This is a genomic window from Paenibacillus harenae DSM 16969 (assembly GCF_000422465.1).
Taxonomy (GTDB): Bacteria; Bacillota; Bacilli; order Paenibacillales; family Paenibacillaceae; genus Pristimantibacillus; species Pristimantibacillus harenae.
On the sequence record NZ_AULV01000019.1, the window covers coordinates 1 to 57,671 of the forward strand.

At 51.3% G+C, this 57,671-nt stretch carries 55 protein-coding genes, 4 tRNA genes and 1 rRNA gene; 49 read left to right on the plus strand and 11 right to left on the minus strand.

The features are described 5' to 3' along the window. The 13 genes from H581_RS0106590 to H581_RS0106650 all read left to right on the plus strand — a co-directional run. Positions 1-191 (plus strand): 23S ribosomal RNA (locus H581_RS0106590); the annotation flags it as partial. Positions 192-303: 112 nt separating this feature from the next. Beyond that, positions 304-380 (plus strand) — tRNA-Met (locus H581_RS0106595). 37 nt (positions 381-417) lie between these two features. Continuing rightward, positions 418-494 (plus strand) — tRNA-Asp (locus H581_RS0106600). A gap of 27 nt (positions 495-521) precedes the next feature. Further along, a tRNA-Gln gene (locus H581_RS0106605) sits at positions 522-596 on the plus strand. 9 nt (positions 597-605) lie between these two features. After that, positions 606-680, plus strand: a tRNA-Gly gene (locus H581_RS0106610). Positions 681-892: 212 nt separating this feature from the next. After that, positions 893-1,486, plus strand: a complete 594-nt coding sequence (locus H581_RS0106615) for a P-loop nucleotide/nucleoside kinase family protein (RefSeq protein ID WP_028609322.1) — start codon at positions 893-895, stop codon at positions 1,484-1,486. A 224-nt stretch (positions 1,487-1,710) separates the two neighbouring features. Next, positions 1,711-2,706 carry a Gfo/Idh/MocA family protein gene (locus tag H581_RS0106620; protein WP_028609323.1) on the plus strand — a complete coding sequence of 332 codons (996 nt, stop codon included), beginning with the start codon at positions 1,711-1,713 and terminating at the stop codon, positions 2,704-2,706. 216 nt (positions 2,707-2,922) lie between these two features. After that, the gene (locus H581_RS0106625; protein WP_028609324.1) at positions 2,923-3,687 is read left to right on the plus strand and encodes an NUDIX domain-containing protein; all 765 of its coding nucleotides are present in this window, start codon (positions 2,923-2,925) and stop codon (positions 3,685-3,687) included. 21 nt (positions 3,688-3,708) lie between these two features. Then, positions 3,709-4,518 carry a ribose-phosphate pyrophosphokinase gene (locus H581_RS0106630; protein ID WP_028609325.1) on the plus strand — a complete coding sequence of 270 codons (810 nt, stop codon included), beginning with the start codon at positions 3,709-3,711 and terminating at the stop codon, positions 4,516-4,518. 1 nt (position 4,519) lies between these two features. Further along, positions 4,520-6,004, plus strand: a complete 1,485-nt coding sequence (locus tag H581_RS0106635; RefSeq protein ID WP_028609326.1) for a nicotinate phosphoribosyltransferase — start codon at positions 4,520-4,522, stop codon at positions 6,002-6,004. 88 nt (positions 6,005-6,092) lie between these two features. Then, the gene (locus tag H581_RS0106640) at positions 6,093-6,890 is read left to right on the plus strand and encodes a nucleotidyltransferase domain-containing protein (RefSeq protein ID WP_028609327.1); all 798 of its coding nucleotides are present in this window, start codon (positions 6,093-6,095) and stop codon (positions 6,888-6,890) included. Positions 6,891-6,989: 99 nt separating this feature from the next. Beyond that, a complete protein-coding gene (gene speD / locus H581_RS0106645; protein WP_028609328.1) occupies positions 6,990-7,811 on the plus strand; it encodes an adenosylmethionine decarboxylase in 822 nt (273 codons plus the stop codon). Position 7,812: 1 nt separating this feature from the next. Further along, entirely contained in the window at positions 7,813-8,682 is an 870-nt protein-coding gene (locus H581_RS0106650; RefSeq protein ID WP_028609329.1) for an SDR family oxidoreductase, read from the plus strand. Between the two features lie 7 nt (positions 8,683-8,689). Here H581_RS0106650 and H581_RS0106655 read toward each other — a convergent pair whose 3' ends face one another. After that, positions 8,690-9,574: an SDR family oxidoreductase gene (locus H581_RS0106655; RefSeq protein ID WP_028609330.1), complete on the minus strand. Its 885-nt coding sequence runs from the start codon at positions 9,572-9,574 to the stop codon at positions 8,690-8,692. A gap of 137 nt (positions 9,575-9,711) precedes the next feature. On the opposite strand from H581_RS0106655, the gene H581_RS0106660 reads away from it, so the two are divergent. The 5 genes from H581_RS0106660 to H581_RS0106680 all read left to right on the plus strand — a co-directional run bounded on the left by H581_RS0106660 (position 9,712) and on the right by H581_RS0106680 (position 15,286). Next, on the plus strand, positions 9,712-10,668 hold the full coding sequence (locus tag H581_RS0106660) for a helix-turn-helix transcriptional regulator (protein WP_028609331.1): 957 nt from the start codon (positions 9,712-9,714) through the stop codon (positions 10,666-10,668). Between the two features lie 118 nt (positions 10,669-10,786). Beyond that, entirely contained in the window at positions 10,787-12,022 is a 1,236-nt protein-coding gene (locus tag H581_RS0106665; RefSeq protein WP_028609332.1) for an aminopeptidase, read from the plus strand. Between the two features lie 377 nt (positions 12,023-12,399). Further along, positions 12,400-13,455: a Delta(5) desaturase DesA gene (gene desA / locus H581_RS0106670; protein ID WP_028609333.1), complete on the plus strand. Its 1,056-nt coding sequence runs from the start codon at positions 12,400-12,402 to the stop codon at positions 13,453-13,455. An 86-nt stretch (positions 13,456-13,541) separates the two neighbouring features. Next, on the plus strand, positions 13,542-14,660 hold the full coding sequence (locus tag H581_RS0106675; protein WP_028609334.1) for a sensor histidine kinase: 1,119 nt from the start codon (positions 13,542-13,544) through the stop codon (positions 14,658-14,660). A 26-nt stretch (positions 14,661-14,686) separates the two neighbouring features. Continuing rightward, positions 14,687-15,286, plus strand: coding sequence for a response regulator transcription factor (locus H581_RS0106680; RefSeq protein WP_028609335.1), 600 nt, complete (start codon positions 14,687-14,689; stop codon positions 15,284-15,286). Positions 15,287-15,484: 198 nt separating this feature from the next. Here the strand turns inward: H581_RS0106680 and H581_RS0106685 are convergent, their stop codons facing one another. Continuing rightward, on the minus strand, positions 15,485-16,357 hold the full coding sequence (locus H581_RS0106685) for a tetratricopeptide repeat protein (RefSeq protein WP_028609336.1): 873 nt from the start codon (positions 16,355-16,357) through the stop codon (positions 15,485-15,487). A gap of 32 nt (positions 16,358-16,389) precedes the next feature. Continuing rightward, on the minus strand, positions 16,390-17,355 hold the full coding sequence (locus tag H581_RS0106690; protein WP_028609337.1) for an ATP-binding protein: 966 nt from the start codon (positions 17,353-17,355) through the stop codon (positions 16,390-16,392). A gap of 215 nt (positions 17,356-17,570) precedes the next feature. Here H581_RS0106690 and H581_RS0106695 point away from each other — a divergent pair, with 215 nt between their 5' ends. The 10 genes from H581_RS0106695 (at position 17,571) to H581_RS33275 (ending at position 28,776) form a co-directional block, all read left to right on the plus strand. Beyond that, a complete protein-coding gene (locus tag H581_RS0106695; RefSeq protein WP_028609338.1) occupies positions 17,571-18,227 on the plus strand; it encodes a response regulator transcription factor in 657 nt (218 codons plus the stop codon). A 3-nt stretch (positions 18,228-18,230) separates the two neighbouring features. Then, on the plus strand, positions 18,231-19,670 hold the full coding sequence (locus H581_RS0106700; protein WP_028609339.1) for a sensor histidine kinase: 1,440 nt from the start codon (positions 18,231-18,233) through the stop codon (positions 19,668-19,670). Then, the gene (locus H581_RS0106705; protein WP_028609340.1) at positions 19,667-20,413 is read left to right on the plus strand and encodes a hypothetical protein; all 747 of its coding nucleotides are present in this window, start codon (positions 19,667-19,669) and stop codon (positions 20,411-20,413) included. Before H581_RS0106700 ends, H581_RS0106705 begins: the two co-directional genes overlap by 4 nt. Positions 20,414-20,573: 160 nt before the next feature. Further along, the gene (locus tag H581_RS0106710; protein WP_028609341.1) at positions 20,574-21,311 is read left to right on the plus strand and encodes an N-acetylmuramoyl-L-alanine amidase family protein; all 738 of its coding nucleotides are present in this window, start codon (positions 20,574-20,576) and stop codon (positions 21,309-21,311) included. Between the two features lie 21 nt (positions 21,312-21,332). After that, on the plus strand, positions 21,333-22,742 hold the full coding sequence (locus tag H581_RS0106715; protein ID WP_028609342.1) for an ABC transporter substrate-binding protein: 1,410 nt from the start codon (positions 21,333-21,335) through the stop codon (positions 22,740-22,742). Continuing rightward, entirely contained in the window at positions 22,739-23,632 is an 894-nt protein-coding gene (locus H581_RS0106720) for a carbohydrate ABC transporter permease (RefSeq protein ID WP_028609343.1), read from the plus strand. Before H581_RS0106715 ends, H581_RS0106720 begins: the two co-directional genes overlap by 4 nt. Positions 23,633-23,687: 55 nt before the next feature. After that, positions 23,688-24,521 carry a carbohydrate ABC transporter permease gene (locus tag H581_RS0106725; protein ID WP_051250537.1) on the plus strand — a complete coding sequence of 278 codons (834 nt, stop codon included), beginning with the start codon at positions 23,688-23,690 and terminating at the stop codon, positions 24,519-24,521. A gap of 21 nt (positions 24,522-24,542) precedes the next feature. Next, positions 24,543-25,685 carry an efflux RND transporter periplasmic adaptor subunit gene (locus H581_RS0106730; RefSeq protein WP_028609345.1) on the plus strand — a complete coding sequence of 381 codons (1,143 nt, stop codon included), beginning with the start codon at positions 24,543-24,545 and terminating at the stop codon, positions 25,683-25,685. A gap of 258 nt (positions 25,686-25,943) precedes the next feature. Further along, entirely contained in the window at positions 25,944-26,561 is a 618-nt protein-coding gene (locus H581_RS0106740) for a class I SAM-dependent methyltransferase (protein WP_245599949.1), read from the plus strand. Positions 26,562-26,907: 346 nt separating this feature from the next. After that, complete coding sequence (locus H581_RS33275; RefSeq protein ID WP_169507478.1) at positions 26,908-28,776, plus strand: sensor histidine kinase; 1,869 nt, start codon at positions 26,908-26,910, stop codon at positions 28,774-28,776. 18 nt (positions 28,777-28,794) lie between these two features. On the opposite strand, the gene H581_RS0106750 is transcribed toward H581_RS33275, so the two are convergent. From H581_RS0106750 to H581_RS0106760, 3 genes are all read right to left on the minus strand, one after another. Beyond that, positions 28,795-29,034 (minus strand): NHLP leader peptide family RiPP precursor, encoded by a 240-nt coding sequence (locus tag H581_RS0106750; protein ID WP_028609347.1) that lies wholly within the window; start codon positions 29,032-29,034, stop codon positions 28,795-28,797. 513 nt (positions 29,035-29,547) lie between these two features. Beyond that, entirely contained in the window at positions 29,548-29,790 is a 243-nt protein-coding gene (locus tag H581_RS0106755; RefSeq protein WP_028609348.1) for an NHLP leader peptide family RiPP precursor, read from the minus strand. A gap of 108 nt (positions 29,791-29,898) precedes the next feature. Next, positions 29,899-30,843 (minus strand): hypothetical protein, encoded by a 945-nt coding sequence (locus tag H581_RS0106760; protein ID WP_028609349.1) that lies wholly within the window; start codon positions 30,841-30,843, stop codon positions 29,899-29,901. 372 nt (positions 30,844-31,215) lie between these two features. On the opposite strand from H581_RS0106760, the gene H581_RS0106765 reads away from it, so the two are divergent. The 11 genes from H581_RS0106765 to H581_RS0106815 all read left to right on the plus strand — a co-directional run bounded on the left by H581_RS0106765 (position 31,216) and on the right by H581_RS0106815 (position 42,427). Then, the gene (locus tag H581_RS0106765; protein WP_028609350.1) at positions 31,216-31,785 is read left to right on the plus strand and encodes a C40 family peptidase; all 570 of its coding nucleotides are present in this window, start codon (positions 31,216-31,218) and stop codon (positions 31,783-31,785) included. A gap of 52 nt (positions 31,786-31,837) precedes the next feature. Next, complete coding sequence (locus H581_RS0106770; protein ID WP_028609351.1) at positions 31,838-32,923, plus strand: Gfo/Idh/MocA family oxidoreductase; 1,086 nt, start codon at positions 31,838-31,840, stop codon at positions 32,921-32,923. A 69-nt stretch (positions 32,924-32,992) separates the two neighbouring features. Beyond that, the gene (locus H581_RS0106775; protein ID WP_028609352.1) at positions 32,993-33,322 is read left to right on the plus strand and encodes a LapA family protein; all 330 of its coding nucleotides are present in this window, start codon (positions 32,993-32,995) and stop codon (positions 33,320-33,322) included. 34 nt (positions 33,323-33,356) lie between these two features. Then, positions 33,357-34,274 carry a TRM11 family SAM-dependent methyltransferase gene (locus tag H581_RS0106780; protein WP_245599951.1) on the plus strand — a complete coding sequence of 306 codons (918 nt, stop codon included), beginning with the start codon at positions 33,357-33,359 and terminating at the stop codon, positions 34,272-34,274. Positions 34,275-34,309: 35 nt separating this feature from the next. Next, on the plus strand, positions 34,310-34,513 hold the full coding sequence (locus tag H581_RS0106785) for a hypothetical protein (RefSeq protein ID WP_036718015.1): 204 nt from the start codon (positions 34,310-34,312) through the stop codon (positions 34,511-34,513). Positions 34,514-34,812: 299 nt separating this feature from the next. Then, positions 34,813-35,508: a hypothetical protein gene (locus H581_RS0106790; protein WP_028609355.1), complete on the plus strand. Its 696-nt coding sequence runs from the start codon at positions 34,813-34,815 to the stop codon at positions 35,506-35,508. Between the two features lie 60 nt (positions 35,509-35,568). Next, positions 35,569-36,213, plus strand: a complete 645-nt coding sequence (gene trhA / locus H581_RS0106795) for a PAQR family membrane homeostasis protein TrhA (RefSeq protein ID WP_028609356.1) — start codon at positions 35,569-35,571, stop codon at positions 36,211-36,213. A gap of 134 nt (positions 36,214-36,347) precedes the next feature. Further along, the gene (locus tag H581_RS0106800; protein ID WP_028609357.1) at positions 36,348-38,603 is read left to right on the plus strand and encodes a helix-turn-helix domain-containing protein; all 2,256 of its coding nucleotides are present in this window, start codon (positions 36,348-36,350) and stop codon (positions 38,601-38,603) included. 289 nt (positions 38,604-38,892) lie between these two features. Beyond that, positions 38,893-40,527 carry an ABC transporter substrate-binding protein gene (locus H581_RS0106805; RefSeq protein ID WP_028609358.1) on the plus strand — a complete coding sequence of 545 codons (1,635 nt, stop codon included), beginning with the start codon at positions 38,893-38,895 and terminating at the stop codon, positions 40,525-40,527. Positions 40,528-40,596: 69 nt separating this feature from the next. Continuing rightward, positions 40,597-41,508 (plus strand): ABC transporter permease, encoded by a 912-nt coding sequence (locus H581_RS0106810; protein ID WP_028609359.1) that lies wholly within the window; start codon positions 40,597-40,599, stop codon positions 41,506-41,508. Between the two features lie 25 nt (positions 41,509-41,533). Beyond that, entirely contained in the window at positions 41,534-42,427 is an 894-nt protein-coding gene (locus tag H581_RS0106815) for a carbohydrate ABC transporter permease (RefSeq protein ID WP_028609360.1), read from the plus strand. A 46-nt stretch (positions 42,428-42,473) separates the two neighbouring features. Here the strand turns inward: H581_RS0106815 and H581_RS0106820 are convergent, their stop codons facing one another. Then, positions 42,474-43,292: a lipase family protein gene (locus tag H581_RS0106820; RefSeq protein ID WP_036718018.1), complete on the minus strand. Its 819-nt coding sequence runs from the start codon at positions 43,290-43,292 to the stop codon at positions 42,474-42,476. Between the two features lie 211 nt (positions 43,293-43,503). Here H581_RS0106820 and H581_RS0106825 point away from each other — a divergent pair, with 211 nt between their 5' ends. Further along, a complete protein-coding gene (locus H581_RS0106825; protein WP_028609362.1) occupies positions 43,504-44,475 on the plus strand; it encodes a Gfo/Idh/MocA family protein in 972 nt (323 codons plus the stop codon). A gap of 157 nt (positions 44,476-44,632) precedes the next feature. On the opposite strand, the gene H581_RS33280 is transcribed toward H581_RS0106825, so the two are convergent. After that, positions 44,633-45,859: a magnesium transporter CorA family protein gene (locus H581_RS33280; protein WP_051250506.1), complete on the minus strand. Its 1,227-nt coding sequence runs from the start codon at positions 45,857-45,859 to the stop codon at positions 44,633-44,635. Between the two features lie 247 nt (positions 45,860-46,106). On the opposite strand from H581_RS33280, the gene H581_RS0106835 reads away from it, so the two are divergent. Next, positions 46,107-46,664: a general stress protein gene (locus tag H581_RS0106835; RefSeq protein WP_028609363.1), complete on the plus strand. Its 558-nt coding sequence runs from the start codon at positions 46,107-46,109 to the stop codon at positions 46,662-46,664. Positions 46,665-46,793: 129 nt separating this feature from the next. Here H581_RS0106835 and H581_RS0106840 read toward each other — a convergent pair whose 3' ends face one another. Further along, positions 46,794-48,026, minus strand: coding sequence for an NAD(P)/FAD-dependent oxidoreductase (locus tag H581_RS0106840; RefSeq protein ID WP_028609364.1), 1,233 nt, complete (start codon positions 48,024-48,026; stop codon positions 46,794-46,796). 103 nt (positions 48,027-48,129) lie between these two features. Continuing rightward, a complete protein-coding gene (locus H581_RS0106845) occupies positions 48,130-48,999 on the minus strand; it encodes an AraC family transcriptional regulator (protein WP_028609365.1) in 870 nt (289 codons plus the stop codon). A gap of 203 nt (positions 49,000-49,202) precedes the next feature. On the opposite strand from H581_RS0106845, the gene H581_RS0106850 reads away from it, so the two are divergent. The 4 genes from H581_RS0106850 (at position 49,203) to H581_RS0106865 (ending at position 53,736) form a co-directional block, all read left to right on the plus strand. After that, positions 49,203-50,375, plus strand: a complete 1,173-nt coding sequence (locus tag H581_RS0106850) for a galactokinase (RefSeq protein WP_028609366.1) — start codon at positions 49,203-49,205, stop codon at positions 50,373-50,375. Positions 50,376-50,421: 46 nt separating this feature from the next. Then, positions 50,422-51,411, plus strand: a complete 990-nt coding sequence (gene galE / locus H581_RS0106855) for a UDP-glucose 4-epimerase GalE (RefSeq protein WP_028609367.1) — start codon at positions 50,422-50,424, stop codon at positions 51,409-51,411. A 42-nt stretch (positions 51,412-51,453) separates the two neighbouring features. Next, the gene (locus H581_RS0106860; RefSeq protein WP_028609368.1) at positions 51,454-53,022 is read left to right on the plus strand and encodes a UDP-glucose--hexose-1-phosphate uridylyltransferase; all 1,569 of its coding nucleotides are present in this window, start codon (positions 51,454-51,456) and stop codon (positions 53,020-53,022) included. A gap of 261 nt (positions 53,023-53,283) precedes the next feature. After that, positions 53,284-53,736, plus strand: a complete 453-nt coding sequence (locus tag H581_RS0106865) for a hypothetical protein (protein ID WP_028609369.1) — start codon at positions 53,284-53,286, stop codon at positions 53,734-53,736. Positions 53,737-53,876: 140 nt separating this feature from the next. Here H581_RS0106865 and H581_RS0106870 read toward each other — a convergent pair whose 3' ends face one another. Then, entirely contained in the window at positions 53,877-54,107 is a 231-nt protein-coding gene (locus tag H581_RS0106870) for a DUF1128 domain-containing protein (RefSeq protein WP_028609370.1), read from the minus strand. Positions 54,108-54,238: 131 nt separating this feature from the next. Here H581_RS0106870 and yyaC point away from each other — a divergent pair, with 131 nt between their 5' ends. Genes yyaC through H581_RS0106890 form a run of 4 tightly spaced genes read left to right on the plus strand, consistent with a single transcriptional unit; the run spans position 54,239 to position 57,575 of the window. Then, entirely contained in the window at positions 54,239-54,814 is a 576-nt protein-coding gene (gene yyaC / locus H581_RS33285) for a spore protease YyaC (protein ID WP_051250507.1), read from the plus strand. A gap of 15 nt (positions 54,815-54,829) precedes the next feature. Further along, positions 54,830-55,690: an alpha/beta fold hydrolase gene (locus H581_RS0106880; protein WP_051250509.1), complete on the plus strand. Its 861-nt coding sequence runs from the start codon at positions 54,830-54,832 to the stop codon at positions 55,688-55,690. A 25-nt stretch (positions 55,691-55,715) separates the two neighbouring features. Further along, a complete protein-coding gene (locus tag H581_RS0106885) occupies positions 55,716-56,360 on the plus strand; it encodes a DUF6483 family protein (RefSeq protein WP_028609372.1) in 645 nt (214 codons plus the stop codon). 39 nt (positions 56,361-56,399) lie between these two features. After that, a complete protein-coding gene (locus H581_RS0106890; protein WP_028609373.1) occupies positions 56,400-57,575 on the plus strand; it encodes a class I SAM-dependent methyltransferase in 1,176 nt (391 codons plus the stop codon). Positions 57,576-57,671 lie beyond the last annotated feature (96 nt).

The following is a 57,671-nucleotide window of genomic DNA, read 5'->3' on the forward strand; positions in this document are numbered from 1 at the left end:
CGCCAGGAGCACCGCTGGGTAGCCAAGTACGGACGGGATAAGCGCTGAAAGCATCTAAGCGTGAAGCCCCCCTCAAGATGAGATTTCCCAGTATGTAAGACCCCTTGAAGACGACGAGGTTGATAGGTTCGGGGTGGAAGCGCAGCAATGCGTGCAGCTGACGAATACTAATCGGTCGAGGGCTTATCCTAAGAAGATCTGCATGGACCCATACATCCGGCAGACAAACAGCTAAAGTTCAGCAGCAATTTCTTTCGTATCCGGTTTTCAGGGCGCAAGCGCCTTGAAACAGGTTCTAGATGACGCGGGGTGGAGCAGCCCGGTAGCTCGTCGGGCTCATAACCCGAAGGCCGCAGGTTCAAATCCTGCCTCCGCAACCAATAACTTTACTTTTGGTAATCATTTGGAAGTACATATGGAGCTGTGGTGTAGAGGCCTAACATGCCTGCCTGTCACGCAGGAGACCGCGGGTTCGAATCCCGTCAGCTCCGCCATTTATCTAAACAAATAATTGATTTTGTTGGGGATTAGCCAAGCGGTAAGGCAACGGACTTTGACTCCGTCATTCTCAGGTTCGATCCCTGAATCCCCAGCCATTTATATACGCGGAAGTGGCTCAGCGGTAGAGCATCGCCTTGCCAAGGCGAGGGTCGCGGGTTCGATTCCCGTCTTCCGCTCCATCATAACTAAGACAAACATCTTGCCAAGCAAGATGTTTTTTTGTGTTAAACGCTACGATATTCCGGTTAGTTGAGGCGAAGCAGCAGCCGTTTTGATGATATAATCTGCTGTGTAGACAAGCATATGAGATAGATAGCACGTTTCCGCGCAGCAGTTCCGTTGCGCAGACCCAAACGTGCATGCTAACACGATCGTGTAGGAGGCGTAAAATATGCGAAAGTTGGTGTTTTTCTTAGGGGGAGCCGGTGCCGGCAAGACGACGCTCGCGAAAGCAATGGCAAGAAAAAGAGGCGCGGCATTCTTCGATATGGATACGCTGCTGCGCCCGGCCGCGGAAGCGCTCATGAAACAGGCCGGACTTGATCCAAGCGACCGGGATTCTGCTGCCTATAAGACATTGTGCCGGGATCTCGGCTACCGCATCACGATGGACGCCGCGCTTGAGAACATCGGAATCGGAACCGATGCATTCGTCGTCGGCCCGTTCACGAAAGAAACAAAGACCCCGGATTGGATAGAGAGGGAACTCTCTGCCATCGGGGCCACCTTAGATCATGTTGATGTTAAAGTAATATTTGTCGCGCTTCAGAATGAAAGGGACTATTATAACCGTATTGTCCAAAGAGGGTCGGAGCTCGATCAGTGGAAGCTGGACAATTGGCGGGAGTTCAGCCGCTCGCTTGCGAAGAGAGAGCTGAAATGGAATATTCCCGCTTCGTCCGTACTCTACTATGACAACACCAAACCGTCAGATCAAGAAGCGATCGCTGTCCTGGAGCGGTTCGTGTACGGGACTAAAGCGTAGCGGAAGCCATTTATTTTTATTCACCGCGAAACGATTGCTTTACCGCTAAGGAAGGCGTCAGCCGTTTACGCTTGATGATGGTAGTTGGCATCGTCATATAAAAGCTGGAGTTTGTCAAAGAAGGAAATGGAAGAAATGTTGGCATAGCTTGGACAGATGTTTCAAGGCGCGGCTATAATAGTAAGAGTGCGAATTAGAATAAAACACTGCAAGGAGCTGCAAGTATGATACGATTCGGAATCATTGGAACGAACTGGATAACGGAAGCTTTTATCGATGCTGCGCGGGAGGTTGAAGGCTTTGCTTTAACGGCGGTATACTCGCGTTCGGAAGAAACGGGTCGCGCTTTTGCGGCAAAGCACGGTGCGGAGGCGGTTTATACCGATCTGGATGCCATGGCCGGAAGCGGCAAGATCGACGCCGTATATATCGCGAGCCCGAACTCTTTTCACGCGGATCATGCCATTGCGTGTTTGAACCGGGGGATACATGTGTTATGTGAGAAGCCGATCGCGTCCAATGCGCATGAAGTAAAGCGGATGATTGCGGCCGCGCGGGAAAATGGCGTTTTGCTGATGGAGGCTTTGAAGTCGACTCTGCTTCCGGGCTTTCAAGCGATTCAAGAGAACCTCCATAAGCTGGGGACGGTACGCCGTTACTTCGCAAGCTACTGCCAGTATTCTTCGAGATATGACGCTTATAAAGCAGGTACGGTGCTGAACGCATTTAACCCGGTTTATTCGAACGGGGCTTTAATGGATTTAGGCGTATATTGCATCTATCCGCTGGTAACGCTGTTCGGCAAGCCGGATGCCGTGAAAGCGACGGGCGTCATGCTGGAGTCCGGCGTCGACGGCGAAGGCAGCCTTGTGCTGCAGTATCCGAATATGGATGCGGTTGTTATGTATTCGAAAATTACGCATTCTGCGCTGCCCTCCGAAATTCAAGGCGAGAACGGAAGCATTGTGATCGATAAGATTAGCGAAGCCGATAAAATCGAAATCCAATACCGCAACGGCACATCGGAGGATATTTCGCGGCCGACAAACAGCAAATCAATGTTCTATGAGGCAAAAGAGTTTATGGAGCTCATCCGGACGGGCCGGACGGAATCGTCGGTTAATTCGTTCGAAAATTCGCTGGCGGCATTAGAGATTATGGACGAAGCGAGAAGACAATTCGGCTTGGTCTATCCGGCGGATCGGATCGCTGCGGAGTAGATTGAACCTGTAAGCCGGACAATGGCGGAACAGTCTGGCGGGAAGAGGCATGCTGCCTCTTCTTTTTTTGGATTCCAAGGTTTCTGCTTGGGGCAAGCTTGTGATTTTTGAGCCTATTTCTGCCAAAAGGCATTGACAACGCCATTTAATAATGTCATTATGAAAATATCAAAACGACCAAATCAAAACAATAAAGTGAACGGGTGAGCTGCAGTGATGATCGAAAATGAATCGAACTACTCCGCCAGCCGTTATCGGACGCCTGACGGGGCGCCGGCGGATATTGTCGTCTTTACGATCGTATCGGCCGGGAAACCGACCAAGAAAAAGGCTTTGCCGACAAGGGAGCTTCAGGTGATGCTGATCCGGCGGAAAATTTGGCCGTACGAAGGGCAGTGGGCGCTGCCGGGCGGCTTCACGAGGGAATCGGAATCGGTGCACGACTGCGCGATTCGGGAGCTGAAGGAAGAGACGGCCGTGGAGAACGTGAACGTCGATTATTTTAACGTATACAGCGCGCCCGGACGCGATCCGCGGGGATGGATGATCTCGCACGCTTTCTTGGCGCTCGTGAACGAGCGGCTGCTGGAGAAACGCGCGGCAGACGTGGACGCTTCGGACGTCAGGCTCTTCCCCGTTGAAGAAGCGCTTAAGCTGGAACTTGCGTTCGACCACAGGCAGATTTTAGCGGATGCGCTGCTCGGCATTCGCCATAAGATGCTGACAACCAAAGTAGCGAAGGAGTTTCTTCCGGAGGCGTTTACACTTAGCGAGCTGTACCAGATTATTCAGACGGTTGTGCCCGATTACAAGGAACCGAACTTTATTCGCAAGCTGACATCCACGAAGAGCCGAAGCGCGATTATCGAGGAAGTCAGGGATGAGAAAGGCGTGCCAAAGCTATCCAATCAATACTCGCAGCGGGCGGCGCAGCTGTACCGTTTCACGAACGAAGAGCCTCAATTATCGATCTACAACTAACAGCGGGAGGAGAATGCCGGAATGTTGAAATTAAATGGGATGAAGCTTCACTTTAAGCCGTTTCCTAACGGGGAAACGCTCGTGAACGGGGACGAGATTTTAACGCATATGACGGATTTCAACACGATCTATTGGAAGTACGAGGAGGACGGCGATCTCATTAAGCTGATGTTCGTGAAGAGCTACTTGGATGCGCGTAGGGCAAAGTGCTCGCTGACGATCGCCTACATGCCGTACAGCCGGATGGACCGCGTGGAAGGGACGTCCGCTTTCACGCTTAAATATACGGCGGCGTTCCTGAACTCGCTTCAGTTCGAGTCCGTCACCGTTATCGAGCCGCATTCCGACGTGACGCTCGCGTTAATTGACCGCAGCCTGGCGAAATACCCGACGATTCAGCTTCTGGAGCAGGTCGTCACGGAGGTCGGGTTTGATCCGGAATTGGATTACTTGTTTTTCCCGGATGCCGGCGCTCAGAAACGTTACAGCAAGGTGAAGGGCTATAATCAGCTTACCGGCTTTAAATCGAGGGATTTTCAAACGGGCGAAATTCAAAGCCTGGAGGTCGTCGGACAGGTGAGCGGCGAAAGCTTTAAGGCCATTATTGTTGACGATCTTTGCTCGTACGGGGGCACCTTCATGAGGAGCGCGGAGAAGCTGAAGGAAATCGGCGCTTCGCATATCTATTTGCTCGCGGGGCATTGCGAGAAGTCGATTTATAAAGGAAAGCTATTGGAATCGGCGCTTATTGACCGCGTTTTTACGACGGATACCATACTGGACGGTTCGGAGCACGATAAAATTCGCGTATTCGAAATAGGAGGTTTATGAGATGACACAAAAATTTGTTTACCCTGCAACACTGCTGTGCGACTTCTATAAGGTCAGCCACAAGAATCAATATCCGAAAGGGACGGAGCTCGTTTACTCGACTTGGACCGCCCGCACAAGCCGTATGGAAGGCATTCAGAAGGTTGTCGCCTTTGGTTTCCAATCGTTTATTAAGCAGTATCTTATCGATTATTTTAACGAGCATTTTTTTGCAAGAACAAAAGAGGAAGTTACTGAGGAGTATAAGCGAGTCATCCAATATACTTTGGGGGCAGCAGACCCGGATGCAGCGCATATTGAGGAGCTTCACGAGCTTGGTTACCTGCCGATCAAAATCAAAGCAGTCAAAGAAGGCGCGCTCGTTCCGGTACGAGTGCCGATGCTGACGATCGAGAACACGTTGCCCGCTTTCTTCTGGTTGACGAACTATTTGGAGACGCTCATGTCGTGCCAGCTGTGGATGCCGGCTACAAGCGCGACGCTGGCCTTCGAATACCGCAAAATATTAGAAGCGTATGCCCGCAAGACGAACGGCGACGTGTCGGGCGTACCGTTCCAGGGACATGACTTCTCGATGCGGGGCATGGGTGCGCTGGAAGCGGCGCTCGGCAGCAGCGCGGGGCATCTCATCTCGTTCACCGGGACGGATACGATTCCGGCCATCCTTTATCTGGAAAATTATTATAACGCCGATATGAAGAAAGAGCTGGTCGGCACCTCGATTCCGGCAACGGAGCACAGCGTCATGTGCGCGCACGGACGTGACGAAATGGCTTCGTACCGTTACCTGATCAAGGAGGTTTACCCGAACGGCTTCGTCTCGATCGTATCGGATACCTGGGATCTATGGAGCGTATTGGATGTCGTGATCCGCGGGTTGAAGGACGATATAATGAGCAGGGACGGCAGGGTTGTGATCCGGCCGGACAGCGGCGACCCGGTAAAAATCATCTGCGGCGATCCGGATGGCGAGAGCGAGTTCGAGCGCAAGGGCGTAATCGAGATTTTGTGGGACATTTTTGGCGGTACGGTAACGGAGAAGGGCTACAAGCAGCTGGACAGCCACATCGGCGCCATCTACGGCGATGCGATCACGATCGCGCGCTGCCGCGAAATATGCGAGCGGCTTGAGGCGAAGGGTTTCGCTTCGACGAATATGGTTTACGGCATCGGCTCGTACACGTACCAGTATAATACGCGCGATACGTTCGGCTTCGCCTTGAAATCGACGTTTACGGTCGTAAACGGCGAGGAGCGCAAAATATACAAGGATCCGAAGACGGACAACGGCGTGAAGAAATCGCAGACCGGCCTGGTGCTTGTCACGGAGGAGGACGGAAAGCTTGCTTTCACGGACAATCTGGGCGTAGCGGAGTATGAGCGGCGGAAAGCGGAGGATCAGCTTGAGATCGTGTTCGAGGACGGGAAACTGATGCGGGATCTGAAGCTGTCGGACGTTCGCGCGAACTTATTGGCTTATTTATAATGATTTGCAGGGCTGCCGTTTCGTTGTTAGCGAGGCCGGCGGCTTTTCTCGCTGTTTAGTATGAGCGCAAGTGAAATGGAGGTAAGTAATGACGAAAACAAACGAGATGCATGCCGAAATATTACGGGAGCTGCAGACGATTGAGAAGGCAGAGCAGGTGCGCATCCTGTATGCTTGCGAATCGGGCAGCAGGGCTTGGGGCTTTCCTTCTAAGGACAGCGACTATGATGTGAGGTTTATATATGTCAGGCCCATGGAATGGTATTTATCGATAATGGACAAACGGGACGTTATTGAACGTCCGATCAGCAATATGCTGGATATTAACGGTTGGGATCTCAGAAAGGCGCTCAGGCTGTTTCGCAAGTCGAACCCGCCGCTGCTCGAATGGCTGCAGTCGCCGATCGTCTATCATATGAAATATACGACAGCGGACCAAATTCGGAGCCTGTCTCCGTTAACGTTCTCGCCTAAGTCCTGCATGTACCACTACCTTCATATGGCAAAAGGAAACTACCGGGACTATCTGCAGGGCGAGCAGGTGAAGATCAAGAAATACTTCTATGTGCTGCGGCCGATACTTGCATGCGGTTGGATCGAACAATTCCATACGATGCCTCCGATTGAATTCGAGCAGCTGGTCACGGCGCTTGTTCCGAAGGAAAGCGAGCTTCTGACGGTAATTGAGCAGCTGCTTAAGCGGAAGAGAGCCGGCGATGAACTCGATTATGAGCCGAAGCTCCGCGTCATTAACGATTTTTTGGAAGAGCGGATCGCTTACTTCGAGCAGCGAGCTGCCGGCCAGAGGCAGGCAGAGGATTCTCCCGATGACCGGCTGGATGAATTATTCCGCAGCGCGCTGTATGAGGTGTGGGGTTCAACGTAAAAGATATGCATGAACAAAGCATTTCGCAATCGGCGGCGGCCGGACGGAATGCTTTGTTTTTTTTAGGAAATAGTAGTTAGTGAACAGGGGGGATTCGAAGTGATGCTAACGCCGGAGCAGCGCATACAGCTGCATGGCTTCAATAACTTAACGAAATCGTTAAGCTTCAATATGTACGATATTTGTTACACGCGAACGAAGGAAGAGCGCGAGGCTTATATCGCCTACATCGATGAGCAGTACAATTCGGACAGGCTGACGGGCATTTTGAGCACGGTATCGGATATTATCGGCGCACATGTGCTCAATATTGCGAAACAAGACTATGTCCCGCAAGGGGCTAGCGTAACCTTGCTTGTATCGGAAGGACCGGTCAGCGACGAGCCGGAGGAATCTTTCGAAGAGTCGCCGGGGCCTCTGCCCGAGCCGGCTGCGGTGGTGATGCATTTGGACAAAAGCCATATTACGGTCCATACTTACCCGGAATATCATCCGAATGAAGGAATCAGCACCTTCAGAGCCGACATTGACGTGTCGACCTGCGGAGAGATTTCCCCGCTTAAGGCGCTCAACTTTCTGATTCATTCGTTCGACACCGATATTATGACGCTGGATTACCGGGTGCGCGGCTTCACGCGCGACATTAACGGCCATAAGCTGTTCATCGACCATGACATTAATTCGATTCAGAATTACATACCGAAGGAAGAGACCCTTTTGTATGACATGATCGATGTGAATATTTATCAGGAAAATATGTTTCACACCAAATGCAAGCTGAAGCAGTTCGATTTGAACAATTATTTATTCGGCTACACGAAGGATTCGCTATCCGAGAGTGAGCAGCGGGAAATCACGCGAAGATTGAAGGCCGAGATGGATGAAATCTTCTACGGGAAAAATATGAAGGAGCTGATGTAAGGTGAGCAATACAACCAAGACGAAGCCAATTAATCCGCCGCAGCATCAGAACCGTCAGCCGGGCATCGAATCCGAGATGAAGCCGCTGCCGGTGTTTGAGACCGGAGCTTATCGGGCAGCCGGCAAGCTGAAAGGAAAAGCGGCGGTCATTACGGGCGGTGACAGCGGAATCGGCCGCGCGGTCGCGGTCGCTTATGCCAGGGAGGGCGCCGATGTAGCGATCGTCTATTTGAATGAGCATGAAGACGCGAAGGCGACGATGGCCGCGGTGGAGAAGGCCGGAGCGAAATGCCTGCTGATCGCCGGCGATATCGGAGACGAGGCGTTCTGCAAGAGCGCGGTGGAACAGACCGTTAAGGCGTTCGGCAAGCTGGATATATTGGTGAACAACGCGGCGGAACAGCATGTGCGGCAAAAGCTGGAGGAAATTACGTCGGAGCAGCTGATGTCCACGTTCCGCACGAACGTATTCGGGATGTTCTATTTGACGATCGCCGCCATGCCGCATTTGAAGAAGTCTTGCACGATTATTAATACGGCCTCCATTACGGCGTATAAAGGCAACCCGACGCTCATCGATTATTCCTCGACCAAAGGGGCGATCGTTTCCTTTACGAGGTCGCTGGCCGTAAACCTGGCAGGCCAAGGCATCCGGGTAAACGGCGTCGCTCCCGGACCGATCTGGACGCCGCTCATACCGTCAACCTTCGATGAGAAATCCGTCGCCGAGTTTGGCTCCGATACGCCGATGCAGCGTCCGGGGCAGCCGCATGAGCTGGCTGCGGCGTATGTGTATTTGGCCAGCGACGATTCAAGCTATATGACCGGCCAAATCATGCACATCAACGGCGGCGAGGTTGTGAACGGGTAAAAGAATGCTATAGGAAGCCGTGTTCCTTGGCGTAGTTCCCCCAATGCGGCCGCCGTCCGTCGATATCGGCTATGCCGAATTCGTCCGACAGCTGCCAGCTGGAAAATACGCGGCCGGACCGTTCAAGCAAATTTCCGCTCGCGGCGAGCGCCGCGATTCCGCGTCCGACGAAGCGAGGCGTCTCCGTTTGCCCGAAATGCTCGGCATGCGGCTTGCCGCTGCGAACGGCATCCTGCCAGTTCGCTTCGGTAACGCCGTAATGCTCCAGCATCTCCTCCGAGCGGAGAAAGCCGGGCGTGACGGCAACGGCGGAGACGCCGTGAGGGTGAAGATCGGCCGACATCGCCGCGGCGAGGTGGATGGGCGAGATTTTGGCCAAACTGTAAAATAAGCTGCCCCGGTATCGGTAATCGATCCCGTCCGTCACCTCGATGATAAGCCCCGACTTCCGCTCTACCAATAGCGGCGCGCCATAATGACTTGTAATCAGATGCGCCTTCACGGCGCGTTCCTGCATCAATAAGCCTTTCTGCAGCGAATGCTCCCAGAATGGCTTATCCCATTCCGTCAGCTGCTCCCCGCCCCATATATTGTTGACCAGAATATCCAGCTGTCCGGCTTGCTCCGCCTTCACTTGCCCGAATAAGTCTTCTACGTCCCCCGGGACCGTGTGGTCAATTCTCACCGGGATTCCTTTACCCCCGAGAGAGGTCACAAGCTCAGCCGTCTCCTCGATCGTTTCCGTCCGGTTCAGGTCCGAGGCTCGCCCGCGGACGCTTCTTCCCGTACAGTAAACCGTTGCTCCCGCTTCGCCCAGGCTTGCGGCGATTCCCCGGCCCGCTCCGCGCGTCGCTCCTGCGACAACCGCTATTTTTCCTTCAAGTGGTTTCATCATGATCGCTCCTATCTCTTGAATATGATTGCTCTTCGTCAGTGTAGCAAAGCATATACGACAGCTACTGTCATATATAAATGCTACAATAGAAAATAATCGATTCGTTTTGGAGACAAGGGAAGGGCGGTGAGCCATTGCGGGCAGGCAGATTGATTTCGATTCTATTACTGCTGCAAAATTACGGGAAGCTGACCTCGAAGGAACTCGCGGAGCAGCTGGAGGTGTCCGAGCGGACGATCCTCCGCGATATGGAGTCGTTAAGCGGGGCCGGCGTGCCGGTGTATGCGGAACGGGGGCAGAATGGAGGTTGGTTGCTGACGGAGGGCTATCGCACGAATTTGACCGGGATGCGCGCCGAAGAGCTCGTGTCCGTATTGGTGGCAAGCCATGTGGAATTGCTTGGCGATCTCGGAATCGCGGACCATTTTGACACCGCCGTCCAAAAGCTGCTGGCCGCTTCTCCCGCTGAGGCGAGCAGAGGAGCGGCTCTTGTCAGGCAAAAAATCCATATCGACGGCGCGGGCTGGCATCAGTCGAATGAAGAGGCGCCGTTCTTGCCCGTCGTGCAGGAGGCGGTCTGGGAGGAGCGGAAGCTGCGAATCGCTTATCAGAGGAATGAGCGCGCCGCCGAACGGATCGTTCATCCGCTTGGCCTGGTGGCCAAACGTCATGTCTGGTACCTGATCGCGGAGACGGAAGGAGGGATGCGGACGTTTCGTATTTCCCGCCTTTCCGGAGCGGAACTGATGAGGGAATCGTTCGAGCGGCCGCCCGGCTTCGACTTAGCCGCCTATTGGGAGCAATCCGTGGGAGAGTTCAAGCAGCGGCTGCCCCGGTACCCGGCCAAGGTGAAGGTGCTCGAATCGCTGCTTGGGCGGCTCGCGAAGGAGCGTTATGTCCGGATAGGAGAATGCGGGCCGGCGAATGACGGCTGGATCGCCTGTATGGCGGAATTTCAGACGCTGGAGTCCGCTTGTGAAATCGTACTGAGCCATGGTCCGCGCATTCAGGTGCTTGAGCCGGAGGAGATGCGCGCACGAGTGCGGGCAGAAGCGGCGGCTGCCGCCGGGCTGTATGGGGAAGGTCCGTAAATAGGAGCGTCCGCGGCGGTTCCCGTCATTTGACTATGAGCTAGCGGATTCGATACAATTTAAGCTATAGCAAGAATTTATCGATAGTGAAAAATGGAATTGAAGGGAGATAAGCGAGATGAGTGATTTTGAACAGCTTTTGGATAAATACGCGGAATTAATCGTTCGCGTAGGCGTGAATGTGCAGCAGGGACAGGAGGTCTTCCTGCCGCGGGCACCGGTCGATCAAGCGCAGCTTGTCAGACTTATCGCAAGCAAGGCTTATGAGGCCGGCGCGAGCAACGTCCATGTGGATTGGTCGGATGACGACTTGTCCCGCTTGAAGTATGAGAAAGCGGCGGATGACGTATTCACCAGCTTCCCCGAGTGGGAGACGGCAATGCGCAATGCATTCGTGGAGAGGGGAGCGGCATTTATTTCGATCACCTCGTCCAGCCCGGATTTGCTGAAGGGAATTGATTCGGAGCGGATCTCGAATTTCCAGAAGGCATCGGGCGAGGGGTTAAAGGAATTCCGGCGGGCGATCATGGCCGACAAAGTCAGCTGGACGGTCGTTGCGGCTGCAGGCAAGGATTGGGCGGCTAAGGTATTCCCTGATGCTCACGAAGAGAAGGCGGTCGAGCAGCTTTGGAAGGCGATCTTCGATGCCGTCAGACTTCATAACGCAGATCCGGTTAAAGCTTGGAAAGAGCATAATGCCACTTTACATATGAAGAGCGAGAAGCTGAACGAGAACCGGTTCCGGAAGCTGCATTACACGGCGCCGGGCACTGATCTTACGATTGAACTGCATGAGAAGCATATTTGGGTTGCGGCAGGCAGCACGAACATGAATAACATTCCGTTCATGGCCAACATGCCGACGGAGGAAGTGTTTACGGTTCCGCTGAAGACCGGCACGAACGGTTACGTATCCAGCACGAAGCCGCTCAGCTACGGCGGCAACATCATTGACCGCTTCAAGCTGACGTTTGAGAGCGGGCGGATCGTGAAGGCGGAGGCAGAGGAAGGCCAAGAGATATTGCAGAAGCTGGTCGATACCGACGAGGGCGCGCGTTTCCTGGGAGAGGTTGCGCTCGTGCCGCATGAGTCTCCGATTTCCCAGTCGAACATTTTGTTCTACAACACCTTGTTCGACGAGAATGCGTCGAATCATCTGGCGATCGGAAGCGGCTACGCCTTCAATATCGAAGGCGGCAAGACAATGTCGCCGGAGGAGCTCGAGGCGAATGGCGTCAACGCGAGCATCACGCATAACGATTTCATGATCGGTTCCGCGGAGATGGATATCGACGGCATTAAGAGCGACGGTACGGTCGTTCCGATCTTCCGCAAAGGGAACTGGGCGATTTAATTATATAGATGCTCCATCGCCTACAATGAACGATGACCCATAAGAAGGACACTTGAGATAAAGTGACCCTCTTGCGGGTCATTTTATTTAGAGTAATCCATCCTTGCTATACCGACGAGCTTGGAATGACCCGGAAAACTGAGGTACAAAAAGCTTGCTAAAACATAAGCCGTCCCGGCAGATGCCCGGGTGGCTTGCTTTCTTTTACAGTCATTTACACATATTGGGCAAATTCGCTGTGAAACATGACAAACGTCATACCTTCGTATTGACGTTTATGACTACATGGACATGACGCTATTATTTACAATTAAACTAGATTAGCGCGTTTAACGCCCGGAGTTTACTCCAAGCGTCGAACTGAGGAGGAAAAAATGATGACAGAGCCGAAGCATGCTCAATTGAAGAAAACAGTCGCGCCTTTTGAGAAATCAGATTTAAAGTCGAGCATCAGACAGTTGATTAACACTTTAGCGCCACTTGTCCTGCTCTGGTGTGCCGCGTATTACAGCCTTTCCGTTTCGTACTGGCTTACCTTGGCTATAGGGATCGTTACTTCGGGGTTTGTTATTCGGACCTTCATTATTTTCCATGACTGTTGCCATGGGTCATTCTTCAACAACAAGAAAGCGAATGATATCGTAGGGACCATAACCGGCGTACTTACGCTGGTGCCATACCAGCAATGGAAAAATTCCCATGCCATTCATCATGCGACGAGCAGCAATCTCGACAAGCGCGGCGTAGGCGATCTGTGGATTTTGACCGTAGAGGAATACGCGGCAGCTTCCTTCTTTCGCCGTATGGCTTATCGTATGTACCGTCATCCCCTCGTCATGTTCGGACTAGGTCCGATCGGCGTGTTTATGATTCAATACCGGTTTAACCGGAAAGGCGCAAGACGCAAAGAAAAAAGGAACACTCATTTGACGAACTTCTTGATCGTTGCGCTTTATGCGCTTCTATGCTGGGCAATCGGCTGGCAAGCTTTCATTATGGTCCAAGGCCCGATCTTCTTTGTATCCGGCTTGCTGGGCATTTGGCTGTTCTACGTGCAGCATCAATTCGAGGATTCCTACTTTGAGAACGAAGACGAGTGGAGCTACGTGAAAGCGGCGGTAGACGGAAGCTCGTATTATAAATTGCCCAAGGTATTGCAATGGATTACAGGCAACATCGGGTTTCACCATGTTCATCATTTAAGCCCGAAGGTGCCGAACTATTTCCTGGAGCAGGCGCATAATGCAACGCCGCCGCTTCACAAGGCGACTACGATTAACATCAAGGAAAGCTTGGAGTCTCTGCAGTTCCGGCTCTGGGATGAGCAGAACAAAAAGTTTGTCAGCTTTAGGGGCATCAAGCAGCGTCTGCGCAAGATCGAGAAGCCGCCGGAAAAGCTGAAGGCTGCGCGTCCGAGTCTGCAGGGGGAATGATTGCTCGAATAGACGGGAAATATGTTAAAATAAGCTGTAGAATCAGTTCGTCTGAATGAAGCTGAACGAAAAAAAGGGTGGGCGTCATGAATAAGTGGTATCAGATTTTTCACAAAAACACAGGTCTGATCCCTTACGTTTGGATCGTCTTCTGCATCCTGCCCTTTTACTTCATCTTCCAGTCGTCATTGCCCTATGAGGTCGTTTCCGGCATCATTATGATTTTGTTGTTCTTTTTCTGCTATCGGCAAGCGTTTGTAACCAAGGGCTGGCTTGTTTATTTTTGGACCAGCGTGCAAATTCTGATCTCGATTGCGATGACACTGCTGTTCAGCTACGTCTATTTCTCGATCTTTCTCGCTTTCTTTATTGGGAACATACAGAATCGGGCCGGCTTCTTCACGCTTTACTCGATTCATATTATAACTACTTTCGTGACCGTCAATTACGGCTTCGCGACGCAGAACAAGCTGTTCTTCACACAATTCCCGTTCATCCTCATCAGCTTGATCGTTGTTATACTGCTGCCGTTTAATACGTTTAACCGGATTAAGCAGGGGCAGCTCGAAGGCCAACTGGAGAATGCGAATAAGCGAATCTCCGAGCTGGTCAAGCAGGAGGAGCGGCAGCGCATTGCCCGCGACCTGCACGATACGTTGGGACAAAAGCTGTCATTAATTGGTTTAAAGAGCGATCTGGCGGGAAGATTAATGAATACGAATCCCGCAAAGGCGCAGGCCGAGATGAACGACGTTCGTCAGACGGCAAGAACGGCATTGAAGGAAGTAAGGGAAATGGTTACTCAAATGCGCGGCACGAGGCTGGAGGATGAGCTGTTCCGCGTGAGACAGATTTTAAAAGCGGCTCAAATCGATTTTGAGTTCGAAGGCGAAGCCAGCCTGACGGGTATCTCTCTCATTGCGGAAAACGTGCTCAGCATGTGCTTGAAGGAAGCGGTCACGAATGTCGTGAAGCATAGCGGGGCTTCCTTGTGCTCCGTTACCATCGAATCTTCCCGCACTGAACTGATATTACGGGTCCAGGACAACGGGGTAGGGTTATCTGAGCAAGGGAAAAACAACAGGGGACACGGGCTTCAAGGGATGAAGGAACGCTTGGAATTCGTGAACGGAAGCCTCGAGATTGTCTCGAATAACGGTGCTTTGCTTATCATTAGAGTGCCGAGCGTACTAAGGCAGGTTTAATGAGAAGCGTAGAAGGGACTGAGGATATGATTCGCATTGTCATAGCCGAGGATCAGCGCATGCTGCTTGGAGCGCTCGCTTCGCTGCTTGATCTGGAGGAGGACATGAAAGTCGTCGGCCGGGCGAGCAACGGGGAGGAAGCGATCGCGCTCGTTCATCAGCATAAGCCGGATATATGCATTATGGATATCGAGATGCCGGCGAAGACCGGATTGGACGCGGCGGAGGAGCTTAAGGGGCTCGGCACGAAAGTCATCATATTGACGACTTTTGCCCGCTCCGGCTATTTCGAGCGCGCGCTCAAGGCGGGGGTATGCGGATATCTGCTAAAGGACAGCCCAAGCGAGGAGCTTGCGAATTCCATCCGAAGCGTGATGGCCGGACGGCGGATCTTTGCGTCTGAGCTTGTGGATGACGCTTACGGACAGGAGAATCCGCTGACGGAGCGCGAGAAAGAAGTATTGGAGCTTGTCGCGGACGGCAAGAATACGAAGGAAATCGCGAATGAGCTGTTCATAACGACAGGAACCGTCCGTAATTACATTTCGGTTATTCTCGATAAGCTGGATGTCAGCAACCGGATTGAAGCGATCACCCGATTTAAAGAAAAGGGCTGGTTCAAATAATGGCGCAGCCGGTTGACGTTTGAAGCCGTGCTTGTCAAGCGGAAGAGGCGGGAGCGCGGACTTATGCGAAAAAAAGGACATCTGGACCAATCCGTAGGATTAGGGCAGATGTCCTTTTCTTTTATTTACGCAGATAGTCGATAATTGCAAGTTTGGTGTGATCGATGCGCGACATACAGGCCGGCAGACGGAAGACGTTCACCTTTTTCTACTCCAACCGAATACCTTTACATGCACAAGCAGCTTCGTTACCCAATGGGTGACCACATAGAGAATAATGAATACGAGAATCAAGGGTTTAAATAAGATCCAAAGGATCAGCCAGCTGACGAGAATTTGCCAAGGCTTCATCTTCTTCATCAAATTGCCCGGCGTCAGCAAAATACGATAAATGCGGTAGTTCTTCTGCAGCGCGACAAGAAACTCGTCTCGGATTTGCTTGTTCTCCGGATCCAGCCGAATCGCGTTCTTGAGCATGAGCAAATACTCATCATAATCATTACGCTGTTCAGCGGCCCAAGCCAGGTGCAAATAGATAATCTCGGACTCCACTTCAAGGCGCAGTGCTTTGGCGGCGAGCAGCCTGGATTCGTTAAAATTCCGCAGCAAGGCTTCATTATAGCTCAAGGTGGAGAGAAACAACGGGTTCTCCGGCGTTATTTCCAGCGCTTGCAGCATAAAGGCTTTGGCTTCCGGGAATTTCCCCTGTTTGTTGCACAGATTGGCCTGCAAAAAATAATAATGAGGCTCGTAAGGGTAGATCCGCATCGCTTCGTCAAGGGACTCCTTGGTTGCCTTCCAGTTTTCGGAGTCGTAATAGGCCGTCGTGCGTACAAACCAGGCCGTTGCGTTCTCCGGGTCGCGCCTCAGCGCTTCCGCCGACCAGTGAAGGGCTTGCTCGTAATGTTCAAGCCTTAGGTTCACATGGCCAAGAACCGCATAAGCATCCGGGTCTTCCGGCTCCTCCCGAATGAGCTGCATGGCCTCCTCGGCCGCTTCCTTGTATTTCTTCCATTCTATCAGTTGATGAATTCTATCATACCGTTGGTTGTTTCGATCGATCTCTATCATACCGTCAATTCCCTCGCTGCTAACCGGCTACTCTACTTTATGCCGTTAGTTTTCATATAATCTAGCACAATTTGATAATCCTGATTGACATCGCTGAAGGTAGCGTAGTTTTTGGCCGTGGCGAACCAGTCCAGCGTCGTCGCTTTCCGGAATTTCGCGGCCTTCCTCAGGTCATCCTGCTGGATCGGCTGAATATCGCCTGTCTCAAGCGTCCGCTCCAGCGCGTTCTCTACGGCGTCCTTCACGATTTGCTCCAGATCGGCGCCGGAGAAGTTCTTCGTCTCCCGAGCGATCCGGTTCAGATCCAGCGTGGAGAGAGGCTTGCCCGCCAGCTTCAGCTGGAGGATCGCGGCACGCTCCGCTTCCTCCGGAGGCGGTACGAAGACCATATGGTTGAACCTGCCCGGTCTTCGCAGCGCCGAATCCAAATACCAAGGCGTATTCGTCGCGCCGATAACGAAAACCTGGTCGTTGAACGCCCGTAGCCCGTCAAGCTCCATCAGCAGCTGATTCACCAGGATACGGTCGTGATGCTGGCGCATTTGATTTCGGCTGCCGCCCATGGCGTCCAGCTCATCGATAAAGATCACGCAGGGCTTGTTCTCGCGGGCTTTCTCGAAAATATCATGCAAATTGTTTTCGCTTTGCCCTACATACATGCCTAATATCGCCTGCAGCTCGATATGCATGAAGTTCGCGTCAATCTCGCCTGCCACGGCACGGGCCAAGAAGGTTTTGCCGCATCCCGGCGGGCCGTAGAGCAGCAGGCTTCCGCCCGCCTCCTTGCCGTAAGCGGCGAACAGCTCAGGCTGTTTCAGCGGCAAAATAAAATTCATGCGGATTTTCTTCTTCACGTCTTCAAGTCCGCCTACGTCGGCGAATTTCTCATCGGGTTTCTCTGATTCTACCAGATCCTTGCCGTCCTTATCGAAACGAAGCAGCTTAAGCTTGTTGCGGCGGCGTTCGGCAAGGTCGTCACGGTCATTGTAATCGGACATCGTCATCATCCTTTTGCCAAATGAGTTTTGCATTCATTATACCAAAATTCAGTACGCGGGGGAGGCATTCGCAGGAAATCCTCATACGATGCAATGCGAAACGAACTAACCATATTCACCCAATCAATAATTCATGCAGCTTTAACGATTTAACGTTATCATATATAGTCATATAGAAGTAACCAACATTTTTACGCGCAGGGAGCTTACGAACCATGTCCAAAAAAATATTGATTGTCGAAGACGACATCCACATATCCAAAATCATTAAAATGAATCTCAATCTCGTAAACTACGAGACGACCGAGGTTTATGACGGCTTGTCGGCGCTGGCGGCCATCAAGCAGGAGAGGTTCGATCTCATCCTGCTGGACGTGATGGTCCCGCAGGTCGACGGATTCGCATTGATGGAGAACATACGGCCACATGGCATACCGGTCATTTTCCTGACGGCAAAAAACTCGGTTTACGATAAAGTGAACGGCTTAAAGCTTGGTGCCGACGACTATATGGTCAAACCCTTCGAAGCGATCGAGCTGCTGGCCCGAATCGAAACCGTGCTTCGAAGATACGGCAAGGAGGAGCGGGTGATGGCGTTTCAGAGCATACAAGTTGACCTGGACAAACGGGAGGCAACCAAGCATGGGTCCCCCGTCGAGCTGACGCCGAAGGAGTACGAATTGCTTGTCGTGCTGCTGAAAAACAAAAACATTGCCCTTTCAAGAGAACAATTTCTCGATAAAGTATGGGGCAGCGACTATTACGGCGAAACGCGAACGGTGGACATGCATATCAAATCTTTGCGCAAGAAGCTGGAGCTGCAGGAGCATATTAAAACCATTTACAAAATGGGTTATCGGCTGGAGGACTAAGGGATGAAATTTTGGCAAAAAATTTATGTCTTCTCGATCTTGGTTTTTGTCATCATCTTTATTGCGGCCTCCGTTATGGTCATCGAGCGCAGCCACAACAATATGCTCCGTCAGGAGATAAACAGCGCGTTAAGCCAGAATATGAGCATTCACGCCAGCGTTGACGCGATCGTTCCGATTCTTCGCATCTTTGATTCCATCGACTACGAGAAATCGGTATTAACGCGCATAGCAAACGAATTCGTAGACAAAAACAGCGGGCAGCTCACGTACTTGGATATCAGGGATGAGACGGGGAGGGTCGTCTTTAACAATGTCGATTTCCAAATGCCGGGCGGCCGCGGGGAGCTGGACAAGCTGAACGCGAGTGAAATCCACTGGGTATTACGGGATATAGGCGAGCGTACGATTCTATTCACGTCGAACTTAACGGATATTAATCAGAAGAGCTATGTATTCACCTACATGACGGACGTTACTCCCGTCTACCAGGATCGCGTGGAGCAGTACCAATTTTTCATAAAAGTGGCGTTGGCCGCCTGCTTCCTCTATATGCTGATTATGTTTTTCGTGAGCAGAGGCTTAACGAGGTCGATTGACCGGCTTAACCGGACGGCGCAGGTTATAGCCCAGGGCGGCTTCTCGGAGCGTGTCCGTCTGAAGTCGAAGGATGAAATCGGCGTGCTGGCCAACAATTTTAACGTGATGGCCGCTGTCGTAGAGGATAAAATTACGGACCTTGAGCGGAACAACGAGCAGAAGCAAAGATTTATCAATAATTTTACCCATGAATTGAAAACGCCGCTGACGTCCATTATCGGATATGCCAATTTCTTGAGAACGACCAAATACAACGAGGAGCTGTTCCTGGACGGGGTCAATGTCATTTACTCCGAAGGGAAGCGGTTAGAGTCGTTGTCGTTGAAGCTGATGGACCTGATTATGCTGCAGGAGGAGCATTCTCAGAAGGAGATGCTTGATTTGGGAGCAGTCGTCGCAGAGATTAAGCCTGCACTGGAGATTATGGCGAAGGAGAAGGGGGTCGCGATCGAAACCGATTGCGAAGCAGGGAAGCTGCCGATGGATCCGGATTTAATCAAGGTGCTCCTCTTCAATCTCGCAGACAATGCGATCAAAGCATCCGCCGAAGAGCAGACGGTTACGATCCGTGCTTATTGGCGCGAAGAGCATTACATTCTTCAAGTCATCGATGAGGGTATCGGCATCGCCAAAGAGCATCAGGATAAAATTTTCGAGCCGTTCTATATGGCGGATAAGGCCAGAACGAGAAACAGCAACGGCGCAGGCCTGGGCCTCTCGATCTGCCAAAGCGTCGCAAGCATACACGGTGCCGCCATCCGCATCACAAGCAATGAAGATCAGGGGACAACCGTCGAGGTTGACTTTGCTCCGCTCCATTCGAAAGGGGAAATCACAACATGAACAGGCTGGGAATGATGATTCTAAGCGCTGCTTTGCTGCTGCTGCTGTCAGGGTGCGGGGGATGGTTCAATACGATTCCCAAGGATACGGTTATAATTAAAAAAATAACGCCGGAGCATCCAACCGATGAAGCGGCTTATGACGGCGTTCTGTCGCTGGAAGCCGTGAAGACGCTCAGTCTGAATGCGGTTAATAAATACTATGGCAGTAAGCTGACGATGAGCGAGGTTCAGTTCGAGCTGATGGCCGTAGACAAGAATAGATTGAAGGAGCTGCTGAACGTTCCGCAGCCGCAGGAGAAAACGGGATTTGATTACAAGATTGAGCCGGAGAATATGACGGGGGGGTTGTTCTTTGTAACTTTGGCCCCATCCGCCGGTTCCAAAAGCGTCTATGAGCTTGTCCTGAATGACAAAGACGGCGATGTCGTTAAAATTTCCAAGCTGGGAGCCGAACCCGATAGCGCAATCGCGGGCAGCTACGACCAGGAGAAGGTCTATGACGCAGCAAACCGTTTTGTTGAGGAGAAGGTCGGCATTCCGCTGTCCGAGCTGGCGATGAATCCGAAAATGAGCCGTTGGGGAAGAGAAGTGAAAATATTTTATACGAGCAAAGACGGGAAAACGTTAAAATACGGCGTAACGTTAGGCTTTGGATCGTATGAGGTTACCGGGTTCAGCAAAGACGTGATGGCGCTGCTCAGCTTCTATTCCACCAGCAGCAGCTATCCAATCATGCCGTAACACCCAAGCCAATTGCATTTGCAATTGGTTTTTTTGTTGTCCACAGCTTCTAAACTTTACAACTTCTATATAAGTCTATCTAACTTATCATATATCCGCTCACTATACTGATAGAGTACCGGCACGACTCTATAACCAAGGTACAGGAAAGCGGGACGGCATGAACAGGAGAAGCAGCAAAAAAATGAAGCAGCGCCGGGCTGTCTTTATGTTGAACATCGTCGTTGGTATCGGAATCCTATTATCGGTGTATGGCATATTCTCTTCCCAGACTGCTACGTATCAGACCACGCCATTGGGCCAGTCAGCCGTCACGGCAGAGGGAGAAACGGTCAACTCGCCAGAGATGTCCCACGGCTACAAAATCGTGATCGATCCGGGTCACGGAGGAAAGGACCCCGGCGCGGAGGGCATCAGCGGCAAATGGGAGCATGAGTACACGCTGGCGTTGTCTGTGAAGGTGTTCGATTTGCTCCGGCAGGATCCGGAGTACGAGCCTTATATGACACGTACGGATAACACCTTCATTGAACTGGAGGACCGGGCGCAAATGGCAAATGATCTTGACGCGGACGCCTTTATTTCCATTCACGGAAACACCTACTCCGACCCCGCCATATCAGGCACGGAGTCCTATTATTATGCGGATGAGAGCTTTCCGCTCGCCCGCGACGTTCATGAGGAGCTGGTGAAGACAACCGGCTTCAGGGACCGCGGCGTGAAACAGGAAGACTGGATGGTCCTGACGAAATGCGACGTTCCGGCGATTTTGCTGGAGGTCGGTTTTCTTACGAATCCGGGGGATGAAGAGACTTTGCTAAACGACGCCCGCCAGAACGAAATAGCTAAAGCTATCGTGTCAGGAATCAAAAATTATTTCGGCGACAGCCAAATATAAGAAACGGAGAGGAGAATCATAATGAGAAAAGCCTTCATCCTATTATTCACGTTCTTATACATGATCACAGCTGCCGCGTGCAGCACAGGCGCAGGAAACGGAAATGGAAATGCAGCACAATCCCCGCAAGGAGACCAGACAACAAAACCGCCGGGGCAAGGAGAAACCGTAGGGGCGCCGTCCACGACCGAGAAAAAAACTGTGGTGTTCTCGACCTTTTTTCCGGATGATTTCTTTAAAGAAGCGAAGCAAAAATATGAAGCCCTGCATCCCAATATTACGATTGAGCTTCAATCGATCGAGTCGGACGATGCGAATCTGGAAGCCGCTTTGGAGAAGTTCGTCAAGACGACGAACACGGCTTTGCTCTCCGGCAAAGGGCCCGACCTGATTGAAATGGATCAATTGCCGTCGGGGGATTATGTCGCGAAGCAGCTGCTCGTCAATATGAGCGAGTTGATCGAGAATGACCCCTCTTTCAAGAAGGAGCAATATTTCACGAATGTGCTGGACGGCATTACGGAGAATGGCGGCATTTACGGCATGCCGATGTCCTTCTTCTTATTCGGGCTGTTCGGGAATAAGGATTTGCTCGAAAAAAGCGGCGTGAACGTCGACGATAAAACATGGACCTGGAGCCAATTTGCCGATACGGCGAGAGAATTAGCGATGCATACGGAGGAAGCGAATCAAGCGGTATTAGGCGGAAGCATGCCCGAGTATACGCTGACCCAATTCGTGAATGACCAATATGCTAATTTCGTGGATGAGAAGAACGGGAAGGCCAAGTTTGAAACCGCAGCTTTCGCAGATCTGCTCGCGCAGGTGAAATCCTTATACGACGACAAGGTGGTAAGCGGGGATATTCGTTCGATCATATTCAGATTGGCTCAAGTGAATTCGCCTGCCGATTATATTCGAGAAATCCGGCAAAGCGAGTTTATGCCCAATAATAGAGACTTTAAGTCCAAGCTGTACGTGAAACCACATTCGGACGGCCTGAAGCCGGGCAGCTTTTTTAGAACGTATAAAACAATCGGTTTGAATGCAAAATCTACGGTAAAGGCGGAGGCATGGGATTTCGTTAAATTTATGATATCCGAAGAAATGCAATCCGGCTCCAAAAGCACCGGTTTCCCTATCCATAAAGCTTCCTATGAGAAAAGTGCGCAGGAGCTGTTGAAAATAGGGAAGGTGGAGTCCGATCAGCCGATCGGCCCGATGAAGGGCCAGATGTTCGAAATTACGCAACGGGACATCGACGATTTGGATTGGTTTCTCAATCATGCAATCTACCCGGTGCAGTTCAAGCCTTCCAAAATCGATGAGATTCTAACCGAGGAGACAAAGGCATATTTCAGCGGGCAAAAATCAGCCGAAGCCGTGGCGGAGATTATTCAAAACCGGGTAACCACGGTACTAAACGAATGATAGCCAGGGCCTGCTTCGGCAAGGCTGGCCGGCTGCTCCGCAAGGATGGAGCGGCCGCGTCGCTGTTCCTCGCGCCGAGCTTGACCGGCTTTGCCGTTTTTTATATTATTCCGTTTGCCATGGGCTTTGTTTATTCCTTTCAGGACAGTACGATTGGCGGTTCATTTGTCGGGCTTCACAATTATGAGGCGCTGCAGGCCAGCGCCTCGTTCCGTAAAGCGGCGGTTAACAGTCTTATGTTTACAGGGGTATGCGTACCCCTCCTTATCGTTTTGTCTCTATGGCTAGCCCATGTGCTGAACCAAAAGCTGTTTATCCGGAATTGGCTGCAGTCCGCATTCGTACTGCCGCTGGCGGTGCCAGTCGCCTCCGTCGTGATGATCTGGCAAATTTTATTTGACTGGAACGGCATCTTAAATGAATGGCTGAACAGCTTCCATGTGGAGCGGATGGATTGGATGAAATCGGATTGGTCCATCGGCGTGCTGGCTGTCGTTTATATATGGAAAAATATCGGGTATAACATGGTTTTGTTTTTGGCGGGACTCCAAAGCATTCCGAAGGATTATTATGAGACGGCCGATATCGAGGGCGCGGGCAAATTTCACAAATGGATTCATATTACGCTGGTGTACCTGACGCCGACTATGTTTTTTGTTGTGCTGATGTCGATTATTAATTCGTTTAAGGTGTTTCGCGAAACCTATTTGATAGCGGGAGATTATCCGCATGACCGCATTTATATGCTGCAGCATTTTATGAACAACATGTTTCTGTCGCTCGATATTCAGAAGCTGACTGCCGCTGCCGTCTTGATGGTAGCCTGTATTCTCCTATTCGTGAGTGTCATGCTGGTCATCGAACGCCGTTTTCGGAGCTTCATGGATTAGAGGAAGGGCGGTGAGAGGATTGGCTTTATTTCGCAAGCTAACGCTGACTTTAGTGATGGGCGTGATTGCAGCGGCGATGCTATTTCCCATTGCGGTTACCTTTACAAACTCGTTAATGACCGAGGATGAAATCGGTTATAACTATCATCTCATTGGCAAGATGGCCGATATTGGGGCGGGAGAGAAAGACGGATTTATTAATCTGAAGCTGCTCCCTGATTGGATATCGTTCCGGCAATATGCGGAAGTTCTGGTTCATAAGCCGAAGTTTCTCCATATGTTTTGGAATTCGGTGTTCCTGGTCGTGCCGATCATTGCCGGGCAGGTGCTGGTAGCGTCACTGGCCGCATACGCATTCGCGAAGCTCCGGTTCTGGGGAAGGGAGAAGCTGTTTGTCGTCTATTTGATGACGATGCTGATGCCTTTTCAAGTCACCCTGGTTCCCAATTACATGATTGCGGACAAGCTGGGGCTGATGAACTCGAACTCCGCGATTATTTTACCTGGCATATTCAGTGCGTTCGGCGTGTTTATGCTGCGCCAGTTCATGGCGCATATTCCTTATTTGTATATAGAAGCGGCCAAAATGGACGGGGCGGGTCATTTGCGGATTTTTTACCGGGTCATCGTGCCGCTTGTAAAGCCGGGGATCGCTGCCTTGGTTGTTCTGCTGTTTGCAGACAATTGGAATATGGTCGAGCAGCCGCTTATTTTTCTGGAGGAAGCGATGAAGCAGCCGTTATCGTTATATTTATCGCGAATTAACGAAGGAGCCAGAGGTGTCGCATTTGCCGCATCGGTCGTGTACATGGCCCCGATGGTTATGTTGTTTTTATATGCGGAATCCTACTTGGTCGAAGGCATCCAGCTGTCGGGAATTAAAGGATAGTCGATTTATGAGGTGAACCTAATGGAATGGAAACTAAACGAGCAGATGGTTACCGGACGTCAAAGAAAACTGCGGCTTGCCGCCAGTTTTTTTATATTGCTTATGATCTTATTTACGCTGTTCAGCAATACCCTATTAGCTCTGACCACGCCCAAGGCGGTGCTAACAGTGCCGAGCCGCGGAGAGCTTGTCCATCATTTTACGGGAAGCGGCATCGTTAACCGGAAGGCTGAAGCGGCATTAACGAATCCAGCGGGCTGGAAGGCGACGAAGGTAACGGTCAAGAAAGGAGATCATGTGACGAAGGGACAGTCGCTTGTCACCTATGACAAGCAGGATGCGGAGCAGCAAATTTTGGACGAACAGGCGAATCTGAAGAAGCTGAAGCTTTCAAATGAGGAGCAGAAAAGCAATTATATCGAGGCGGCGCAGAGCGGTGACGAGCAAAGCATGAAAAGCGCAAAGCGCGCTTTAGATATAGGTGCGATCGATGTAGACATGCAGGAGCGAAGAATACAGAGGCTTCAGAATGATCTGCATGAGAACAGCGAGCTGCTTGCTCCGTTCGACGGCGTCGTTACGGAAGTGAATGCGGCGGAAGGTCTCCCTTCCAGCGGAAGCCCCGATATTCGGATCTCAAATACGAGTCTGGGGTTCGAGTCTGAGTTCCTCGTCCCGGCGGATTCGGCCGTTCAGCTTAAGATCGGGGATAAGCTGAAGGTACAAGTGAAGGGAGACGAAGGCCTGACGGTTGAGGGACAGGTGGAACAAATCCAGGACGGCGATTCCGGCTTGCAAGGCAGCACGGATCCGGGCGGCGGAGCGGCTGTGAATGTTCCGATGAAGAAGCTTCAGGTTGCGCTGCATGACAATGCTTTAAAGGGAGGCGAGAGCGTCAAGGTCGAGCTGACGCAAATGACGGACGATATGATATTGGTTCCTAATCAAGCGATCCGCGATGAAGGCGGCAAGAAGTATGTATATGGCGTCGAAGAACAAGACGGTCCGCTCGGCAACACCTTCTATGTGCGCAAAATCTTTATTACTGCCGCAGATTCGAATGAATCCGTCACGGCTGTATCCGAAGGGTTGTTTGAGCAGCAAGAAGTGATCCTCGAGAGCAGCGAGCCGCTGCGGGAGGGAGACAAGATTCGGATCCATTAGACTATCTATAGATATGTCCTGAATGTCAGCCTGCCGCCGCCAGCGTAATAAGGAATGCGGCCAGCCCGATCCAGCGTTTGTTTTTCCGTCTGTTTTGCCAACTCGTCATATATGATATCCTCTTTCTGATTGCTTCCAAATAAGGTATACTTGGAATTCACGTTTGCTATAATAGCTTAACAGAAGATAGAGAATGAATGAACAGACAGAAGGAAATTTCAGGAGAGCGTCGAAGCTAACACCAAAAGGAGGATGCCGATGAACAAACATTCCTTGCGCGAGAGCTATAACCGGCATGCCGAAGAGAGAGATAAGAACGGCATAGAGCCATGGAAGGAAGCGGAGAGAGAAGCGTTTCTAAACCTCTTGAAGCGGGAAGGGAAGTTGTCATTGCTGGAAATCGGAGCGGGAACGGGACGCGACAGCTTATTTTTTGCTCAAAACGGCCTGCAGGTTGTAGCGACTGATTTCTCGGAGGAAATGGTCGGACGATGCCGCGATAAAGGGCTTGATGCGCAAAGCATGGACTTCTATGCGCTGGAGTTCGCAAATTCGACGTTTGACGCCGTATTCGCGTTGAATTGCTTGCTGCATGTTCCGAAAGCAGACCTTACGGTCGTTCTCGAAGGCATCCGCAGAGTGCTGAAGCCGGGCGGTTTGTTTTTTTGCGGTTTATATGGCGGACGGGATTCGGAGGGCATCTGGGAGCAGGATGTATACGAGCCGAAACGTTATTTTGCCATGTACCGGGACGCGGCGATCGTGAAGATGGCCGAGAGGCAATTTGAGCTGGTCCATTTCCACACGGTTCCGATGGGAGAACGCGCCCCGCATTTTCAGTCGCTTACGCTGCGCAAGCCGAAGGAATTGGAATAGCCGAGGCTCCGTCCGCATAGAGTATAATCAAGAAGCTGTCCCGCAAGGTCGACGACCGGGGGACGGCTTTTTTTACTGTGAAGGGGTCATGCAAGGTTTGGTGAACCTGGTATGCGCTAGCGATTTGCGCAGCGGCCATTCAAACGTATATAATAGTTGAATTCTGACAAATTCAAAGTAAATTTTTACGGCAAATAGGTAAAAGATAGAAGGAATACTATCGAAGATTGTCGAAATATAGTAGAATTGACCGATGTACATTTTCAATATTCTGAGGTGCTTAATGAAAGCGTTATACAAGTTCGCGGTTGTCCTCGTACTGTCCTATTTCATAGTAGTCCCCATTTTGGCTTTGCCTGTAAATGCCTTATCGGACGCTCCGGTGACAGTGATAACGGAGTGGGAGATGAAGTGGGAGGAGAATAGTTTATCAACTGCTATTGAAGCCGCTTCCGACTACCAGGAGGAGAGTGGGTGGTTTCCGTTTAAATATGGCGAACCCGATCCTGAAAAACCTGCAGATATTCATTCAGCTTGGCTACGATTTCAGTTGCCTGATTTAACTTGGACACGTCCTGCAATACTAATTAGCAAATTGACTGCAACAGATGTGGACATTTTTATAGACAATCAAGTGGTTTATGAATCTCACAGAGATTATCCCTTTACTAAAAACGAAATATTGCTGCCCCTTTCACCAAATGAATCAAAAAAATTCATCTATATCAAATTAGAAACGGAGAGAAATTGGCTTGGACTAAAAGAACAGCTTGTAATTGGAGAACATGACGAACTCAAACAAGGTTACATGAAACGTGATATTCTTGATGTCATTTTAGGTGCCTCACTTATTTTTATTTCATTATCTATGCTGCTGGGCATAACCGTTTTGAACAAATCGTTTATGATCGGTTGGAATTCATTGTGTGTGATTATTCTATCCTTGGGTTTGATGATCGTAACGTATTCTCCGTTTCTACATACTAATTACCCAGAGATCGGGTTAATATCCTATTACTTATTTGATATATCTTCTACTTTGTTTATGGCCTCGATTTTCATTTTTTTTGAGAAGATATTTGGAAAAGGGCCATTTGGAATTATATCGATATTTAAAAGGATTCAGATTATTATTGCACTCAGTAATACTATCCTGTTATTATTAGGGTTTTTCTTTGACATCTTCAAAGAATGGCAGTTATTAGCCGGGACTTTATTCTTTGGTTTATCCATAATTGTAGGAAATATTCTCCTTGTGGGTTTTCTGGTTTTTTATTGCAGAAAAGGGAATAAGGATGCCATCATTTTAACGACAGGTTTTGGAATATTCGCTGTAATAGGAGTAGCAGAAGTCTCTCTGTATTTTATTAAAAGCAGCGGATATTCTCTATTTTTGTGGAAGTGGGGCATCCTTTTTTTTATTGCCTCACTTATTATTATATTGGCTAGACGAGTGATTCATAATTACGAACAAGTTGTTAGGTATTCACAAAAACTAGAAATATTTAATAATGAGCTTCAAAGATCAGAGAAGATGGAGATTATTAGTCAATTAGCAGCATCGGTTGCACACGAAGTGAGGAATCCGTTACAAGTAACCCGTGGTTTTCTTCAATTGCTTGGTGAAAAAACGGTAAATGATAAAGATAAAGGTTTCTTGAATCTTGCGATGAATGAGCTCGATCGCGCTTCGGAGATCATCACTGATTTTTTAACTTTTGCAAAGCCGCAGGTCGATCAAATAACTCTGCTTCATATTGCAAATGAGCTTTCACAAATTGAAGGAATGCTAGTCCCATTAGCTACAATGCAGGGAGCTACTTTTCATGTTGATTTAAGTCCGGATCTATTTATAAAAGGGAATTCGTCAAAACTAAAGCAGGCATTAATAAATATCATTAAAAATAGTATTGAAGCACTAGGCGAAGATGGGGAAATCCGTATTCATGCTTATGAAGAATTAGAATCAAAAATGGTCATTATTCGAATTAAAGATAATGGCGAGGGAATAAGCGAGGAGGATCTTAAACGACTGGGTGAACCATATTATTCCAATAAGACTAAGGGAACCGGCTTAGGGTTGATGGTAACCTTCCGAATTATAGAGGCTATGCACGGAAAGATCCAATTTATAAGCAAAAAGGGAGAAGGGACGGAAGCAATTATTTATTTTCCATCAGGTAAAAATAGCATCAATCACTCTATTGCCGAGTAATTGACGCTATTAATTTCTTTATTCCCACATAGGATATTTTACAGATGCGTCTGATTGAACTTCAGATGGATTCGGTGGAATAACTAAATGATACTTGTTAGGAGTATCTTCAACAGCCTCGAGTTCAATTGTATCGGGGACATCAATCCCAAATGTTTCTTTTAGAGCTTTCTTCGGATCGGCGAGCAGCAGTTTTTTGAACTTGGCATCTTCCCAAGCTTTTTGAATAATTTTTTCTCTTAATTGTTCTGATGACACAATAATCACCCTTCCGAATATGTATAACATTACCATTCTAAGTCTATCATGTTATTTCGACAAATTCTATATATAATTGCTACTTTTCGACTATAAAATAATTCTATCGAATCAGAATTATAGTCTTGATTGATGGTTCGGAAGGTTCTTGCTCAAAATAGAAGCACCAGCTTCACGCAAAGAGCGAGTGGTGCTTCTTTGTATTGTAATTTAGTTAACACTTATATTGGTGCCTTCTTTTGGGCCGTCAGCTTTCATTTCAGTAGGCTTAGGAGGGATAACAAAGAAAACTTTAGTAAGCGTTTCATTAACACTTCAATATCAAGGGATTTTGGAATTTCCATACCGAAGGATTCTTTCACAGCAGCTTATGGTTTAGCGAGGAATGTAGAACTTTATCGGAAAAGTGTATCATCATCACATAATGTAGGAATCTGCGGAATTTAACAAAAAACTAAATGAAAAAAAGCGTCAATCCAACCTGCAGGAGGAATTGACGCTTTTTTTTATGATTTATTCCCACATAGCTGCTGCTTTAGGACCATTTGTTTTCAGCTCAGTAGGTTTTGGGGGGATGACAAAGAAAACTTTGCTAGGTGTTTCGCTAACAACTTCAACTTCAAGAGATTCAGGGAATTCAATGCCGAAGTATTCTTTTACAGCGGCTTTTGGATTAGCAAGGAATTTTTCTTTAAACGCCTCATCTTCCCATGCTTTTGCGATAATTTGATCTTTCAATGCCATTTCAGTTGCCACAAAAATCACCCTTTCTATATTGTATAACTTTACCAACAAATTGTATCATAGCATTTCGCAGGATTCTACAAGTATTTACAAAATTCTCTAAAAGTGATTTTGATATTATTACCCGTCATTTAATTGAGAAGCTAAAAAGTAGTTAAAGCCTCCCTTTTGCAGCAGCAATTTATTTGCGTCTATCGCCTCAGCGGTTTGGGTTAAATGGTCCAGAAGGTAGGAGTGGAAGTCTACTAATTCGCCTGCTCCGATTTCCAGTGTAAGCAGTCTTTCATGATTGTCGCAAGCAATCTGTACGTAAGGCTTCAGACAGCCCCGTACGTAGATGGCGTTCTCGATTTCTTGAACGGAAAGCTTCTCGTGCGTATCCCTTCCCAGTCCGGCGGCGACTTGAGCAAGCAGCCCGTTATAGCTTCCGTCTGCCAAATCGTCCTTCCAATCCACCCAGTCATCAGACATTTGAAGCGTCGTCAAGACAATATCGACGGCAAGCTCAAGCTGTCCGATGGACTCCGTTTTCCCTGAAAGCAGCATCGCTCCGGTACTCGCGATCTTCACAGGACCGGCTTTACCTGCCATTCGAAGCGGCTCCGTCATTAAATAATTGTCGCGTGACTCGTTCATTACGCTGTCGGCCCAGATGGTTACATATTGATGGTAATAGCTCCAAAAAGGAGAATCAGACGGAAACAGCCCGCGCAGCACGGCGAGCATTTCAAGCAGCAGCAGATTGCCCAGGGCCAGCTGCTCCTTCCAATTTGCTGAAGGGATGCCGTCCATCACATCATCCTGAATAAAAAAATAGAGCATTCCATATACATTAGCTAATGCCAATTGCCTGCACTGCGAATCGCTGATCCCCGTCGGTTCTTTTATCCAGAAGGGCAGCAGGCTGCATATGTAATCTTTGCCGTTGTCGTCCTTTACCGGATTGAATTTGTCCGCATATACAAGACCGGCCTTGTGAAGCGGTGCGGGAAATTGTGCGATGCGCTGTCCGGCCTCCGCATACACTTGAGCCAGCAATGATTTGTGCCGTTGGTACCATTCCATCTATGCGACCTCCGCAACCTATTAATAGGATGATTCGTCTATACTAAAGCATGAATTCGCGCATATAGTAATAGAAGACGAGCATGTTAATCCTTTCCTACTATATCATGCAGATAACAAGAAATATCTAACATTTTTTTGTAATTGAGATAGAAATGGGTGAACTCCTTGTTGAGTAAAAAGCGAAAATCCAGTAAAATGGAGTTGGGTTGCGCATGAATGTGGTTGCTAGTGTATCCATGTCACAAACGAAGTTGCTATACTGGACTAAGGTCGAGGGAGCATCTATTACCTGAGCAGGTTTAGAAATTTGTTCTCCTGCATTAAAGTTAATACCTAGATGAAAGTTCTTTAATGTGGAGGTAGCAGGATATGAATAAAACGATGGAAATCTACGTGCTTTTAACTCATACGGGTACATTATTCTCGCGAACGATACAATTGTATACAAAGGATAGAGTAAATCATGCATCTATAGCATTTGACCGCGATTTGACGGAAGTATACAGCTTCGGCAGAAAGAACCCGAACAATCCCTTTATTGCGGGTTTCGTGAAGGAGAACGTACGCAGCGAATTTTTCAAGCATTCAACCTGCGCGCTTTACAAATGCGAGGTTAGCCAAAATGCGTATCTGAACATACGAAAACAGATCCACCATATGGAACAAAATCAGGATCGTTATAAATACAATTTGTTTGGCTTGCTTGGCGTCATGTTCAATATTGAGATCGAACGCGAGCATGCGTACTTCTGCTCCCAGTTTGTGGCTTCCGTATTCGAACAAGGCGGAGTCAGCCTGGTGAACAAACCGCCGTTGTTCGTAACACCCGGCGACTTGGAGAACGCGTCGAAGCTTGAGTTAGTATATAACGGAAAGCTGCAATCCTATACAGGCTGCAACGAAGAGCTGCAGACGGCTGGAACATTCCGGACGGCATAACGAAGATCTCTCATGCGGAGATCTTTTTTCTTATAAAGGAGGGTGAATAGCGATGTCAATCATACGTTTTGGCATAATCGGCGGCGGCTGGCGGGCGGAATTTTATTTGCGGATCGCGGCTGCGCTGCCTGAACGGTTTCAAGTCCACACGATACTTGTTCGCGATGAAGAGAAGGGCCTTGCAATCGAGGCGAAGTGGGGGATACCGACCGTTCGTACGATCGGGCAATTCATGTCCAGACCGGAAAGCTTCGATTTTGCCGTCTTAGCTGTGCCGCGGACCGCAGCGCCGGATATGATTCGCATATTGGCGGAGCGTCATATCCCGGTGCTTGCGGAGACGCCGCCGGCCGCAGATCTGGAGGCGCTCAGCGATCTCTATCGGACTTTGTCAGAGAAGGCAAAAGTGCAGGTGGCCGAGCAGTATTTGTATCAGCCTATGCATGCTGCGCGGATTCAGCTGGCGCGCTCCGGCAAGCTGGGGGATGTCTCGCATGTCCAGGTGTCGGCCGCCCATGATTATCATGGCGTCAGCCTTATTCGTCAGCTGCTGGGCATTGGCTTCGAGCAAGCGGTCATTAGCGGCCAACGCTTCTCCGCTCCGATCGTACAGGGGCCGGGCCGGCAAGGCGATCCCCGGAGCGAGGCGAAGGTTCAATCGGAGCAGAGGCTTGTGACGCTTCGTTTCGGCGATAAACTGGCCGTATATGATTTTACATACGATCAATATTTCTCTTGGATCAGAAGAAGCCGCATTCTCGTAAGGGGTCATAAGGGTGAGATAGTCGATACGCAGCTAAGTTATTTACAGGATTTCGCGACGCCGATCCATACGGAGCTTTGCAGGGTCGATACGGGACATAACGGCAACCTTGAAGGCTATTATCACCGGGGAGTTATGGCTGACGGAGAATGGGTATACCGGAACCCGGCCGCCCCCGCCAGGCTCAGCGACGATGAGATTGCCATTGCGACTAGTCTGCTGAAGATGGGCTCTTATGCGACGGACAATGGACCGTCCTTCTATAGTCTGGCCGAAGCGGCCCAGGATCAATACCTGGCTTTGCTGATGGGACAAGCCGCCGAATCCGGAAAAACGGTCACGACGGAGAGACAGGTTTGGATGATGGAGGAATAATAACAGATCAGTGCTTTATGCGAATCGAACAGGATTATGGTATGATCGTTGGAAAAGGAGGGGACCTGCTTGAAGGGACAAGGGGGGCTCGTAGCGGCGTTGGCATTCGCGCTGCTTATCGCGATTTTCGCGGTCATTAACGTGGGATCGGTGGAGGTTAATTTTCTGTTTACGAAAGCGACGCTGCCGCTTATACTCGTCATCCTTGCGTCGACGCTTCTCGGTGGGGTGACGGCGATGCTGCTGGGCATGATTCGGCAAATCCGGTTAAACCGGACCGTGAAATCGCTCGAGAAGCGTGTCGCGGAGCTGACGGCGGAGGTTGAGCTTTTCGGCGTGCCGGCATCAACAATCCGTACGCAGCAGACGGAACCGGCGCCAGAGCGGGATAACGAATAACTTAACTCAGGCAGGCGGGATGGAGAAGCGGCGTATGTTCATTTATTCGTATACTCATCACGAGAACGAGGCAGCTTTATGCGAGCAGGAACTTCAGGCGCTGCTCGGACAGCCTGTTCGCTGCGGAATTACGCGGAGCGCCGCCGATATTCACGTAGACCGGAGCCCGTTCGTGAAACGGCGGATAACGGTTCAACTGGAAGCGGAAAGCATGGAGGAGCTGACGGCACTGCTGCCGTCCATCGCGCTCGAAGGAAGCACCTTCAAGGTGCTGTACACCCAAGGCGAGGAAAAACTCGCCTACGAGGAGCAGCGGCAGCTGGAACGTGCGGCCGGCGCAGCCTTGCGAGGGACTGCCGATATGCGGAAGCCTGAGCGACTGTTCGGCTTGACGAGCCTAGACGGGCGCTGGTATTTCGGGCCGTGCGAGGAAAGCGGAGCCGTATGGCTGAAGCATCGGAATAAGCCGCAAAATTATTCGACTGCGCTGCCGACCAGGGCGGCCAGAGCGATCGTCAATCTGGCTGCCGGCTCGGAGACAGAAGGCATACGCCTGATTGATCCGTGCTGCGGCATGGGGACCGTTCTGATTGAAGCGATGTCGATGGGCTTTGATATCGAGGGAATCGATCTTAATCCGCTCGCGGTTCGGGGGGCCCGGGTTAATTTGGCTCACTTCGGTTATCCTGATCGCGTGAAGCTTGGCGATATGCGCAGGGCGGAAGGGGCGTATGACGCAGCGATCGTCGATATGCCCTATAATCTATGCTCCGTCCTTCCAGAGGAGGAAGAGCGGGCCATCCTGTCGAGCGCAAGAAGAATCGCCAAGCGGGCGGTCATTATTACGACGAGCCGCTTGGAGCGGCAGCTGACGCATGCAGGATGGCGTATTGCCGAATGTACGACACTTAGGAAAGCCTCTTTTACCAGATATATAACTGTAGTAGAATAAAGATAATGCAGCGCATAAGCGAGGTGAACCAACCAATGTCTACCATTGAACAGAACGAATCCGCGGAGCAGCCGAAGAAGCTGACCCAAGCGGAGAAAGCAAAGCAACTGCTCGCTCAGAAGAAGCAGGCTCAGGCTGGAGGATTGCCTGGTCAGAAGCATCATTCCACCGGAACGCAAGCACTGAAGAGCCAGAATACGAAGAAGGTTAACAATCAACGCAAAAAGATGGGTGTATAGCTGCCATAGGCGGAAGGATACGATCCCCCGTCATTACAGCAAAGAGGGGCGCCAGCTGGAAACAGCTAGGCGCCCTGCTTTTATTTAACATGGAATATCCCCCATGCGAATAGCAAATGCTGATTGGGTCGGCGTAAACGTGTACAATATAAAGTATCCCGACGGCAAACGGAGCCGTAGAAGTTACAAGAAACGGGCCATAAGGTGCATTTACTCGGAAATAACAATATATACAAGAATGAATTATGTTTTACCCCCACATAATGAATATACATCTAAATTTTTCGGAGGGATTCGTTATGACGGCGACCAAATCATCACGACTAAGCATCTATTTGCTAGCCGGTGTGGCAACATCCAACAGCATATTTAATGAGTGCAAAATAAAGCTCGAAAGGCTGTTCCAATCAGACGGCGTTGATCCTGCCGTTCATGTGGTGTTTCCTTACGGCGATGCAAGCAGAAGCCTGGTCAGGCAGGTTCTGGAGGTTCGCAGCGACCTCTCTAACCGGATGTCGGCCGGAAGAGTCGGCGGACAGCTTGCGCTCGGCAAAATCAAGGAGACGTTGACCGGCGACAGGATGCTGCTCATCGGCCACAGCGGAGGCGGGGCTGCCGCTTACCAGGCGGCAAAGATGCTTTATGAGAAGGACGAGATTCAAGATTTCCGCATTGTGCAGGTCGGGGCGCCAAAAACGCCGATCGATCCGAAGCTGCAGGACCGCGTCAGCTATTTTCATTCCATCGACAACTTTGGCAAGCTGAACGACCCCATCAGCCGGATCGGCACTTGGGGCGGCTGGATCAGGAGCAGCTATTCCGTCCCTCGGTGGAACCGTTTGAAGTACGCGCCCGGGTACGTGGAAGGCATTCCGACCGTTGGGGGGCACGCCGATTATTTTCGCCACACGCACCCTTTTACGGATCAAGAACAGATCTGCAATCTGGATAAAACCGTAACTCGCGTACGGGAGTGGTTGAAAGGGTGGGTATGATCCTTTAGAATAAGAGGAGGCAAGCGGCTAAGGCCGCTTGAGGCTGGAGGTGCTTGACCAATGGCGAATACTCATACGTATACGAAACGGGAAGAAATCGCAAACGCAATTACGCACGGCATCGGCGCTGCTCTGAGCGTTGCAGCGCTTGTGCTGCTGATCGTATTTGCCGCGTCGAAGGGCACGGCATTTCATGTCGTCAGCTTTACAATCTACGGAACCGCGATGCTGCTTCTGTATGCAGCCTCAACGCTGGTGCACAGCTTTCCCGAAGGGAAGGCGAAGCGCGTGTTCGAGTCGCTCGACCATTCGTTCATTTATGTTTTTATCGCAGGAACCTATACGCCGATTCTATTTCATATCGTGCAGGGCAAGCTCGGTTGGATGCTGTTCGGCATCGTATGGGGAGCAGCGGCGATTGGCGTCGTTTTCAAATCTTTTTTTGCCTCGAAGTTTTTATTTACGTCCACACTCGTATATATCGCCATGGGCTGGATTATCGTATTTGCCTGGAAGCCGCTGACGACGCACCTGGACCCGGGAGGCGTTCAATTGTTGGTTACGGGCGGCTTGCTGTACACGTTCGGCACGATCTTTTATATGTGGCGCAGCTTTCCGTATCATCACGCGGTATGGCATCTATTCGTGCTCGGCGGCTCGATCGTTCACTTCTTCGCGATATTGCTGTACGTACTGCCTGCATAAGCTAGCCGCACGGGATTTTTAACATGAAGGGCTTGCTCCTTGCAAGAGGGGTAAGCCTTATTTGATATAGCTTGTGAAAGCGCATACATTAATTGTTGTCTTATTGAAATAAACCCCCGGGAAGGTGAGCTGACTTGAAAAGAACGAGTTTATTGGCTAAGTTTTTGATTTCTTATCTATTGGTGCTTTTGTTCCCGCTCACGATTATTCTTGTTTATTATTATCCTTATTCGAGAGATATCGCAACGGAGAAGGAGATGGAGTGGAACGCCCATGTCACGGAGCAGTTTATGACGTCGATGGATATTTTCACCCGTTACGTATACGACCTGCCGTCCGAACTGCTCCAGAATCGGGATATGAAGCTGTATATGGCGACCGAAAGCGATTATCAACGAGTCGTGATTGCGGGCGAGATGCGGAAATACAACGCGACGGACGCGTTTATCGATAACACGCTGCTATATGTCAAAGATATCGGCTATTTATTCGCCAAGACCGGAAGCGTCTACAGCACCGGTGATTTCGCGCGAAGGGGCGTCGGCTATTATTTCGAGGACTGGCCGCATGAGGAGATGTTCAGGGAATTGGACAAGCTGGAGTTACCCGCGGTTCGTCCGGCAGAGAATGTCGTTGTTCCCGGCAATAATCGGATCAGAATGCTGACCTTCATGCTGCCGCTGCCGCTCGGAGGCAGTAATTCGCCCGGAGCCGTATTGATATTGGTGAAGGAGGAGACGGTTATTCGCATGATGAAATCCGTGTCCGAGTCTTACAACGGAGACTTTTTTATTTTTGACGGACAGGGCAACAGGCTGGTCGCTTCAAACGTCGATGATTACAGCGGCTCCGCGGAATTTAGCGCGCTGGTCTCCCGTCTTGGCGAGAATCCGCCTTCCTCCGGCATTCATCGGATCGACGGAAAATCGTTTATCGTATCGCATGCCGTTTCGGACAAAAACGGCTGGAAGTACGTCAGCATATTGCCGGTAACGGAAGCGCTCCACGACATTCAATCGATTCAACGGAATACCGTTATCATTCTTGCGTTAATACTGCTGTTTGAGGGGGTCGTGATCTATATTTCCATCCGCAAAAATTACCATCCCATCAAGCGACTGGTCGATTTTGCCGCTCATGTATTCACTCAACAGGTACCTAAGCCGATGAACGAGGTCGATACGATCCGGTACGCGCTTGACCGGTTATCCACCGCGAACAGCCAACTGGACGAGAGGGTGAAACGCACGCTGCCGATCATGAGGGAGAACCTGTTGTTCGAGCTGGTGAGCGGCCAATATGAGACATGGGAATCGTTTCATGAGGAGGCTGCCGAATGCGGGGTGTTTTTTGACGGGCCCTTGATAACGGCGGCTGTCATTTCGTTTGAAACGGGAGATTCCGGCATCCACCGGGCAGAGAATTATTTCCGGAAGGAGGAGCAGCGGCTGCCGGGAGAGGTTCGCGGATATTATTTTATGAGCATTTATAATCATGAATTGATTTTCGTATGCGCGCATGACCCTATGTTTGCGGTGAAATCGTATCTGCAGGGCGTACAGGGAAAGTTTGCCGCAGAGACAGGCATCCGTTCGCTGATTGGCATCGGAACGTCCGAAAGCGCCGACTCGACGGAGGGAGTGCATCTGTCTTATCTGCAGGCGATGCGTACGGCCGAATACCTCCGCATACGCAAGAGGCAGGAGCTTCTTCACTTTAATGAAATCGAGGTGTCGCAAGCCGGCACCGTATCTTATTTTGCCGAGCTGCTGCAGTCGTTGGAGATGTCGATATTGAAAAACGACGTAACGACCGTCCAGTCGGTCATAGAGCGGATCATCGATAATTACGGCAGCGACGGGATGCCGCCGCATATGGTCAGAACCGTATACTTGAATACGGTCAGCGTCATCTTAGGCGGACTTCAGCGCTTCAGGCAGGACGACCACAACCTGCTGCGTCTGACCGACGCCGCATTCCAGCACCGGTATACCCTTGAGCAGATGACCGGCATTATGAGGGAAAGCTGCGGCAAGCTTTGCGATATCATTCGCGAGACGCTGCCTCCATCCCGTGCCGCGTCGCAGGAGGAGATATTGGCATTTATTGAAAGACGAGGGCTAGACCACGATTTCTCGCTGCAAGTCATCGCCGACCACTTCGGCATGTCGCTCTCGGGCTTCAGCTATCATTTCAAGAAAACGATGGGACATAACTTCAAGGAATATATAGATCGGCTCCGTATTCAAAAATCGATTCAGCTTCTTCGCAGCTCGGATGAAACGCTGGATTCGATTGCAAGGCAGACGGGCTATACCAATACGTCGAGCTTTATCCGATCCTTCAAGAAGATGGTCGGCACGACGCCGGGACAATACCGGGATATGTAGCCCAAATGGGCCGCTGCCCCAGCCATTCGGCGCGGGAGCGGCTTTTTTCATTCAGCGGATGCGCATTTTTTGAAGATGCACATTATTTCGAAGGCGAAATTGCAATCGCTTTCATACCAGAAAATAAAGCGTTTTCAAAAACTGGCAATCGATCAAAAACTGCCCGTTTACGCGGCCTCAGAGGAACGAGTAGAGTAAAGTCGTCCACCGAACTAACTCGGTTCGGGCTGAACCGCGGCAACAATCCGCAAGGATTTTGCATACTAAATCTTCAAATGGGGGTTATGCAATGAGGAAGAAAGCGATTTGGTTATTGTCCATTATTTTGGTTGCATGCGCAGTACTGGCAGGCTGCTCCGGTTCCGGCAACGGGAACGGCGGCGGCGAAGCCGCGAACGATTCAGGCAATTCCGGGCAAAGCGGCGAGAAAGTGAAATTGACGGCCCTTATAACGAAGCATCCGCTTACGAAGCCGCTGGCGGAGATGGAATGGCTGCAGCAGGTGGAGGATGCCGCAGGCGTCGATATCGAATGGCAGGAAATTACGGCGGATTGGGGTCAGAAGAAAGGGACATTGCTGGCCAGCGGCGACGTACCGGATTTGTTTGTTGGGCCGAATGTCATAACGGATGCTGATTTTGCCCAATTTCAAGGCTTGTTCCAAGACTTGAACGGGCTGCTTGAGCAAGCGCCGAATGTGCAGAAGATGTTCGAAGAGAAACCGGAGACGAAGGCGATCGCGACGCAGCGGGACGGGGAAATTTACGGGTTGCCGAAATATCAGAGCTATTGGCCGAATACCGCCAACCGGCAATACATTAACCAGGCTTGGCTGGACAATTTGGGTCTCAGCATGCCGACGACATGGGATGAATTATATCATGTTCTGGTCGCATTTAAGGAAAAGGACGCCAACGGCAACGGGGATCCGAACGATGAGATTCCGATGGACTGGCCGGGCGGAATCGGCGGATACTTTAACCCGGCCGTTCTCCTGGGAAGCATGGGAATTACGCTGGCTTCGGAAGTTAGCGGACAGGGTTATTTCATCGAGGACGGCGGCGTGAAGAACTTCCTCACGGACGACCGTTACAAGCAAATGGTACTGTTCTTGAACAAACTGTACAAAGCGGGCTTGATTAATCCCGAGGTATTCACGCATGACTATACGAAATACCAGGCGGTTGCCCGGGGCGAAGGGGATACGGCAAAGGTCGGCTTTACTTGGGGATGGGTCGCATCGGACAGATTCGGCGAGCAGGTTGCTCCGCAATATGCGTCGATGTCTCCGCTTAAGGTTTCGGCCGGCAGTGCGGAGCAGGTGTCCTGGAGCTACGATTATTACTCTTTGAATTTCGGCGTCAATCATATCGTCATGTCGGCCAAGACAAAAAATAAAGAAGCGGCCATGCGCTTCATCAACGAGCTTTATAACCCTGTTACAGGCATTCAGGCACTGTTCGGTTCGATCGGACCGAACATTAAGGATAACGGAGACGGCACCTATGCCGTACTGCCGCCGCAGGATTCGAAGATGGATCCGGGCACCTGGAAGTGGACATCCACATGGGCGGACAACGGCGCCTTCTATATTTCCGACGGAACCCCATTGACGCTGGGCAAAGATATGCAGGAAGTGCTGACGCAGTCGGAGCCGCTAAGCGGCGTGTTGGAGCAGGTGGATCCTGAGAACGATGTCTATCCGGCCATGTTCATCAAATATTCGACCGCGGACAATAATTCCATGAGTTTGAATAATACGAACGTCATGAATCTGGCGAATACAAGCTTTGCGAAATGGGTGACGAAAGGCGGAATCGAGGCGGAATGGGATACCTACGTGAATGAAAGCAAAAAAGCCGGTTTGGATCAAAATTTGGAGATCATGCAGAAGTATTATGATGAGTATTTGAGCACGAATTAAAAAAACACATGATGGAGGAGGCTGCCTTGTCCTTATTCGGGAAGCCTCTTCCTCTAAGGGAGGATTGCTATGCGCCCAGGATCGATTTTTGGCACCTTCAAACGGGATTATCAATTGTGGATGATGATTGCTCCCGCCATTGCGGTCATATTTATTTTCAACTATATTCCGATGTACGGCGTCCAGCTTGCCTTCCGCGACTATCATTTCAGCAAGGGCCTCACCGGAGGGGATTGGCAGGGGTTATTCTACTTTAAGCAATTCATTGACAGCTATTTGTTCACCGACCTGTTGAAGAATACGTTCTTCATCAGCTTGACTACGATCGTGGTCGGTTTTCCCGCGCCGATCATTCTCGCGCTTATCCTGAATCAAATCCGCAGAAAAAAAATGAAGCAGCTTATGCAGACGACGGTATACTTGCCTCACTTCATTTCGATTATCGTCCTTGTCGGCATGCTCAACGTTCTGTTGTCGCCCGAAACGGGAATCGTCGGCCATATCATGAAGTCTATCGGCCTGGGCCATATCAATTTATTGGCTTCGACCTCAACTTTCATTCCGACGTATGTCCTATCGGATATTTGGCAGCACTGCGGCTGGAACAGCATCATCTATCTCGCCGCGCTGTCAACCGTTGATCCGCAGCTGTACGATTCGGCGAAAATAGACGGGGCCGGAAGATGGCAGACGATCCGCTATATCGATTTTCCGGCGCTTGTCCCGACAATCGTCATCCTGTTTATTCTCAGTATGGGAAATATTCTCAGCACCGGCTTCGAGAAGATTTTCCTAATGCAGAACGCGCTGAACCTCCCCGTTTCGGAGGTCATTGCGACGTATGTATACAAGATCGGAATTATTTCCAACCAATTCAGCTATGCTTCAGCCATCGGTTTATTCAATACGTTAGTTAACTTTATTTTCCTGTTTGCCATGAATGCCATTTCAAAACGCGTTTCCAATACGAGCTTGTTCTAAACCGGCTGCAAAAGGAGGATTGTCCATGATTCGTCAACGCTTGAACGGCGGCGAAATCGCATTCCGGATCGTGTTATCCGCATTATGCGCCTTGATCTTTCTGGCGATAGCATATCCGCTGTATTTTATCGTCATTGCTTCAATCAGCGATTCGACGCTCGTATCGACCGGCAAGGTGCTGCTTCTGCCGAAGGAAATCAGTTTTTTCGGCTATAAGGAGATCTTTCAGGACGAGAGGGTATGGACCGGTTACCGGAATACCGTCTTCTATACGACTGCCGGCACGCTGGTCAATCTGCTCTTCACGCTGCCGGCGGCATATGTGCTGTCCAGGCGCGAATTCCGGGCGAGGCGGTTTATTATGTTCGCCTTTGTCCTTACGATGTTTTTTAACGGCGGCTTGATTCCAACGTATTTGCTGATGAAGGACCTTCACCTGACCAATACGCCGTGGGTGTTCATTCTGCCGTTTTGCGTCAATGTCTTTTATTTGATCATCGCAAGGACCTTCTTCGAATCGACCCTGCCGTCGGAGCTTTATGAGGCGGCGGCCATCGACGGCTGTTCGCATTTCGTTTTCTTCGTTAAGGTAGCTCTTCCTTTGTCCAAAGCGCTTATATCCGTAATCGGGCTGTATTATTTGGTCGGCCATTGGAATGATTTTTTTACGGCATTGATCTATATCCGGGATAACGAATGGAAGCCGCTGCAAATTATTCTCCGGGATATTTTGCTGTCGAATCAGGTGTTCTCGGGGGGCGCGGGCACCGGGGGAGATTCGGGAGGTTACGCGCAGAGGTATGCGGACCAGATCAAATACGGCGTTATTATCGTGTCTACGCTTCCAATTCTGGTGCTGTACCCCTTCCTGCAGAAGTATTTTGAGAAAGGCGTCATGATCGGTTCCATCAAAGGTTAACGCATGCGCTCCAATTCTCAAATCGGTCGGGGGAAGCGTCAACCGTTTACGCGTATTCAACCGCCGGGCACCAGCCTGGCGGTTCGGAGCAGACCGACTCGGCGAATTCGGGGTCTTCCTTGACGAGATCGGCAAAATAGCTGGGTAAAATATGATTGCCGCCGATAGAGCCTATACGGAAGGAACGCATGACTTCTCCCTTTACATGCATGTAATAATAGGTTTGCTTCGTATTCGGCGACTGATACACGAGCGTGGGCAGATGAGGAACGATATCGTATTCGTTCTGAATGCGCCAATGCGTGCCGACGGCAGCGTTATAGGCATTTACAAAAGTAGGGTCGCCGACTCTAGGGGAACCGAACGTGTAGACGATGGGCGATTTGAAGGACGAATTGGAGGCGAGGTCGAATGCAGCCAGCGTGGCGAGCGCTCCGCCCAGGCTATGTCCGGTAACGAATAACGGTTTATCCGACGGCAGCTGTTTCATGATGCTCAGGATTTGACTTCGGGCGGACATATAAATATCCGTGAATCCTTTATGGGTAAGACCGGCATTCTTGACCGGGCGGTACGCCGTTTGCTGCGCGATAAAATCGGATACCCAGTCTACCGCCGAGCCGCTGCCCCGGAAGGCAAGAACGGAAGCGCGATCGGAGGTCAACACGAAGCCGAATCGCTCCTCGCTGTTATCGTAGGCTTTTGCCGTAAATTGATTCGCTAGCCGGTAAGATCGCGGCACAAGAAACAAACCGTCCTTGTTATTGAACTGCATGTACGTTTGTCCACAGACCGCAGCCAAAAACAAAGCGGTCCGAAGATCCGGCTCCTGCGTTCCACGCTTATATTGCAACGTAGTGCCCATGTCATCCCTCCGCTCATACGATTCGCGATCCTATCGATGCAGTATTATATGTTCAGACCGGAAAATGGGTACCTGCGGATAAGTGCTGCAGCAGACGCTTCGAACGAGTCGTTCATGGAAGGATATTGCCTGATAGGATAAAAAATGGACTTCCCTTCTGGAACGCAAGTATAATCAGCATAAGAAATCATTTTCCGGGAGGGAATCATTCATGACTACGCTCAATATTGGGATAGTGGGAACGGGCTGGTTCGGCATGATGCATGCGGAGAAGCTTTCCAAAATCGACGGAGTTAAGGTTGCCGCATTTGAGGCTACCAGCCAGGAGAAGGCTGACCGCGCGGCGCAGAAATTCGAAGGAGCGCGCGGCTACGATTCCATTCACCAAATGCTGGATGACCGCAAGCTGGATGCGGTATACATATGCGTGCCGCCGTTCGCTCACGGGGAAATCGAAACCGCGCTTATCGAGCGCGGCATCCCTTTCCTGGTGGAGAAGCCGATCGGCATAGACGAGCAGGTTCCGTCCGCTATTCTAAAGGGAATTGAAACGAAGCGGCTGATTACGTCCGTCGGCTACCATTTCCGTTACATGGACGGTACGGAACGAGCGAAGGAATTGCTTCGGGAACGTACCGTCGGCATGGCGCTCGGCTACTGGATGGGATCGATGCCGGGCGTGAGCTGGTGGCGCAGGATGGAAGGCTCCGGCGGCCAATTCGTCGAGCAGACGACGCACATCGTCGATTTGCTCCGGTATACGGCCGGAGAGGTTACCGAGGTTTACGCCGCTTATGGCGACCGGATTATGAGCGGCAAGCAGGATGGGGTTGCCGTTCCCGATGTTGGGACGGTTACGCTCAAGCTTGCTTCGGGCGCAGTCGCGACCATCAGCAACACATGCGCTATTCCGGCGGGCGACCGGACCGGCTTGCATATTTATACGGACAAAGGCGTGTTAGAGCTGGGGCACGGCGGGTTGACGGACATAGAAGCAGGCCGCAGAACGGAATATGCCAATCGCGCCAATCCATACGAGCTCGAGAACGAAGCGTTTCTTCATGCGGTTAAGACGGGGGACGCTTCGCGGATACGCTCCACCTACGCAGACGCTTGGCTTACGCACCGGGTCACGATAGCCGCGAATGAGTCGGCGCGTACGGGACTTCCGGTGAAGCTTTAAGGGCTGGCTGCGACCTCCTTTCAATATAAGATCGGGACTAGAAACAAGAAGCAGCGATGTCAGGATATCCCTGATAATCGCTGCTTTCTAGTTATGCGTCATTAAAAATGGCGGATAAGCGGGATTTCCCGCGTCATAGAACTTTATCCGTAACCTTTCAGCCGCGTTTTTTTCTGCGGGAGAGCGGTTCGTTGCCTGTGGACTCATCGGCTGTCCGCTTCGGCGCGACCGGCCGCCGGGCGGCCTTCCTCTTGCCGGTACGGCTGGATCTGGAAAGCATACCGCCATCCCCGACGATTTCCTGCGGCTTCCGGCCGTTTAATAAATCGCCGGTCCAGCCCTTCTTCCACAGCCATATATAGATCACGACGGTGATGACGGCTACAACCGTGATCATGACGGCAAACCCCCACGGTTCGTCTTTCCACGGCAGGTTGATAAAGTTAGAGCCCCACAGCGAACTGATGATCGTCGCCGGCAGAAACAGCACCGTAAATATCGTTAACGTCTTCATAATATCGTTGCCGCGAAAGCTTGCGATCGCGTCGTCCATCGAGATAAGCGTATCGATCTCTAAGGCGTAATGCTTAAGAAGCGCATCGATCCGCTCCAGCTTATGCGTGATTCGTTTGAAGGCGTCCGTATCGGCAAGGACCTCCATGAACGCCTCTTTGGCGGCTCCGTGAAGCTCCCTGACCGGGATGAAGAGGTGGCTCCAGTGGAGCAGGTCGTACCGCCTCTCGAAGATGACGTCGATTAGGCCGGTTCTGTTCGCTTGGCGCATTGCGGCCTCCAGATCGCCTAACCGGGATTCGAATCCGTCAAGTCCTTCGTGGAATGTCTCAAGAATGATGCTTAGCATGACGAATAAACCTTCGGGAGCGGTACCGCATCCGGTTAATTTCGTTTCATGCTCTTCGGATTGCAGCCGGAGCGGCAGACGGAAATCGTCATGCATCGTCAGCAGCTTCTTCCGCGACAGCCAGAAGTGAAAGGGCTGAACGTCCGTCTGGTCTTCGGAAACCTGAAACATCAGCGTACCGTAGAGCAAATGACCCGACTCCTGACTTTCTCCGATCGTTATTTGGTTTGTCCGCCTGCCTGCGCACTCATCGATCCAGGAGGCCGTTTCCGGGAAGGCGCGTTTCAGTTCGTCCGCCTGTCCCTGCGCCGCTTCCTGCTCTTTTTTTGCGGCGGCGTGGCTCGCTCTCAGCTCTTCGCGCGCAGAAGCCGCAAGCTTCCTGCTTTTTTTTCTGCTGGGCATAGGTTCTTGCCGAACAGCTTGCTGCTTTGCCAGCTGCAGTACATGCCATTCCCATCCTGAGGGATAGCGAAGCATCCGATGGATCATCGCTTTGCCTCCTGCTTGTCCGTTATTTTCCAATATCTATTCCTCCATCATAACCTGAACGGCAATGATGTACAACCTGAAGGCCGGATAAGTCAAATCTTTCGAAATGACATGTCTGAGATATGCGGCATGCGATTTGTTCCGACATATTTAGGGTATACCAAGAGTGTCTGGGGCATAGGATGCAGCCAAAGAAAGAATGAAGATCAGTTTTCGATAAAATTGTTATTGCCTGCGAACGAAGTGGGTTTTTCTTGCGAGAACGAGGGAGGATGACAAGATGACTAGAAAAATTGGCATATTCGATACGGAACAGCAAGCGATAAATGCCATTCAGCAACTGGAACAGGCAGGGTTTGTGCAAGGCGAGCTGCAGGTTCTTGCCAAGGACTCCGAGCATTCACGGCGCATTGAAGCGGAAAGCGGCGTGCATGCCGACGAGCTTCGCGAATTGGAAGATACGTCGGATGAGAGGCAGGGTCTCGGCCGTATGGGCATGGCGACCGCCGCCGGATTCGGCACTCCCGGCGCAACGGCCGCCTACGGAATTACCGGGTATGGAACATCAGTTCTATTCGGAGGCGTGTTTCCATCAGTCGCAGCCGCTCTATTCAATGGGAACGAACACGATGCGGCTCTGCATTCGCTGGGGCTCGATGACGATGAGGCGCAGCTATGCCATCAAGCGCTGCAGAACGGCTCCGTGATCGTCATCGCCCGTACCGACGAGAGCAAATCGCTGTTGGACAAGGAGGACGGTCCCGATTTATCCCGGCTGAGCAAAGCCGAGGCTATATTCCGCCAATACAACGCCAAAGCGATTGCTTCGGGAGTCTAGCTTGTTCCTCTCCGGATGGTCCAACAATAAAGCCTCATTCCAGCTGCAGCGTAGGAGCCGACAGCCGGTGAGGCTTTTTCTCAAATTCAAGAACATTCGGAGTAAACGGTTGGCGTCCTCCGACAAGGATTATTCCGCGCCGACGAGCGTACGGCGGCCAAGTCCGATGATCCCGGCTAACGGATGGGTTTCACCGCAGATGCGATCCCGCAGCAGCTGCGCGGCCAGCATGCTGTAGACCGTGCCGTTACCCCCGTAGCATAGACAGTAATATACATTTCTCCAAGCCGGATCCTCGCCGATGAACGGGAGGTTATCCCGGGATTCCCCGAAGGGGGCGCTCCATTCATATTCAATTGGGGCGGAGAGCCCGGGAAACATCTTCTGCAGCCGCAGCATCAGCGTATTGCTTCTGGCCCGGAGAGCCCGTTCGTCGTGCACCGGCAGTCCCAATGCCTCATCCAGCCCGCCTATTATGACACGCTTATCGCCGGTCGTGCGCATATACGTGTAGGGACGGGCCGTTTCCCAAATGAGAAAACGCTCGTGCCAGCTTTGAAGATCGGGCTGCACTCCCGTTACCATAACAAAAGTGCGGTTCATATTCGTTTTGATCAGCTTGCCGCGAAGCTCGTCCTGCTCGTAACCGACCGCGTAGACGACATGCTCGGCTTCGATCACATAACCTTCGGCTGTCTGAAGAAGATGAATGCCGTTCGGGAGGGTCTCGTGCTTCGTTACGTCGGTATGCTCATATATTTCGAGTCCTTGCCGGAAGGCGTCATTTGCCGCTGTATTAACGAATTTATATGGATTGATCTCGGCATCCCCGTGAGCGACGATCGCCCCGGGCTTACGGAAAGGGAATCGGGCGGCGATGTCGTCGCTTGACCAGAATTCCACATCGAAGCCGAAGGCTTGGAGCGTCTCGTACTCGTGCCTCAGCTTGCTCAGCTCCTGCTCGCTTGAAGCGTATAGAAGACTGCTTCTTTTTCTTAATTCAACGTCATGCGACAAACCTGACGCTATCGATGCGAGCTTGTTGACGCTGTCGCGGCAAGCTTTGTAGAGGACGACGGCATCGCGCTCTCCGATCTGCATGATGAGATCGGTCAGCATAATGTCGTTCGAACATTGCACCAGCCCGGTGCTCGCCAAGGTAGTCCCGCCGGCGATGCGTCCGCGGTCGAGCATAATAGCAGAGAGGCCGCTGCGGACAAATACATAGCTGCAGACCGCCCCTGACATTCCTCCGCCGATGACCGCTACCTTTGTTTTTCTATTTTGCCTCAGCGGCTCATATTGGTTCGTATTTTTTAGCGTACCCGGCCAAAACAGGTTTCCGGCGTGCAGCTCCGTCATCAATATCACTCCCAAAGGTAGTATTGCCCGCTTTTTCGAAAATGAAGCTTGTAGCGGACGATATGGCATGCAGGAGAGGCGGCGGTGCCGGCTGTCTTAAAGGCTACTCGTCCTGGCTTCTCATCGCTTCGCGGTAAGCGGTCGGAGACTGGCCGTGCAGCCTGCGGAATTGCTTGGAGAAATACAGGGCGTCCTGCAGGCCGACGGAGGCGGCGATCTGTTCGACGGTCAGCTCAGGACGCTCGCGCAGCATGCGGCGGGCCGTATCGATGCGAAGCTTGAGCAGGAAGGTGACCGGAGAGACGCCGGTGCGTTGCTTGAACAAACGAGACAAATAAGCGCGGTTGTACCCGAGCGATTCTGCCATTTGTTCAATGGAGACGGGATGGGCGTATTGGGTTGACAAGTAATGGGCGACCTGCTGCAGCAGCCGGTCGCTCTCCGCTTGTCCCGTCCGCGGCGCTCCGTCATCTTGAGGGAGAAGCTGCGTTTTATATTCAGCCATCAGAAGATGAAGGTAGCCTGCCGCCTTCATATCCGCCGCCGCGCCTCCGCCGCGGAACGTATCGTAAATCCGGCGGAATAATACGCCTGCTTTCCGCCACTTCGCCAGCCGGACGACCTGCTGCCCCGAACGGAAGCCGGCCCCGGCCGTCAGCTCCGCCGAATTCGTGCCGTTAAAAGCGACCCAGCGGTAGCGCCAGGGCTCATCGCCGTCCGATTCATAGCTGATCAGCTGCTCCGGCTCGATCAGAAAGGTATCGCCCGCTTGCAGTTCATGTCTGTTGCCTTCGCATATAAATACGCCTTTGCCGCCCAGAACGATATGCATTAAATAGAAGTCATAGACCTTCGGACCCAGGCGGTGGAGCGGCTTCGTCTGGCTCTCTCCGGCAAACAGCACATTCAACGGGCTGTTCCCGCCTTGCGTGATAACCGGGTTCGAGGCTACGCGGTACATATCCTGCTGCATTGTACTTTACACCTGCTTTATATTCGAATGAAAATCAGTCGTTCCAGCGTTTTTACTTATCATAGCATGTCTGAATCCTTACTGAGAAGTCACATAAATCCATATAATAAGCACTTAGCGCCATTTCGTTTCGGATCGGGTTCCCGTATACTGTAAATGAAATCGGCGACGCACTATATTGATAAAAAGGAACGTGATAGCAAATGGCAAACATTGAGGCGCTAACACAGCAATTTATACAGCAGTACGGCGGAGAGGCAGGCGATATCGCCGTATTTCACGCTCCGGGCCGCGTTAATTTGATCGGCGAGCATACGGACTATAACGGCGGATACGTTTTTCCGGCCGCGTTAACCTTCGGGACTACGCTTCTTATCCGCAAACGTCCGGATCACAAGCTCGGTCTGGCAACGACAAACTTCCCGGCAAAGAAGCAATTCTCGCTTGATTCGATCGTTTACGATGAGGCGGACGACTGGATGAACTACCCGAAGGGGATCGTGAACGAGCTTCAGCAGAGCGGAGTGGCGTTCAAGAACGGCTATGACCTGCTGTACCACGGTGAAATTCCGAACGGATCCGGCTTGTCTTCCTCCGCGTCTATCGAGGTGGTCACCGCTTATGCGCTTCTGACGCTCGAAGGGCTGCCTGCGGATACGGTCAAAATCGCGCTGCTGGCGCAGAAGTCCGAAAACGAGTTCAACGGCGTCAAATGCGGCATCATGGACCAGTTTGCGGTTGCGAACGGCAAGAAGGACCATGCGATTCTTCTGATGTGCGATACGCTGGAATATGACCTCGTGCCGTTCCAATCCGGGCGCTACAAGCTGGTCATCGGCAATACGAATAAACGCCGCGGCCTGGTCGATTCCAAATATAATGAGCGCCGCAGCCAATGCGAGCAGGCCGTTGCAGACCTGCAGACTGCCTTCCCGGATTTGAAGCTGCTCGGTCAACTCAGTCTGGAGCAATTCAATTCCGCCAAGCATCTGATCAAGGACGAAACGGTGCAAAGGCGCGCTCAGCACGTCGTAGAAGAGATCGACCGCGTTCTGCAATCGATCAAAGCGCTTAAAGCGAACGATCTTGAGCAGTTCGGCCGGTTGATGAACGGCTCGCATGATTCGCTGCGCGATCTGTATGAAGTGACGGGCGACGAGCTTGACGCGATGGTAGCGGCAGCCCGCCAGGTGCCGGGCGTGCTCGGCTCGCGTATGACGGGAGCCGGCTTCGGAGGCTGCACCGTATCGTTGGTCCATGAAGACAGCGTGGAGGCATTCCAAGAAGAGGTCGGCCGCAAATATAAAGAAGCAACCGGCTTGACCGCTGATTTCTATGTCTGCACCATCGGCAACGGCGTTGAACAACTCGCGTAAATGTTAACCCATCACAAAAATAAGCACTGGAGAGGGGAAATCATTCATGGCAGTACTCGTAACTGGAGGAGCAGGCTATATCGGTTCGCATACGGTCGCGGCGTTATTGGAACGCGGCGAAGAGATCGTTGTGGTCGACAATTTACAGCAGGGCCATAAGAAAGCATTGCTTGGAGGCAAGCTCTATGAAGGCGACCTTCGCGATGCGTCGTTTATGGATACCGTGTTTCAAGAAAATAAGATTGACGCCGTCATACATTTCGCGGCAAATTCGCTTGTCGGCGAGAGCATGAAGGACCCGGGCAAATATTATCACAACAATGTATTCGGAACGCTTTGCCTGCTGGAGAAGATGAATGAGCATAACGTTCGCAAAATCGTATTTTCGTCTACCGCGGCCACATACGGCGAGCCGGAAAATGTGCCGATCGACGAATACGACCGCACGCTTCCGACGAACGCTTACGGCGAAACGAAGCTCGCGATGGAAAAAATGATGAAGTGGTTCGACATCGCCCACGGCATCAAGTTCGTCTCGCTGCGTTACTTCAACGCGGCAGGCGCGCACGAAAGCGGACGGATCGGCGAGGATCACAACCCGGAAACGCATCTGATTCCGATCGTGCTGCAGGCAGCCCTCGGACAACGGCCGCATATCTCGGTATTCGGCGAGGATTACGAGACGCCGGACGGCACTTGCATCCGCGACTACATTCACGTCAGCGACCTTGCGGACGCTCACGTCCTGGCGGTAGACCGTCTTCGCACCGGCGCAGACAGCTCCATCTATAATCTCGGCAACGGCACCGGCTTCTCGGTGAAGCAGGTCATCGACATCGCCCGCGCCGTAACCGGCAGAGAGATTCCGGCCGTCATGGAAGCCCGCCGCCCGGGAGATCCCGCCGTGCTGGTCGCATCCTCGGATCGCGCCCGCCGGGAGCTTGGTTGGAAGCCGAAGCGCGACAAGCTGGAGGATATCGTCAAGAGCGCTTGGAGCTGGCATGAAGCGAATCCTCAAGGCTATAACGACAAGTAGCTGAAGCGAAAGGAGCAATTACCCGTGGCAAACGAACAACAAATGCCTTCAGCAAACGAAACGCTGCTTCTGATCGAGCGGCTGCTGCAATTCGCGAAGCAGCGCAAGTTTATTCAGGAGTTGGATATGAACGCGGCGCGCAACGCGCTGCTTGACTTATTTCATTTCACCGAGCCGGGAGAAGCCCCGGTTCCCGAGGAACGATTGGAAAGCCCGGTATCGCTTCTCGAGCCGCTTCTCGATTACGGTTATTCGATCGGCCTTATTCCGGACAATACAACGACCTACCGGGATTTGCTTGATGCCCGCATTATGGGACTGCTGATGCCGCGGCCATCCGAAGCGCATGCCGAATTCCATCGCACCGCGCAAGCGGAGGGGCTGAAGGCGGCGACCGACGCGTTCTACCAGCTGAGCATCGATTCCAACTACATTCGGATGGACCGGATCAGGAAGAACCGATATTGGCTTCATGCTACGGATTTCGGCAGCCTGGAGATTACGATCAACCTGTCGAAGCCGGAGAAGGACCCGAAGGAAATCGCTTTGCTGAAGACGATGCCGCAGGCTAGATATCCGAGATGTCTGCTGTGCGCGGAGAACGTAGGATACGCGGGACGTCCGGATCATCCGGCCCGGCAAAATCTCCGCGTGCTGCCTCTGACGCTGCAAGGAGAACAGTGGTACTTCCAATATTCTCCTTACGTGTATTACAATGAGCACAGCATTATTTTCAAAGGCGCGCATGAGCCGATGGCGATTTCCCATATGTCGTTTGCGAGGCTGCTCGACTTCGTAGAGCAATTCCCGCATTATTTCATCGGCTCTAACGCCGACCTGCCGATCGTCGGCGGTTCCATCCTGAGCCACGATCATTTCCAGGGAGGACGCCATGTATTCCCGATGGAGGCGGCTCGGACGGAGCAAGCCTTTACCGATCCGAAGCTTCCGGGCGTACGATTCGGGATTGTCAAGTGGCCGATGTCGGTCGTTCGCGTGAACGGCACCTCGAAGGGCGACGTTCACCGGGCGGCATGCCGCCTTCTTGACGAATGGCGGGGATACAGCGATGGATCGGCGGACGTGCTTGCCTTCACGGAGCAGGAGGACGGAACACGCACGCCGCATAACACCATCACGCCAATCGCAAGGCTGCGAGACAACGGCGAATATGAAATCGATCTGGTGCTGCGCAACAACAGAACAAGCGACGAGCATCCGGACGGCATATTCCATCCGCATCGGCACCTGCATCACATTAAGAAAGAAAACATCGGTTTGATCGAAGTCATGGGCCTGGCCGTTCTGCCGGGACGCCTAAAGGATGAGCTGGAGCAAATCGCCGCTTATCTGACGGGAGAGTCCACGGCATCGGCGGAAGAGCTGCGCAAGCCTTCGCATCCGCTGCATAAGCATGCGGAGTGGCTGCTTTCCCTGATCGGCCGGTTCGGCACGGACTGCCCGGCCGAGCAGTCTCAGGAAATCGTTCAAGCCGAGACGGGCTGGAAGTTTCTGGATGTGCTGAAGGACGCTGGCGTGTATAAGCGCACGGCGGAAGGTCAGGCGGCATTCGAGAGATTTCTGACGGCGATCGGACTGCAGCGCGCATAACGAATAGGAACCTCCTCAGGCGTCGTTCAGCGCGCAAGGAGGTTCTCTTTTTATAAATATAAGACCTCTGACCGGCAATCGACTGGCGTTTCTGCCCGATCAATCGCAATTTAAAAAGTGAAATTATATTAATTTGTAAACAGCCGAAATTTATGGTATTTTTTATATGATAAACAAAGCTAATATGCAAATGTAAGTCGGAATTATTGTTTCATCTTATACTTTGCGTTTATTTCAAAATAATTATCGGAGGGGTATGAAATGTCCGAAAAAATGCTGCCGTTGGATGATTTTTTGCAGCTGAACACTGATGAGCAGGTTGAGAAGCTAAAGCGTTGGAAGATGGATTATACGCTTAAGGATATTCGCGAGGCATGGAATTTTAAGCACTCGGCGCAATATTACATGCTGTTGAAGAAGCTGCGGATTTACGAAAGAGTCGTGAATAAGTCTGATAAATTTTATCCGGTGCAAGAGCAATTATTGGCTCAATCGAGCGGAAGCGGGGAGCGCGGCTGGAGAGGACAGGGTAACTACGCCGACCGTAAGCTGCCTTCGGACAGCTTCGATTATCATTTGAATACGACGTTAAGCGGCTCTGACTTGGCCGATAAGCTGGAACGAATCGCTTATTTCCTGAAAGGCGAGAATAAGGACGTATCCATCAAGCTGTCGATAACCGCAGTTGAGCCGCAGGAAGAAGGGCAGGAATAAACGGAAGAACCGGGTCGCGGCGCCTATGCCGCAATCCGGTTCTTCTTCCGTCTCATGACTAAAGTTCCAGGCTTGATCCATGAATTAGAAAAGAAATGTCGAATACTGGCATAATTTAACTTTTAATATCTTTATAGCAATTACGCTTGCGAGCGCAGCTTGCCAAGCTCGGACACGAGCGCCTCAACCTCGCTGATGCTAAATTTTTCTTTCGAGGCAACGATCTCATACAGCTCCTTAATATCCTCATACTGCTCCACCTTGAAGTGGGAGGCCTGCATAGCGGCGGCAGAAGCCATCTTCAGCTTCGTCTTTATTTCATCGATCATGAAAGCGATATTTTCTACGGATTGCGTTTGCAAATGGTTCATGGTGCGCCTCCTAAAAATGGAATTCGTTCCGGTTCATTTTTGTTATTGTACCATGTTTCAATGAACAATACCCGCAAATTGAACCTGGGCCTGAAATTCGATACAATGACAGAGTAACGAGCCAATTAAACATTTTATCATATAGGGCAGGTGCAGGAACGACGGAACAGAGGTTTGAGAGTGAATTGAAGCAGTTTCTCGCATCGGTGGCGGAAGCCCATGCGGATCGCAGCAAAATCATAGTTGTTTGTATAGGAAGCGACCGTTCGACCGGGGATTCGTTTGGCCCGCTGACAGGAACGATGCTGAAGGAGCTGGGCTGGCCGAACGTGATCGGCACGCTGGAGAAGCCGTGCGACGCGCATGCCGTGGAGCGTGAGACGCTTGAGCTTCGGGAGGATCACGTCGTGATCGCGATCGACGCTTGTCTTGGCCAACAAAAATCGGTGGGCAGCTTTATTCTGGCCGACAAACCGCTTCAGCCAGGCAAAGCAATCGGCAGGCGGCTGCCTGCAATCGGACATTACAGCATAGCAGGCGTCGTTAATAGGAACGGTCCGAAGGCGTACTGGAAACTGCAGACGACCTCGCTTTTTCTCGTACTGCAAATGGCAAAGGAAGCGGCGTTAGCCATACATACCGCCTGGAGCGGAAGCCCGGAGCGAACGCTGGCGGGCAATCCGGATACACGAATACGAATCATCTAAAGGAGTGGGCAAGAAATGAGCAGAGAAGAAGTTACCGTCCAATCGATTGCGCAGCGCAAGCTTCGGCTGAATAACGGAGTCGAGCTGGCATATTACGATTCGCATGCGGAGGACGGCGGAGCGGCTGACGGAATAGCCGATGTCGTAGTCCTGCTGCACGGTTATTGCGGAAGCTCGGCTTACTGGGAGCCTATTCTGGATGAGCTGGAGCCTTCAGTCCGCATTATTGCCCCGGACTTAAGAGGCCACGGGCTCAGCTCGTCACCGGGCGACGACACGTACACGATGGAATTGTATGCGGATGATATCGCTTCCATGCTGATCCAGCTGCAAATCCATAATGCCATTATGCTCGGACATTCGCTGGGCGGATATATTACGCTTGCCTTCGCCCAGAGATACGGCAAGAAGCTGTCGGGCTTCGGCCTGATTCACTCGACCTCTCTTGCGGATAGCGACGCTGCCAAGCAGAATCGCGATAAGGCGGTTGCCGCGCTGCAGACAGACGGCGTAGAAGCTTTTGTCGGAGGACTGATTCCGAAATTGTTCGCGCCGGGCAACGCTGAAGCGATGGAGGGAGAGATCGAACAGGCGATACGGATCGGATACGGGACCTCTCTTCAGGGGGCAATCGCGACGGCGAAGGGCATGAAAGCGCGGGTTAACCGCTCGCATGTCATTGAGAGCTCTTCGCTGCCCGTCCTGCTCGTCTCCGGTGAGAGCGATCAACTCATTCCGAAAGAAAGCACCTTTGCCGCGGTTAACGCTGCGACGAAGCAGGTGTCGCTTGCAGGCGCAGGCCATATGGGGATGGCGGAACAGCCGAAGGAGATGGCATCGGCTATCCTCGGTTTCGTCAAGCAGATTCGCGGTTAGTGAACCGGAGAGGGAGTGGAGTCCGTTGTTCCAGCGCGATTATTTCATGAGAATGATCGAACAGATGACCGAAGCCGTCGGACAAATTATGAATTTAAGGCGGCAGCGCAAGCATGAGGAGGCTCTGCTCTATATTGACGACCTGCTCGAGAAGCGGTTTCGTCTGAGCAGCAAGCTCGTCCGATCTTTATCCGACGAGGACCTTATGAAGATGATGACGACGAACGGCGTAGCGGAAACCGGCCAGTTGGAAGCAATCGCCGTATTGACCGCGCAAGAAGCCCGGCTTTACGATGACCTGCGGCGCGTCGATGAAAGCTATGCGGCAGGCTTAAAGGCGCTGCAGCTGTTCGTGCGGCTGTCTCTGCTTGGAGCCGAACCGGCCATTATGGATCCGCGCGAGCAGATCGGGAAGCTGCTGAAGAAGCTGAGTCCATATGAGCTTCCCGTACCGACAAAGCGGCTTCTGATCGAATGGCATGAAGCGGAAGGGCAGTATGATTTAGCGGAAAATATAATGCATGAGCTGTTGGAAGACCGCGAGTTGAACCCGGAAGAGGCGGAAGAGGTTTATCGCCGGATGCTGCTGCAAAGCGACGAACGGCTGAGGGCTGGAGGCTTGCCGCGCGAAGAGGTCGAGCAGGCGCTTCAGGCATTGGCAAAGGGATAAATATACGCTGCGAATAAGAGTAGGAGTGAAGCATGCAGGATGACAGAGCAATGGCAGCAAGATATAGAGAAATGGATGAAGGGCGGAGAGCTGCTGCAGGCAACTTTAAGCCAGCTGAAGAGGAAGGACGGCGACGCCTCTCCCAAGACCGTCGTACGCCCTATTCAGTTGAAGAACGGGCTGCATTTTCAGTTCGAGTATCATTTTGCGAATAAGGTTACGCATGAGAATGTAACGGCAGCCGGGGCGGCGGGCCGGTTGATCGATCTGTTGTCTGGGCATTACCGTCAAGCGCTTCTTAAGACGCCGGAGGCGGACGTGCAGCTGCTGTTCAGCAAAAAAGGGAAGGCTTCCGTCCTCACCAAGGCTCCTAGCGGAGGCGCGCGCCCGCTCAGCCTGGAGCACAACCGGCAGAAGCAGCGCGTGCTTGAAGAGGGCAAAGCGGCCCCTTTCCTGGTCGAGCTTGGCATTATGACCCCCGCAGGGCTGGTCCATGCGAAGAAGCAGGACAAGTATCGGCAAATTAACCGTTTCCTTGAAATGGTTACCGACGTGCTTGCATATTTACCTATGGACCGCGAGCTGACGATTGTGGATTTCGGCTGCGGAAAATCTTATTTAACGTTTGCGCTCTATCATCTCCTGGCGGTTGAACAGCAGCGTAAAATCAATATTATCGGCCTTGATTTGAAAGCGGACGTCATCGCATTCTGCTCGGAGCTTGCCGGGAAGCTCGGATATGACCGGCTCAGGTTCCTTGTAGGAGACATTGCCGATTACGAAGAGCTTCAGTCCGCCGATATGGTGGTCACGCTGCATGCTTGCGATACGGCGACGGATGCCGCCCTGGCGAAAGCGGTCAATTGGGGGGCATCGGTCATTATGTCGGTTCCTTGCTGCCAGCATGAGCTGTTCAAGCAAATAAGCAATGACACGCTGGCGCCGATCTTGTCGCAAGGACTGCTGAAGGAGCGCTTTGCCGCGCTTGCGACCGATGCGGCCCGAGGCACGCTGCTGGAGGCGCTGGGCTACAAAGTCCAGATGCTGGAGTTCGTTGATCCCGAGCACACGCCCAAAAATCTGCTGATCCGCGCGGTGAAGAATGAAAAACATGCCTTTTCTGCGAAAAAGTGGGAGCAGTATGAGCGGTTCCGCGAGCTCTTGCAGATTACTCCTTCGCTGGAGAGCATGCTGTCCGATCAATGGCCGGGATAGCCCAAAATAAGCGGGCCAGCGCAAAATAGGCAATTGTCGATACATTTAACATTTGCTACAATGGATTAAGAAGGCTATCAAATGAATGGGTGAACC

Excerpts from the sequence above, each read along its gene's own strand:
- H581_RS0106630 (WP_028609325.1), top strand. The coding sequence starts at position 3,709 with ATGTTGAAATTAAATGGGATGAAGCTTCACTTTAAGCCGTTTCCTAAC.
- H581_RS0106845 (WP_028609365.1), bottom strand. The coding sequence starts at position 48,999 with ATGCAGCAGGATATGTACCGCGTAGCCTCGAACCCGGTTATCACGCAA.
- H581_RS0106700 (WP_028609339.1), top strand. The coding sequence starts at position 18,231 with ATGAAATTTTGGCAAAAAATTTATGTCTTCTCGATCTTGGTTTTTGTC.
- H581_RS0106625 (WP_028609324.1), top strand. The coding sequence starts at position 2,923 with ATGATCGAAAATGAATCGAACTACTCCGCCAGCCGTTATCGGACGCCT.
- H581_RS0106620 (WP_028609323.1), top strand. The coding sequence starts at position 1,711 with ATGATACGATTCGGAATCATTGGAACGAACTGGATAACGGAAGCTTTT.
- H581_RS0106820 (WP_036718018.1), bottom strand. The coding sequence starts at position 43,292 with ATGGGCACTACGTTGCAATATAAGCGTGGAACGCAGGAGCCGGATCTT.
- H581_RS0106615 (WP_028609322.1), top strand. The coding sequence starts at position 893 with ATGCGAAAGTTGGTGTTTTTCTTAGGGGGAGCCGGTGCCGGCAAGACG.
- H581_RS0106770 (WP_028609351.1), top strand. The coding sequence starts at position 31,838 with ATGTCAATCATACGTTTTGGCATAATCGGCGGCGGCTGGCGGGCGGAA.
- desA (WP_028609333.1), top strand. The coding sequence starts at position 12,400 with ATGACAGAGCCGAAGCATGCTCAATTGAAGAAAACAGTCGCGCCTTTT.
- H581_RS0106705 (WP_028609340.1), top strand. The coding sequence starts at position 19,667 with ATGAACAGGCTGGGAATGATGATTCTAAGCGCTGCTTTGCTGCTGCTG.
- H581_RS0106720 (WP_028609343.1), top strand. The coding sequence starts at position 22,739 with ATGATAGCCAGGGCCTGCTTCGGCAAGGCTGGCCGGCTGCTCCGCAAG.
- H581_RS0106730 (WP_028609345.1), top strand. The coding sequence starts at position 24,543 with ATGGAATGGAAACTAAACGAGCAGATGGTTACCGGACGTCAAAGAAAA.
- H581_RS0106785 (WP_036718015.1), top strand. The coding sequence starts at position 34,310 with ATGTCTACCATTGAACAGAACGAATCCGCGGAGCAGCCGAAGAAGCTG.
- H581_RS0106695 (WP_028609338.1), top strand. The coding sequence starts at position 17,571 with ATGTCCAAAAAAATATTGATTGTCGAAGACGACATCCACATATCCAAA.
- H581_RS0106635 (WP_028609326.1), top strand. The coding sequence starts at position 4,520 with ATGACACAAAAATTTGTTTACCCTGCAACACTGCTGTGCGACTTCTAT.
- galE (WP_028609367.1), top strand. The coding sequence starts at position 50,422 with ATGGCAGTACTCGTAACTGGAGGAGCAGGCTATATCGGTTCGCATACG.
- trhA (WP_028609356.1), top strand. The coding sequence starts at position 35,569 with ATGGCGAATACTCATACGTATACGAAACGGGAAGAAATCGCAAACGCA.
- H581_RS0106870 (WP_028609370.1), bottom strand. The coding sequence starts at position 54,107 with ATGAACCATTTGCAAACGCAATCCGTAGAAAATATCGCTTTCATGATC.
- H581_RS0106835 (WP_028609363.1), top strand. The coding sequence starts at position 46,107 with ATGACTAGAAAAATTGGCATATTCGATACGGAACAGCAAGCGATAAAT.
- H581_RS0106655 (WP_028609330.1), bottom strand. The coding sequence starts at position 9,574 with ATGAAACCACTTGAAGGAAAAATAGCGGTTGTCGCAGGAGCGACGCGC.
- H581_RS0106865 (WP_028609369.1), top strand. The coding sequence starts at position 53,284 with ATGTCCGAAAAAATGCTGCCGTTGGATGATTTTTTGCAGCTGAACACT.
- H581_RS0106825 (WP_028609362.1), top strand. The coding sequence starts at position 43,504 with ATGACTACGCTCAATATTGGGATAGTGGGAACGGGCTGGTTCGGCATG.
- H581_RS0106710 (WP_028609341.1), top strand. The coding sequence starts at position 20,574 with ATGAACAGGAGAAGCAGCAAAAAAATGAAGCAGCGCCGGGCTGTCTTT.
- H581_RS0106860 (WP_028609368.1), top strand. The coding sequence starts at position 51,454 with ATGCCTTCAGCAAACGAAACGCTGCTTCTGATCGAGCGGCTGCTGCAA.
- H581_RS0106685 (WP_028609336.1), bottom strand. The coding sequence starts at position 16,357 with ATGATAGAGATCGATCGAAACAACCAACGGTATGATAGAATTCATCAA.
- H581_RS0106810 (WP_028609359.1), top strand. The coding sequence starts at position 40,597 with ATGCGCCCAGGATCGATTTTTGGCACCTTCAAACGGGATTATCAATTG.
- H581_RS0106740 (WP_245599949.1), top strand. The coding sequence starts at position 25,944 with ATGAACAAACATTCCTTGCGCGAGAGCTATAACCGGCATGCCGAAGAG.
- H581_RS0106715 (WP_028609342.1), top strand. The coding sequence starts at position 21,333 with ATGAGAAAAGCCTTCATCCTATTATTCACGTTCTTATACATGATCACA.
- H581_RS0106690 (WP_028609337.1), bottom strand. The coding sequence starts at position 17,355 with ATGTCCGATTACAATGACCGTGACGACCTTGCCGAACGCCGCCGCAAC.
- H581_RS0106640 (WP_028609327.1), top strand. The coding sequence starts at position 6,093 with ATGACGAAAACAAACGAGATGCATGCCGAAATATTACGGGAGCTGCAG.
- H581_RS0106765 (WP_028609350.1), top strand. The coding sequence starts at position 31,216 with ATGAATAAAACGATGGAAATCTACGTGCTTTTAACTCATACGGGTACA.
- H581_RS0106725 (WP_051250537.1), top strand. The coding sequence starts at position 23,688 with ATGGGCGTGATTGCAGCGGCGATGCTATTTCCCATTGCGGTTACCTTT.
- H581_RS0106840 (WP_028609364.1), bottom strand. The coding sequence starts at position 48,026 with ATGACGGAGCTGCACGCCGGAAACCTGTTTTGGCCGGGTACGCTAAAA.
- H581_RS0106760 (WP_028609349.1), bottom strand. The coding sequence starts at position 30,843 with ATGGAATGGTACCAACGGCACAAATCATTGCTGGCTCAAGTGTATGCG.
- H581_RS0106805 (WP_028609358.1), top strand. The coding sequence starts at position 38,893 with ATGAGGAAGAAAGCGATTTGGTTATTGTCCATTATTTTGGTTGCATGC.
- H581_RS0106780 (WP_245599951.1), top strand. The coding sequence starts at position 33,357 with ATGTTCATTTATTCGTATACTCATCACGAGAACGAGGCAGCTTTATGC.
- H581_RS0106890 (WP_028609373.1), top strand. The coding sequence starts at position 56,400 with ATGACAGAGCAATGGCAGCAAGATATAGAGAAATGGATGAAGGGCGGA.
- H581_RS0106790 (WP_028609355.1), top strand. The coding sequence starts at position 34,813 with ATGACGGCGACCAAATCATCACGACTAAGCATCTATTTGCTAGCCGGT.
- H581_RS0106880 (WP_051250509.1), top strand. The coding sequence starts at position 54,830 with ATGAGCAGAGAAGAAGTTACCGTCCAATCGATTGCGCAGCGCAAGCTT.
- H581_RS0106850 (WP_028609366.1), top strand. The coding sequence starts at position 49,203 with ATGGCAAACATTGAGGCGCTAACACAGCAATTTATACAGCAGTACGGC.
- H581_RS0106815 (WP_028609360.1), top strand. The coding sequence starts at position 41,534 with ATGATTCGTCAACGCTTGAACGGCGGCGAAATCGCATTCCGGATCGTG.
- H581_RS0106675 (WP_028609334.1), top strand. The coding sequence starts at position 13,542 with ATGAATAAGTGGTATCAGATTTTTCACAAAAACACAGGTCTGATCCCT.
- H581_RS0106665 (WP_028609332.1), top strand. The coding sequence starts at position 10,787 with ATGAGTGATTTTGAACAGCTTTTGGATAAATACGCGGAATTAATCGTT.
- H581_RS0106680 (WP_028609335.1), top strand. The coding sequence starts at position 14,687 with ATGATTCGCATTGTCATAGCCGAGGATCAGCGCATGCTGCTTGGAGCG.